Below are 49,322 nucleotides of genomic sequence, written 5' to 3'. Positions count from 1 at the left end.
GGGCACGGCACCCCGTGCCCCGCCGCTGTCACGTCGTCTCGTACTGCGGACCCGGCTCTCCCGTCGGAGCATGGAACGGACAGGCTGCGACGACATCGGGACGAAGGGATGCCGGATGGGTGGTGAAAGGCATGATCCGCCACCGGACGGTTTCGAGGCCGAGCTGGACCAGATCGACGCCCTGAACCACATGGAGGCGCCGCGCCCCGGCCCCCCGGAGCGGCAGGTGCCCGAGGACGGAACGGAGAGGGTCAGGCGGCGCGACTCCCTGTTGCTCTCCGCAGGGCACGCCGTCGCCGAGGCCGACTCCCTCGACGAGGCACTGAAGCTGGTCGCCGCCCTGTACGCGCCCGACTTCCCGCTGGACGGCCAGTGCGTGTTCGGGATCGGCGAGGGGACCCTGACCGCGGTGGGACAGTACGGCTTCCGGCCGGGTGGGGCCGACCGCGGGTTCCGGATGCCGATGACGACCGGCTACCCGGCCGCCGAGGTCGCCAGAACCGGCCGAGCCGTCTACCTGGCCTCCCCGGAGGAGTACCGCCGCCGCTTCCCGGCGACCTGGCACATGTCCGCCCGTAAGGGCCGCGAGGCATGGGCCTTCGTTCCGCTCGTGACCGCCGGCCGGATCACCGGGGTCTGGCTGGCCGCCTTCCGCACGCCGGTGGAGTTCACCTCCGCCGAGCGTTCGCTGCTGACCATGACCGGACGGATGCTCGCCCAGGTACTCGAACGCGCCCGGGCCAGCAGAGCCGAACTGGAACTCTCCCGTGGCCTGCGCCGCAGCATGCGCACGGACGGCCCCGCCATGACCGGAATGAGCGTGGCCACGCGCTACGTGCCGACCGGCGGCGGCCTCATGGTCGGCGGCGACTGGTACGACAGCATCGATCTGCCCAACGGCCGGCTGGCCCTGGTCATCGGCGACGTACAGGGGCGCGATGTGCACGCCGCGGGGCTGATGGCCCAGCTGCGCACCGCCGTGCACGCCTACGCCGCGGAGGGGCACGGCCCGGACGCCGTACTGGCGCGTGCCTCACGCTTCCTGACCACCCTCGACGAGGACCGGTTCGCCACCTGCCTCTACATCGAGGCCGACCCGTCCACCGGGGACCTGCACATCGCACGGGCCGGGCATCCGCATCCGGTCCTGCGCACGCCGGACGGCACCTGCCTGATCAAGCACATCAGTGGCGGTCTGCCGCTGGGACTGATGCCGGGCGAGGAGGACTACCCCGTCGACATCGTGCGCCTGCACGACGACGAGGTCCTGATGCTGTGCACGGACGGGCTGATCGAGAACGGCGGCCACGACATGTACACCGGCTGGGTCCGGGTGCGAGACGCGTTCTCGCCGGGGCCCGTCGAGGACCTCGAAGCAATGGCGGACCGGCTCATGGCGGCCGCGCTCAGTACCGAGGCCGGGTCCGGGGAGGGCGACACGGCGCGGGACGGCGACGACATCGCCCTTCTGCTCCTGCGGCGCGACCCCGTACAGGCGCGGGCAGAGGTCAGCCGGCGCCGGCTGATGCTGACCGTGGGCCAGGACCAGGGCGAGGGGCTCTCCGAGGCCCGGGCCGAACTGAAGGCGCTGCTGCACGACTGGGCGCGGCCGGACCAGGTGGACACCGCGGTACTCCTGACCACCGAGCTCCTCGGCAACGTACTCGTCCACACCGACCAGGACGGCGCCCTCAACGCGTACGTCACCGGCGAGACCGGCCATCGGCGGCTGCTCGTCGAGGTGATGGACCGCGGCGACGAACTGCCCCATCAGCGGACGCCCGGTGAACTCGCCTCGTCGGGCCGGGGGCTGATGCTGCTCGACATCCTGGCCGACCAGTGGGGTGTGCGCCCCGAACCCGAGGGCAAGACAGCCTGGTTCGCCCTCACCGAGGCCCCCCCGGCGGACGCCGGCGACACCACGACGGACTGAAGCCGAAGGCGCGGCGACCGGGCGGGCACGGCCCGGCACTCCGCCGGTGCCTGGACGTCAGTTGGCTGCTGAAGCACGACTGCCTACGGTTTGCTGAGGTGTTCCTGTCAGGAGTGTTGACAGGTTCCCTCGTGAGCTGGCTTCATGGGCAACGCCTATGGGAGCGCTCCCACGCGCTTGCGGTACCGGCGCCCCCACCGACGTACGGAAGGGATTGTTCCGTTGCGCTCGCTCACTTTCGCCGCTCTGCGAAGACGACTCCGACGGGCCGGCGGCGGCCCCCTCGCCCTCCGGCCCGGCCGCCCCGGCGCCATCGCCCTGGCACTCGCTCTCGGCGCCGGCCTGCTGCTTCCGCTGTCGCTGTCGGGCAACGCGGCCGCCGCACCCGCCTTCGACTACGGCGAGGCGCTGCAGAAGTCGGTGCTGTTCTACGAGGCACAGCAGTCCGGCACGCTCCCCGACACCAACCGGGTCGGCTGGCGCGGTGATTCGGCCCTCGGCGACGGCAAGGACGTCGGTCTGGACCTGACGGGTGGCTGGTACGACGCGGGCGACCACGTCAAGTTCGGCCTGCCGATGGCCTTCTCCACCACCATGCTCGCGTGGGGTGGCGCGGAGGAGGAAGACGCCTATGCGGCCTCGGGCCAGCTTCCGTACCTGAGGAACAACCTCCGCTTCGTCAACGACTACTTCCTCAAGGCGCATCCGTCACCCAACGTCCTCTACGGGCAGGTGGGCAACGGCGGGGACGACCACAAGTGGTGGGGTCCGGCCGAGGTGATGCCGATGAAACGGCCCGCCTACAAGATCGACGCCTCCTGCCCCGGCAGCGACCTGGCCGGTCAGACAGCCGCGGCTCTGGCCTCCTCCTCCATGGTGTTCGCCGACAGCGACCCGGCGTACGCGACGAAGCTGATCACCCACGCGAAGCAGCTGTACGCCTTCGCGGACACCTACCGGGGGAAGTACAGCGACTGCATCACCGACGCGCAGGCGTACTACAACTCCTGGAGCGGGTACAACGACGAGCTGGTCTGGGGGGCGATCTGGCTGTACAAGGCCACGGGCGACGCCGCCTACCTCACCAAGGCCGAGTCCCTCTACGACAAGCTGTCGACCGAGCCGCAGAGCAGCACCCGCTCCTACCGCTGGACGCTCTCGTGGGACGACAGCTCCTACGGGGCGTACGTACTGCTCGCGCAGTTGACGGGGAAGCAGAAGTACGTCGACGACGCGAACCGCTGGCTCGACTGGTGGACGGTCGGCGTCAACGGCCAACGGGTGGCCTATTCGCCCGGCGGCCAGGCGGTGCTGGACAGCTGGGGATCGCTTCGGTACGCGGCGAACACCGCGTTCGTGGCGCTGAGTTACTCCGACTGGCTGACCGACGCCACCCGCAAGACCCGCTACCACGACTTCGCCGTCCGCCAGATCGACTACGCGCTCGGCGACAACCCGCGCAAGTCGAGCTACGTGGTCGGCTTCGGCAGCAACCCACCGACCAAGCCGCACCACCGCACCGCCCACGGTTCGTGGACCGATCAGATGAACAACCCCGTGGAGAGCAGGCACACGCTGTACGGAGCACTGGTCGGCGGCCCCAGCGCAGCGGACGACAGCTACACCGACGACCGCTCCAACTACGTGAACAACGAGGTCGCCACCGACTACAACGCGGCCTTCACCGGAGCACTGGCCCGGCTCTACGGCGAGTACGGCGGCGCACCGCTCGCCGGCTTCCCCAAGCAGGAGACCCCGGACGGGCCCGAGATGTCCGTCCAGGCATCGGTCAACGCGGCGGGCAGCAACTTCACCGAGATCAAGGCATATCTGGTCAACCGCTCCGCCTGGCCGGCGCGCGCCCTCACCGACGCGTCCGTGCGCTACTACTTCACGCTGGAGCCCGGGGTCACGCCCGGACAGATCAGCCTCACCACCAACTACAACCAGTGCGGCGAGGTGACCGGACCCACGCGTGAGGCGGGCGATGTCTACTACGTGACGGTGGACTGCTCCGACACGGACATCGCACCCGCCGGCCAGTCCGCGTACCGCAAGGAGGTGCAGTTCCGGATCAGCTCGGCCGGGGCCTGGGATCCGGCGAACGACTGGTCCTACCCCGCGTCGGCCACGACCCCCGGCACCACGCCGGTGGACGCGCCGCACATGGTGCTGCTGGAGGGCACGGCGCCGCAGTGGGGGAGTGCACCGGACGGTACGGACCCGGAACCGACCCCGGACCCGACCACGACGCCCGACCCGACCACGACCCCGGATCCGACACCTACCCCCGACCCGACCGACACACCCGGCCCGGCCGGCCCCTGCGCGGTCACGTACCGGGTCAGCCAGTCCTGGGGCAGCGGATTCACGGCCGACGTCTCCGTCCGGAACACCGGGACGGGCCCGGTCGACGGCTGGCAGTTGGGCTTCGCCTTCAGTGGGCCGGAGGTGGTCACCAATGCCTGGAACGCGACCGCCACCCAGACCGGCTCCCGCGTCACGGTGAAGAGCGCGACCCACAACGCCGCCATTCCGTCGGGCGGCACCGTCTCCTTCGGATTCCAGGCCACCGGCGCGCCGGCCCAGGCACCCGCCTCCTTCACCCTCAACGGGACGGAGTGCGGCTGACCGACGGGGGTGCTGTCCCGGCGCGGTCGGGACAGCACCCCAGGGCCGTCACCCGGGGATCCAGGCCCGCCACTTCGCCTCGTTGGCGTCCACCCACTTCTCGGCCGCGGCCTGCGGCGACATCTTCTGATCGGCGATCATCAGGGCGACCTTGTTCTGGTCCTCCGTACCCCAGGAGAAGTTCTTGAGGAACGTGGCCGCCCTGCCGCCGGCGCCGGCGAACCGCGCGTTGAGGTACTTCTTCAGCGGAGTGTGCGGATACGCGCACGCCACCTTCTCGGGCTCGGCGTCGCAGCCCTCCTTGTACGCCGGAAGTCGCACTTCCGTCATCGGCACCTGCTCGAAGAGCCACTGCGGCTTGTACCAGTAGGTGAGGAACGGCTTCCTGCCCTTGGCGAACTGCTTGATCTGGGTGATCTGCGCCGCCTCGGACCCCGAGAACACGACCTGGTAGTCCAGGCCGAGATTCTGTACCAAGGCCTTGTCGTTGGTCACGTACGACGGCGAACCGTCCAGTAGTTGGCCCTTGCCGCCGCTCTCCGCCGTGCGGAAGCTGTCGGCGTACTTGTCGAGGTTGCGCCAGTCGGTGACATCCGGATGCTCCTTCGCGAAGTACGTGGGCACGAACCAGCCGATGTGACCGGTGACCCCCAGCTCCCCGCCGGAACGGATCGTCTTCTTGTCCTGGACGTACCGGGCCTCCTGTTCCGGGTGGCCCCAGTCCTCGAGGATGGCGTCCACCCGGCCCTGGCTGAGGGCGTCCCAGGCCGGCACCTCGTCGATCTGCACGGTGTCCACCCGGTAGCCCAGCTCGTGCTCGAGGAGGTATTCGGCCACGGCGACGTTGGCCTGGGCGCCCACCCACGACTGCACGGAGAGGGTCACGGTCTTCGCGCCCCGCGCGTTGGCGAAGGGGGAAGCCTGCTGCGTCATGTCCGCCGCACCGCAGCCCGCCACGGCGAAGAGAGCCGTGGCCGAGGCGAGGACGACGACAGGGGTACGCGTGCGAGCCATGTCAGGCCCCCTTTCCGGAGCGGCGGGTGGGCTGGGTGACCCGGTCGAGCATCAGGCCGAGGAGGACGATCGCGGCGCCGGCCACCAGACCGGTCGCCAGGTCGCCCTGGGCGAGGCCGAACACCGCGGAGTAGCCGAGCGCCCCTCCGCCGACCAGGCCGCCGATCACCACGACGGCCAGGACGAGGACGACACCCTGGTTCACGGCGAGCAGCAGCGCCGGGCGGGCCAGCGGCAGCTGGACCTTCAACAGCTGCTGGAAACCCGTCGCGCCGAGTGAGCGCGAGGACTCCATCGTCACCGGGTCCACGCCCTTCATGCCCTGTGTGGTGATCCGTACGACGGCGGGCAGGGCGTAGATCACGGCGGCGGCCACCGCCGGCGCGCGGCCGACGCCGAACAGGGCGACGACCGGGATGAGATAGACGAACTGCGGCATCGTCTGGAACACGTCCAGCACCGGCCGCAGCAGCCTCTCCACCCGTGTGCTGCGTGAGGCGGCGATCCCGACGGCGAAGCCGGCCACCAGCGTCACCGCGACACCGGCCAGCACCTGGGACAGCGTGTCGAGTGCCGGGTCCCACACGTCCAGGACACCGATCGCGGCCATCGCGAGGACGGCGGTCAGCGTGGTGCGCCAGGTGCCGATCAGCAGGGCGAGCACGGCGATCAGCAGGAGCACCGTCCACCAGGGCAGCCACTGCAGTCCGTCGCGCACCGGGTCCAGGACCCATGTGGTGAACCGTCCGGCCCAGTCCGCCGTGCCCCCGATCACCGGCACCCCCGAGTACAGGTGGCCGGTCATCCAGCCGACGGCCGTGTTGACCGGTCGGGCGATGTCGGCCGTCCACGCGTCCGGCCAGCCCGTCCCGGAGACCAGGCGTGCCACGACGGCGGCGGCGACGGTGCCGGCCGCGGCGGTGGCCCAGCCCAGCACGGCGGATCCGGCGCGCGGCGCCGCGCCCAGGCGGTTGCCGGCCGCGGCGGTGACCCGGTCGAGCACCACGGCGAGCAGCACGATCGGGATCCCGGCCGCGAGCGCGGCTCCCACGTCGACGGATCCGAGGGCCTGGTAGACGCGGTCACCGAGTCCGCCGGCACCGATCACGGAGGCGATCACGGCCATCGACAGCGCCATCATGATCGTCTGGTTGAGACCGAGCAGCAGCTCCCTGCGTGCCAGCGGAAGCCGCGCGGTGAACAACCGCTGCCGTCCCGTGGCACCGAGCGAGGCCGCCGCCTCCATCACGCCCGCCTCGGCGTCACGCAGCCCGAGAGCCGTCAGCCGGGCCATCGGCGGCGCCGCGTAGACGACGGTCGCCAGGACGGCGGCCGGGACACCGATGCCGAACACGAGGACCACCGGCAGCAGATACGCGAAGGCAGGCATGACCTGCATGGTGTCGAGCACCGGCCGCAGGATGCGGAACACCCGGTCCGACAGCCCGGCGGCCAGGCCGAGGGCCGCACCGAGCGCCACCGACACCAGGACCGCGATGACCATCAGCGCCAGGGTCTGCATGGTGGGCACCCACATGCCGAGCACGGCGCAGGCGAGAAAGGCGACGACGGCGGTCAGGGCGAGCCTGACGCCCGCCACCCGCCAGGCGATCAGCCCGGCAGCGGCCGTGACCCCGGCCCATCCGGCGGCGAGGAGGACCAGGTACACACCGCGGACCGAGAGCACGACGGCGTTGCTGAGGTGCCCGAGGAAGTAGAGGAACAGCGGATGCGTGTCGCGGTTGTCGATGATCCAGTCGCTGACGTCACCGAGCGGTCCCGTGAGGTCGACGGTGAGGCTCGTCGGCCACGGGCCGCGGCCGACGAGGACGGCGCCGAGCACCAGCAGCACCGCCGAGCCGGTCAGCAGGAGCGGGGTGCGGTGCCGACCGAGGGAAGCGGCCGGACCTGCGGCGCCGAGGGGGGCGGAGGTCGGGGTGGTCGCGGTCGCTGTCATATCGCCCGCCTTCCCGTGGCGTACGGCCGGCCCGGTGGCCCCGAGGCGTTGTCCACTCGCATCACGCGGCCTCCTTCACGGCCGGGACCCCGGCCACGACGCCGAGCAGACACGCGTGGTCGACCACGCCCAGGCAGCGTCCGTTCTCGACCACACGTGCCGTCTGTCCGGTCCGGACGACCGCCTCGATGGCCTCGGAGACGGTGGCGCCCGGTGCCAGAGCAGGGCCGGAGACTCCTTCCGTGCCGTCCGCCGGCCGCATGGCGGCGCGGACGGTCACGACCTGCTCGCGCGGCACGTCCCTGACGAAATCGCGGACGTAGTCGTCGGCCGGCGAACTCACGATCTCCTCCGGCGTACCGAGCTGCACGATCCGGCCGTCGCGCATGAGCGCGATGCGGTCGCCGAGCTTCAGCGCCTCGTTCAGATCGTGGGTGATGAAGACCATCGTGCGGCCCTCCTCGCGGTGCAGCCGAACGACCTCCTCCTGCATGTCGCGGCGGATCAGTGGGTCGAGGGCGCTGAACGGCTCGTCGAACAGCAGCACTTCGGGGTCGACGGCGAGCGCGCGCGCCAGCCCGACCCGCTGCTGCTGGCCGCCGGAGAGCTGCCCCGGGCGACGGCCCTCCAGCCCGTCGAGACCGACCTTGGCGATGAACCCGGCCGCCCGCTCACGGCGTTCGGCCCGGCCCATGCCCTGGATCTCCAGGCCGTACGCGACGTTGTCGAGGACCGAGCGGTGCGGGAGCAGACCGAAGTGCTGGAACACCATGGCGGCCCGGTGGCGGCGCAGTTCGCGCAGCCGTCCGGCGTCCATCGACAGCACGTCCTCGCCGTCCATGGTCACCTCGCCGGACGTCGGCTCGATGAGCCGGGTGAGGCAGCGCACGAGGGTGGACTTGCCCGAGCCGGACAGCCCCATGACGACGAACACCTCGCCCTTGTGGACGTCGAAGGAGACGTCCCGCACGGCGGCGGTGCAGCCGGTGCGTGCCCGCAGTTCCGCGGCGTCGAGCGCGCCGAGTTCGACGTCGCCCGGTACGCGATCGGCCCGCGGACCGAACACCTTCCAGAGACCGCGCACGGAGAAGACGTGCTGTGGCGTGTTCATCAGGCATGACCCCCAGGGGTGGCGCCGAGCAGATCCGCGCATTTCTCGCCGACCATCAGGACACCGATCATCGGGTTGACGGCCGGCATGGCCGGGAAGACCGACGCATCGGCTATCCGGATGCCGTCGAGGCCCCTGATCCGCAGGTCCGGAGCCACCACCGCGAGAGGGTCGTCGGGCGCGCCCATACGACAGGTTCCGGCCGGGTGGTAGACGGTGTGCGCGACCTTGCGCGCGTACTCGCCCAAATCCTCGTCCGAAGTGACCTCGGGCCCCGGACAGACCTCGCGCTTCAGCCAGGCGGCCAGGGGTTCCTGGGCGGCGATCTCCCGGGCGATCCTGATCCCGTCGACGAGGGTGCGCCCGTCGTAGTCCTCCGCGTCGGTGAAATAGCGGAAGTCCAGAGCCGGTTTGACCTCGGGGTCGGGACTCGTCAGGTACAGCCGGCCGCGACTGCGCGGCTTGGGGATGTTCGGCGTCATCGACACCCCGTGCGGTGGGCGCTCGTAGCCGAGCCGCTCGGGATTGTCCGTGAACGGGATCTGGTAGAAGTGGAACATCAGGTCGGGGCCCGGACTGTCCGGATCCCGCCGTACGAAGAGTCCGGCGTCGCTGTCCATCGCGGAGTTCTCCGGGATCGGCCCGTGCGTCTCCCAGACGATGACCGACTCGGGGTGGTCGAGCAGGTTCTCGCCGACCCCCGGCAGGTCGTGCGTCACCGGAATGCCGAGTTTCTCGAGCTCCGCGCGGTGACCGATGCCCGAGTGCATCAGCAGCCGGGGCGTGTCCACCGCCCCCGCGCACACCACGACCTCGCGCCGGGCCCGGATCACCCGCTCATCGCCGTCCGCGGTACGCACCCGCACACCGGTGGCCCGGGTGCCGTCGAGCTCCAGGCGGAACGCCCACGTCTCCAGGGCGATATGAAGGTTCGGCCGGTCGAGGAAGGGATGCAGATAGGCGACGGAGGCCGAGGAGCGCTTGTTGTTCTCCGGGTGGTAGGCGAGGTCGAAGAACCCCACGCCGTCCTGGAAGGCCTTCTTGTTGAAGCCCTCGACCCGCGGCACGCCGAGCGCCGTCTGCGCGGCGTCGACGAAGTCGCGTGCGATGGCGTTCCGGTCCGCCTCGTCGACCGGGACGATGTTGTTGCGCAGCCGGTCGAAGTAGGGGGCCATCGACGAGGCGTCCCAGCCGGCCGCCCCGGCGGCCTCCCACTCGTCCCAGTCGGACGGCAACGGCTTGAACGCGATCAGGGTGTTGTGGGACGAGCACCCGCCGAGCACCCGGGCCCTGCTGTGGCGGATGTACGAATTGCCGCGAGGCTGCTCGGTGGTGGGGTAGTCGTAGTCCAGCTCACCGCCGAGGAGGCCCATCCAGCGGCGCAGGGTCAGCACGTCCTCGCGCCCCACGTCGCTCGGTCCGCCCTCGATGAGGGCGACCGTGACGTCGGGGTCCTCGGTCAGCCGGGACGCGATCACCGAACCGGCGGTGCCGCCACCGACGATCACGTAGTCGTACGCGGTCATGTCGTTCTCCATCGCCTCTGCTCCCCGTTCAGCCCGCGAACCAGCGCACCGGGCGCGGGGCGAGGTTCTGGTAGATGTGCTTGGCCTCGCGGTACTCGGCCAGGCCTGTCGGGCCCAGTTCCCGGCCGATGCCGGACTTGCCGAAGCCGCCCCATTCCGCCTGCGGCAGGTAGGGGTGGAAGTCGTTGATCCAGACCGTGCCGTGCCGCAGCCGCGCCGCGACCCGGCGTCCGCGTCCCGCGTCCGCCGTCCACACGCCGCCGGCCAGGCCGTACTCGGTGTCGTTGGCGAGGGCGACGGCCTCGTCCTCGGTACGGAAGGTCTCGACGGTCAGCACCGGTCCGAACACCTCTTCGCGCACGACACGCATGGAGCGGTCGCAGCGGTCCAGGACCGTGGGCCGGTAGAAGTAGCCGGGCCCCTGGGGACGTTCGCCGCCCGCCCGCAGCACCGCCCCCTCCTTGAGTGCGGAGGCGACGAACTCCTCGGTCCTGGCGAGCTGCTGCGCGGAGACGAGCGGACCGCATTCGACACCGTCGTCCGTGCCGCGACCGACACGGATCAGCTCCGCGCGGCGGGCGAGCTCGGCCACGAACTGCTCCCGGACCGACTCCTCGACGATCAGCCTGGAACCGGCGGAGCAGACCTGGCCGCTGTGGATGAACGCGGCGTTCAGCGCCTGGTCGACGGCCGTGTCGAAACCGTCCATGGTGGCGCACGCGTCGGCGAACACCACATTGGGGTTCTTGCCGCCGAGTTCGAGCGCGACCTTCTTGACGGATTCCGCGGCCGCACGCATCACCTTCGTACCGCTGGAGAGCCCACCGGTGAACGAGACCAGGTCGACATCCGGGTGGTCGGCGAGCCGGGCGCCGACGGTGGCTCCCGGACCCGTGACGATGTTCGCCACACCGGCCGGCAGCCCGGCCTCGGCGAGCAGGGCGATGAGCGCGACGGTGGTGAGCGGGGTGATCTCGCTGGGCTTGATCACGAAGGTGTTGCCGGCGGCGAGCGCCGGGGCGATCTTCCAACTCGCCTGCAGGAGAGGGTAGTTCCACGGTGTGATGAGACCGCAGACACCCACGGGTTCGTGCACCACGACGCTGTGGATCTCCTGGGACCCGGCGTCGACGACCCGTCCGCCGCTCTCGTTCATGACGAGGTCGGCGAAGTAGCGGAAGGCGTCGCGTACGCAGTCCACGTCGACCCGGCCCTCTTCGAGGGTCTTGCCCGCGTCGCGGCACTCCAGCGCACCGAGCCGCTCCCGGTCGCGCTCCAGCAGCGCGGCCACCCGCCGGAGCAGCGCGGCGCGCTCGGAGACGGGCGTGTGCGGCCAGGGCCCCGCGTCGAAGGCGGCCCTCGCCGCGGCGACCGCGGCGTCCGCGTCCGCGGCGTCGCCCTCCGACACGACGGCGAAGGCGGTCTCGTCGACGGGGTCGAGGATCTCGCGCGTGGCGCCCGAGGCGGCCGGTCGCCACTCTCCCGCTACCTGGATGGTGTGTTGTGCCGACACGTCGTGTGCTGCCCTTTCGATGGCCATGAGTGCGACGCCGGGTGATTTCCAGCGGTCGGGCTATCTGCCCCGGAAGGGGGAAGCCATGCGTGACGAGTGCCGGTAAGTGACCCTGCTCACGCGTACGCCGCTGGGTTGGTGGCCGCCCGGGCAGCAGGACCTCGGCCGACCGGTCGCCGCGGAGTGTGACCGGACCGAGTCCGTGGAGCTGCCGATCCGGTCGTACGGGGCAGCGCCCGGATCGAGTTCCGGCACCGTGGTGCCTCCGACCTCTTCTCGGGCGCGGAACCGACGGGCTCCCGCCGAACCGCTCGCGCGCTTGGCGGGCCCGCCGCGGAGCCGCTGCGGGCCGCCACCCAGGGGAGAACGGGCTTGGTAGCTTGATCGCCATGACCGTGGCACTGATCGAATCCGGACTCGCCGCCGCGACGAAGTTGCCCCGTGCGGCCCGCGTGCCCGGAAGAACGTGCCCGGCCACACTGCCGGCACCGTCCGGGCGGACGGCCGCGTACCCGGGTGGGGCGGGGCGGGCCGGTTCCGTGCCCGAAAGGGAGAGCGCATGAAGATCATCGACGCGAAAGTCGTCGTCACCAGCCCAGGACGCAACTTCGTCACCCTGAAGCTGACCACCGACGAAGGCCTCACCGGCCTCGGCGACGCCACACTCAACGGACGGGAGCTGGCCGTCGTCAGCTACCTGACCGACCATGTGGTGCCGCTGCTCATCGGCCTCGACCCACACCGGATCGAGGACACCTGGCAGTACCTCTACCGCGGCGCCTACTGGCGGCGTGGCCCGGTGACCATGGCCGCGATCGCCGCCGTGGACGTGGCTCTGTGGGACATCAAGGCGAAGGCGGCCGGTCTGCCGCTCTACCAGCTGCTGGGCGGCGCGAGCAGGGACCGGATCGGCACCTACGGCCACGCCAACGGCCGCGACATCCCCGAACTGCTCGACTCCGTACGGGCCAGGCGGGCCGAGGGCTACCCCGCCGTCCGCATCCAGACGGGCATTCCCGGACTCAAGGCCGTGTACGGCGTGTACAGCCAGGACGACGACGGCACGGCGGTCGCCCACCAGCAGGCCCGCCCCCTGGTGGAGGACTGGGACACGGACGCCTACCTGCGTCACACTCCGGCCGTCTTCGAGGCGGTCCGCGCGGAGTTCGGTACCGAGCTGCCCCTGCTCCACGACGCCCACCACCGGCTCACTCCCGTCCAGGCGGCGCGGCTCGGCAAGGACCTGGAGCCGTACCGGCCGTTCTGGCTGGAGGACTGCACGCCTGCCGAGAACCAGGAGGCGCTGCGCCTGGTCCGCCGCCACACCACCACGCCCCTCGCTGTCGGGGAGGTGTTCAACACGGTGTACGACTACCAGGCACTGATCACCGAGCAGCTGATCGACTACGCGCGTTCCGCCGTCACCCACTTCGGAGGGGTCACACCGCTGCGCAAGCTCTTCGACTTCGCGGCCCAGTTCCAGGTCAGGAGCGCCATCCACGGGCCGGAGGACATCTCGCCGGTCGGGATGGCCGCGGCCGTCCACCTCGACCTCGCCGTCCACAACTTCGGCATCCAGGAGTACTCGGGCCACAGCGCCCTGACCGAGGAGGTGTTCCGGCACGCGTACACGTTCACCGACGGGTACCTGCATCCGGGCGAGGCGCCGGGCATCGGGGTGGAACTGGACGAGGAGGCGGCGGCCGCGCACCCGTACGTCCAGGCCTACCTCCCGGTCAACCGCCTCCGGGACGGCAGCGTCCACGACTGGTGAGTCGGGGAGCCGCCGCCCGGTCCGGGGTCGCCGGCTAGGGCGTGTTTCGAAAGTCCCGCCTGTCCGGCGACGCCTGGCACGCACGCTCGCCGCGTTGTCGGGATCACCCCGATACGCCCAGTATCGGGGTGACCCTCCGCCTTGCGATCGCACGCACCAGACGCCGCCGGACCCGCCCTCCGGGCGGACGGCGCTACTTTCGAAACACGCCCTAGGGGTAGGCAGGCTGAAGGCCCGCGTACACCCCTTCCCGGCCGATCAGTTCCTCGTGCGTCCCCACCTCCGCGATCCGGCCGCCCTCCATCGCCACGATGCGGTCGGCGCCCTGGATCGTGGAGAGGCGGTGGGCGACGACGAAGACCGTACGGCCGTGCACGAGCCGCGAGAGTGCCTCCTGCACGAGGGCTTCGGAGCGGTTGTCCAGAGCGGAGGTGGCCTCGTCGAGCACCAGCACCCTGGGGTCGCGGATCAGCGCCCGGGCGATGGCGAGGCGCTGCTTCTGGCCGCCCGACAGGCGGGCGCCGCGCTCGCCGACGACCGTGTCTAGCCCGCGCGGCAGCTCCTTGACGAACTCCAGCGCGTTGGCGTCCGCCAGCGCGCGTATCAGCGTGTCCTCGTCCGTGTCGCCCATCCCGTACGTCACGTTGTCACGGATGCTGCCCTCGAAGAGGATCGACTCCTGCGGCACCACGGACAGGAACCGCCGGTAGCTGCGCAGATCGAGCCCCGCCATGTCGGTGCCGTCGAGCATGATGCGGCCGGAGGTGGGCCGGATGAAGCCGATGAGCAGGTTCAGGACGGTCGACTTGCCCGCGCCCGACGCGCCGACCAGCGCGATGGTCTCGCCCGGCCGTGCGGAGAGGGTGAAGCCGTCGACGGCGGGGGCCGCGTCCTCGTAGGCGAAGCCGACGTCCTCGAAGTCGATCCTGCCCGTGACGTGGTCGACCTGTGCCTTGCCGGCGTTGTGTTCGAGGTCGGGTGCCTGGAGCACCTCACCCGCCGAACGCACCGACTCCAGCCCCTTGGTGAGGATGGGGGCCAGACCAAGCAGCGTGGTCACGGACCCGGTCAGGACGGTGAAGAAGGCGCTCAGCATCACCACGTCGCCGGGGGTGATGGGCATCCAGCCGTGGTACGCGACCAGCGCGGACCCCGTCAGGCACAGCACGCCGAGTGTGTTGAGGATGACCCAGGCGAGCGATCCGAAGCGGCCGTTGATCACGTCCAGGCGCAGACCGGCAGCGAAGACCTGGCGAAGTGAGCCGTCGACCCGGCCGAGCGCGGTGCGTTCCAGTCCGTGGGCGCGGGTGATGGGGATGAGGGTCGTCATCTCGCCGACACGGGAGGAGAGTTGCTCGACCTCGCGGCGGAAGGACTCGTTGTGGCTGCGCAGCCGGGCGCGGAGCTTCATCACGAGGAAGCCCGCCGCGGGCACCACGATCAGGAAGACCGGAAGGAAGGCGGGTACGCGCACGCCGATGACGACGAGACCGCCGATCAGCGTCACGACGGCACCGAGCCCCATGTCGGCGCTCTGCTGCATCATCTGTTCCACGGACTCCACGTCGCGGACCACCTTGGCCTGCAGGACGCTCGAACTGACCCGTGAGTGATAGCCGATGGACAGTTGCTGCATGCGGCGGCACAGCGCCGAGCGCAGGGTGGTGCCCATCCGCCGGATGCTGCCGCCGAGGCAGCGTACGTACCACTGGTGGAGCGGGTAGTTGATCACGAGGATGAACAACAGCACGCCGGTCGACTTCCAGAGCCCGGATTCCGGGCCGTGCTGGACGACTACGTCCAGAACCGTGGCGGTGATGAGGGGAAGCAGCCAGATGGGGCTGTGCTTCACGACGAAGATGACGACCGCGAGTGCCAGCCGTCCACGGTCGGGCCGGAAGAGGTGGCCGAGTGTGCGGAAGGGGTTCTCGCCGCGGTAGCGGTGGTCGAGGTGGTCAAAAGGCGCCAGGGGTTCGGCGGAGGGTTGGGAAACCGCTTTCTGCATGGTGGCCATCCCACCCCGCTCCCGCCGTCCGGGGCAACCCCGTCCCACGGACGGGACAGGAGGCGGTGAGGTGGTGCCCGACGGGCCTCAGCGGACGCCGGCTTCGTCCGGCAGCGGTTCGGGTGCGGGTTCCTTCCGGCGCGGGCGGCCCACCGAGGCGACCGCGCCGGTGACCAGGCCGGCCAGCAGGCCCCAGAACGCGGATCCGATCCCCAGCAGCGTCACCCCGGAAGCGGTGGCGAGGAAGGTCACCACGGCCGCCTCCCTGGAGGCCTTGTCGGCCAGTGCCGCCGACAGTGAGGCCTCGATGGTGGCGAGCAGGCCGATCCCGGCGATCGCCAGGACGAGTTCCTGCGGCATCGCGGTGAGCAGCGAGGCGACGGTCGCCCCGAGCAGTCCGACGCAGAGGTAGAAGACGCCCGCCCACACCGCGGCCAGGTAGCGCTTGTCGCGGTCGGGGTGCGCCTCCTCGCCCGTGCAGATGGCGGCCGTGATCGCGGCCAGGTTGAGGCCGAACGCCCCGAAGGGGGACAGGACAGCGTTGGCCGCTCCGGTCCACGTCATCAGTGGCGAGACCGGCACGTCGTAGCCCGCGCCGCGGATCACGGCGACCCCGGGCATGTTCTGCGAGGCCATCGTGACGACGAACAGCGGGGCGCCGACGCTGACCAGCACCTTCCAGTCGAACTCCGGCGCGGTGAACACCGGGGTGGCCAGGGCGAGCCGGACCTGGCCCAGCCGCCAGCCGCCGGTGAACACGGTGGCCACCACGCCCGCGGCGAGCGCCAGCAGCACCGCGTACCGGGGCAGCCGGCGCCGGCCCAGCAGGTAGAGCACGAACATGGGGAACGCGACCGCGAATCCGCCGTGCATGGTGCTGAACAGTCCCGTGCCGAACCGCAGCAGCACCCCGGCGAGGAGCGCGGCCGCCAGCGGCACGGGAATCCGTCCCATCAGCCGGCTGAACCAGCCCGTCATCCCGCTCACGAGGATGAGCAGCGCCGAGAAGAGGAACGCGCCGACGGCCTGGGCCATCGAGACACCGCTCAGTCCGGTCGTGAGCAACGCGGCCCCCGGCGTCGACCACGCGGTGACGACGGGGGCCCGGTAGCGGAGCGACAGCCCGATGCAGGTGCAGGCCAGGCCGACACCGAGCGCGAGCATCCAGGAGGAGATCTCGCGCGAGTCCGCCCCCGCCGCCCGTGCCGCCGTGAAGACCAGCGCCGCCGAGCTGGTGACGCCGACCATGACGGCGATCAGTCCGGCGGCCACGGCCGAGGGCGGCGCGATCGAGCGTATGCGGGTGGTCGCGAACATGAGTGAGCCACTTCCTGCGCTGCGTTCTGTATACGGAACGTTCTGTATGTGGAACACTAGAGAGGCGGGCCGACGCCCGTCAACCAGGACAGTGGAGCGGGTGCACGGCCGATGGGGCTGAACGAGGACGTGGGTCGCAGGCTGCGAGCGCTGCGGCGCGAGCGGGACCTGTCCCTGTCGGAGCTCTCCCGGCGCTCCCGAGTCGGCAAGGGCACGCTCTCGGAGCTGGAGAGCGGGGCGCGCAATCCCACCCTGGAAACGCTGTACGCGCTCACCACCGCGCTCGGCCTGCCGCTCAGCGCCGTACTGAGCGACCCGCTGCCCCCCGGCGACCCTGCCCCGCCGGGCGTTTCCGGGAGTGCCGTCACCGCCGTCCTGCTCGAACGGCACGAGGACGAGGCCGCGGTCACCGACGTGTTCCGTGTCAGCATCCGCGCGGGCGCGGTCCAGGAGTCGGAGGCGCACGTCCCGGGTACGCAGGAGAGCCTGATGGTGCTGACCGGGACCGCGGTCGTCGGCCCGCCGGGCGACACCAGGACGGCCGGCCCCGGCGCCTGTGCGCACTGGCGGGCCGACGCGCCCCACGTCTACGGTGCGCCCGACGGTGATGTGGAGGGCGTCCTCTTCGTCCGCAGCCCGGTGGGCGGGGCGTCCGTGGGGGCCGCCGGTCAGCGGTTCACGACGCGCCCAGGAGATTGACCAGGCGGATGTAGCGCACCCAGTCCCAGTGAGGCCCCGGGTCCGTGTGGTCCGTGCCCGGCACCTGCACGTGGCCGAGGATGTGCGCGCGGTCCTTGGGGATGCCGTACCGGTCGCAGACCGACGCCGTCAGCAAGGCCGACTTCTCGTACATGGCGTTGGTGAAGTAGGCGGGCTGGTCCACATAGCCCTCGTGCTCGATGCCGATGCTGCGGGTGTTGTAGTCCCAGTTCCCCGCGTGCCAGGCGATGTTCTTCTCCCGCACGCACTGGTCGATGTAGCCGTCCGCCGAGCGCACCACATAGTGCGCGGACACCTGTTTCGCGGGATTCTGGAAGATCGCCACGGCGTCCGAGAACGTCTCCTGGGTGACATGGATGATCACGTACTGCACCGGATACGCCGAAGGCCGGCTCGACACCGTGTAGTTGGACGTCGAGGCCGGGACCCAATGCGCAGCCGGGTAGTCGGTGTCGGCGGCCGTCGCCGCGGTGGCGCGGACGGAGGCGGGAAGCAGTACTCCCGCGGCGGTGGCCGCGGCGCCCTGAAGGATCCTTCTGCGGTCCATGCGAACTCCTGGGTGTGGGGGAGGAGCAACAGGTGAAGAAGTCGTTCCGGTCGACCGGGTCGGAGCCCCGGCCCGGCGGCTCGTCGTCGTGACGGATTCTGCCCGTCCGGGCCACCCGATCCGGGTACCTGCGCGGCGGCACGGCGAGGACGATGGTCCCGGTCACCGTCCGGATGCCGACGAGGGGCCCCGCGTGCGAGGCGGGGGCGCTGAGCTCGGAGACGAGGGCGGACGGCCCCTGCCGACGGGCCGTCAGCAGGGCCGGGACGGAGTCCCGTACCTGATTCCCCGACATCTCGTGGCTCCCCTTGGTCCGCTGACCGGCGTGTGATGTCCGATGTACGGCCGAGCGATGTGCGCGCCCCACCGTACGGGCGTGGCGCGGGTGGCGGAAGATGGCAAGACCCGAAATCGGCGTGAGGAAGGGGGAGTTGGTGCTGTTCGGTGTCCGGCAGGGCCGCCTCCGGTCAGCGGGTCAGCGGGCGCGGCAGCTTCAGCAGCGTCACGGACGTCTCGATGCCGGAGTCGACCAGCCTGCCGTCCGCGTCGAAGGCACCTGCCCCGTCGGTCATGCCGAAGTCGTCGTCGTTGATGAGGGCGAGTGTGTTCCGGCCCGTCACCGCCACCCCTCGGTCTTCCCGGCCACGCCCGCGACCTCGCCCAGGTCGACGACGAGACTCTTGCGCAGGACCGGGACACCGACAGCCGTGGGGTCCGCCGGCTCCTCGTACGAGGGCGAGGTGGCCGCAACGCCCCGGCGGGAGCCCAGGATGCCGTTGTCAGACGTCGGCGGGGGCAGCCGCGTCCGCCCAGGCCGCCGCCGGATCCTCGTCGGAGGGTCCCGCCGGAGTCCAGCGGCCGCTTTCCTTGCGGTACGGATACCAGCGTCCGTCCCTCCCGTAGCGCAGCTGGACCGTGCCGTCGGCGGACGTCCAGCGGTTGCGCTCGGCCCGCAGCCGGGGCCCCTCGTCCTCCTCCCAGGCCCCGGAGAGCCGCGTCCTGGCCCGCGCGAGTGCGGTGGCGTCCGGCGTCCACTCCTCGTCGAGGACGGCGAGCGCGGCAGCGCCGCCGTACTGCCAGGCGCGCACCGCTGCCGGCAGGCCGGCGCGCTGCCGGCCGGATCCGGTCGCCAGCCGGTTCGCGATCCACGGCTCGGGTCGCGCGTCGGCCGCCAGCCGCACCGCGTCCTGTTCGGGCGTCAGCGCTGCCGGGACCGGCTGCTGCGCGTGACCGGGGGACAGTGCCTCCGCCAGCATCCGGTGCGCACGCGCCGCGCCGTCCGTGGCCAGCATCTCCAGGGCCGTCGGGTCCACGCCCGGCTCGGGATCGGTCTCCGTGTCCAGCGAGGGAGCCGCACCCGGGGCGTCGGGAAGCGCCGGGGCCGGGGGCAGCGGCGGGAGGATGCCCTCCGCCGCGAAGGCCTCCGCCGCAAGAACCCCGAGCACGGGCCGGCCCTCGGACTCCTCCGCGGGCTCGGCCGCGGTGTCCGACGGCGCGTGACCCGCAGCCCTGGCGGCGATCCGCGCCTGCAGCTCGTCCAGCAGACGACGCTCGCCGCGGCCCCGCATCAGGAGCAGGACGAACGGATCCTGGTCCAGCAGCCGGGCCACCTGATAGCAGAGGGCGGCGGTGTGCGGGCAGTGGTCCCACGCCTCGCAGGCACACTCGGGGTCGAGGTCGCCGATGCCTGGCAGCAGGTCCACTCCGGCCGCCGCCGCGTCCTCCACCAGATGCGGAGGCATCTCCCGGTCGAGCAGCGCGGCGATGTGCCCGGCCCGGTCGACGGCCATGTCCAGGAAGCGGTCCCACTGCTCCGCGGTCAGCTCCTGGAGCAGTACGTCGCTGCGGTAGCCGCTCTCGTCCCGGTCACGGACCACCGCGGTGATCCGGCCCGGCCGTACGGACACCGCGCCGACCCGGCCCTCGCGGGCGAACCGGCGCCCCTTCTTCAGCTGTTGCCCGTCCAGCGCGGTGTCCTCCAGGGCCTTCAGCCACGCCCTGCCCCACCAGGACTCCGCGAAGCCGCGGCCCTGTGCCGGGGGCATTGCGGCGAAGGTGCGCTCCTGCCCGGGCACCGGCTCGTCCGGCTCGTCACTGTCGTACCGGTCGGCGAATGCGTCCGACTCGTACCCCGCGCTCATCGTGCGCCCCCTCGAAGTTCCACCAGATCGGCCAGTTCCGCATCGCTGAGCTCGGTCAGGGCGCTTTCGCCGGAACCGAGCACCGCGTCCGCCAGCCCCTGCTTGCGGGCGAGCATCTCCGCGATCCGGTCCTCGATCGTCCCCTCGGCGATCAGCCGGTGGACCTGCACCGGCTGGGTCTGCCCGATGCGGTACGCACGGTCCGTGGCCTGCGCCTCCACCGCCGGGTTCCACCAGCGGTCGAAGTGCACCACATGGCCCGCACGGGTCAGATTGAGCCCGGTCCCCGCGGCCTTGAGCGACAGCAGGAAGACCGGGGCCCCGCCCGACTGGAACCTGCTGACCATCGCCTCCCGCTGGGCCACCGGCGTCCCGCCGTGCAGGAACTGGCTGCTGATCCCGCGCGCCGCCAGGTGCCGCTCCAGCAGCCGGGCCATCTGCACGTACTGGGTGAAGACGAGGACGCCTGCGCCCTCCGCGAGGATGGTGTCCAGCAGCTCGTCGAGCAGCTCCACCTTGCCCGAACGGTCCGCGACCTTCGGCTCCTCCTCCTTGAGGTACTGCGCGGGATGGTTGCAGATCTGCTTGAGCGCGGTGAGCAGTTTCACCACCAGACCACGCCGGGCCATCCCGTCGGCCTCGAAGATCGCGGCCAGCGTCTCCCGTACCACCGCCTCGTAGAGCCCCGCCTGTTCGGCCGTCAGCGACACCGCGCGGTCCGTCTCCGTCTTCGGCGGCAGCTCCGGGGCGATGCCCGGATCGGACTTGCGCCTGCGGAGCAGGAACGGCCGCACCAGGGCGCCGAGGCGCTCGGCCGCCGCCGGGTCGCTGCCGCCCTCCACCGCACGCGCGTACCGGGTGCGGAAGGTACCGAGCCTGCCCAGCAGGCCGGGGGTCGTCCAGTCGAGGATGGCCCACAGCTCGGAGAGGTTGTTCTCCACGGGGGTGCCGGTGAGGGCGACCCGCGCCTGTGCGCCGATCGTACGGAGCTGCCGGGCCGTCGCCGAGTACGGGTTCTTCACGTGCTGCGCCTCGTCGGCGACGACCATGCCCCACCGCACGGCTGCGAGCCTGGGCGCGTCCAGCCGCATCGTGCCGTACGTGGTCAGGACGAACTCGCCGTCCACCAGGTCCTCCAGGGTGCGCGCCGCGCCGTGGAAGCGGCGGACCGGGGTGCCGGGGGCGAACTTCTCGATCTCCCGCTGCCAGTTGCCCATCAACGAGGTCGGACAGACCACCAGAGTGGGGCCGGCGGCCCCGTCGAGGGTCTGGCGGTGAAGGTGCAGGGCGATCAGCGTGATGGTCTTGCCGAGACCCATGTCATCGGCGAGACAGCCGCCGAGACCGAGCGAGGTCATGGTGTGCAGCCAGTTCAGACCCCGGAGCTGGTAGTCGCGCAAGGTCGCGGCGAGCGTGGCAGGCTGAGCGACCGTCGGCTCGTCCCGCGACCGGGACTCCGGGTCCGCGACCCGCTGCCGCAGACGCTCCAGCCAGCCGGTCGCCCGGACGTCGACCCGGTGGCCGCCGATCTCCGTGGAACCGGTCAGTACGGCGCCGAGCGCGTCGATGGGGGTGACCTTGCGGTCCTGTGTCTCCCGGGCCCGACGCGCCTCCTCAGGGTCGATCAGCACCCACTGGTCGCGCAGCCGTACCAGGGGACGACCGGCCTCGGCGAGCCGGTCGAGTTCGGCACGGCTGAGTTTCTGGTCGCCGAGGGCGAACCACCAGTTGAAGGTCAGCAGGGAGTCGGCGGCCAGGAGGGGGGTGGTGTCCGATGCGCTTCGGCCGGGTTCGTGGCTCACGTCCCCGTCGGCCGTGTCCTCCGGAGGGCCGATCACCGCGCGTGCCGTGAGCTCACGGGCCAGTTCCCGGGGCCAGTGCACCCGAACACCTGTGGCGGCGAGGGCTCGTGAGGCGGGGCCGAGCAGGTCGGCGATCTCCTCGTCGGCCGGTTCCACCGCGTCCGGCACGGGCGCCGACAGCAGCGGTGCCAGAGGTGGCCAGGCGCGGGCAGCCCGGCGCAGCATCAGAAGGGTGTCCATCCGCGCCCTCGGCCCGAAGGCAGCGGCTGCCGGTCCCGACCCGGCCCAGATCTCGGCGGCGTCGGCCACGAGCGTCGGATCGCTCACGCCGTGGATCTGCGGAACGACCCGGAAGGAGGGGGCACAGGGCTGCCCCGGGGGCACCTCGTCGGTAGGGTCGAGGCCCGTTACCTCCACGCGCAGCGAGAGCCGGATGCCCGCGTCGTGCCCCGCGGCTACGTCGGTCACCCACGCCCGCTGACCCGGCAGGTGCTGCGGTGCGTCCGCCGCGAACGCCGGGCCACCTGCGGCGAACGCGGCACCGGGTGCGCGCGGCAGTCCGTCCGCGACCGCGTCGAGGAACTCCCGTACCAGCCACTCCGGTTCGGGCAGCAGCAGTGGCTGTGCCAGGGCGTCGACCGGCACCGCGTGGGCGGTCGGAGGCATGGATGCGGCCAGGGTGCGGATCCGCGTCCGGTCGTCGGCCGTGAGCGGGCCGGCCCGCCATGCGTCGTGATCCGTGGCGCTCAGGCCCGGCAGCAACAGCCCTCGCGCGGCGAACTGGAGGGCCAGCAGCCCCGCCGCCCCCCAGAACGCGGCCGCCGCGGAGGCGTGCGACGCGGTCCGGGCGCGCGTGAGCACAGCAAGCGCGTCCCGGACCGGGAGGATCCGTGCCGGCACGGCGTACGGCATCGCATCGGCGCCGGTGACGGTGAGTTCCTCGACGGTTCCGGGGGCGTCGGGCGGACTGCTGCCGTCCGGATACCAGAAGGCGACCCGTCCGGTCCGGGAGGGATCCGCGGGCAGGAAGACCACGCAGCATCCGGCGAGTGCGGAGATCTCGGAGAGCGTTGCTGCGGGGAGACGGTGCACAGCGATGTCAGAGTCCTCAAATTTGACTAGTGGGCCGAGGTCGCCGAGGGTACCCGATCCCTTCCGTGCGTGGCGGCTTACGGTGCGTGATTGATGTCACTCGCAAATGTCCCCAATGTCCGCGAGGTGTGGCCAGCCCCCCAGCGGAATGAGGGGGTTGGCACCAGGAGACCCCGGGTGGTGGCGCCATGGCTGCCATACATCTGCGACCCGTACGTTTCATCAGGTCAGCGCACCTATAAGACCGGAGACATCATGCCTCAGGCCGCAACCACCCTCGCGGAGCCAACCCGCGACAGTGACAGAAGTGTCGGGAGTACCGGAAGTGACTTCGCGCCACTGCTGCGGGCCGTCAAGGGGCAAGGACTCCTCGAACGGCGCACCGGCTGGTACGCGGCAGGCATCGCTGCCAATCTGCTCGCCCTGGGTGCGGTTCTGACCGCAGTGGTGATCCTCGGGAACACCTGGTGGACGCTGCTCCTCACGCTGCCCCTGGCCGTCATCTGGTCCCGCACCGCCTTCTTCGGACACGACGCCGGACATGCCCAGATAACCGGTGACCGGCGGGTGAGCCGGACCATCGGCCTGTTGCACGCCAACCTGCTGCTCGGTATGAACGAAGCGTGGTGGAACGACAAGCACGTACGTCACCACGCCAACCCGAATCACATCGACAAGGACCCGGACGTCGGCGTCGGCGCCCTCGTCTGGACGCAGAAGCAGGCGGCGCAGCGCGAGGGCTTCGCCCGCTGGCTCACCCGCAACCAGGCCCGGCTCTTCTTCCCGATGCTGCTCCTCGAAGGCATCGCACTGAAGATCTCGGGTTTCCAGTACCTGCGGCAGCAGCCCGTCAGGGAGCGCGCCGTGTCCGCCGTCCTTCTCGTGGCACACCTCGGCCTCTACGCGGCGCTGCTGCTCACCGTCATGTCCCCGGGGAAGGCCGTCGTCTTCGCGCTCGTGCACCATGCGCTCTTCGGTCTCCACCTCGGCATGGCCTTCGCCCCGAACCACAAGGGCATGGAGATGCCCGACCCTGACGGGGACCGCTGGGGACACCTGCAGCGACAGGTTCTCACCTCCCGCAACGTGCGCGGCGGCGTCCTCACCGACTGGTTTCTCGGTGGGCTCAACTACCAGATCGAGCACCACCTCTTCCCGAGCATGCCGCGCCCGCATCTGCGCCTCGCCCAGCCTCTGGTCAAGGCCCACTGCGAGGCGCTCGGCATGCCGTACGCCGAGACCGGACTCGTCGAGTCCTACCGGCAGGCACTGGAGCACATGCACGAGGTCGGCGCCCCGCTGAGGTGACCGGCGCGCAGACACCTGCCGCCGCTGGAACCGATGGGCACCCACAGGCGTTCTCACAACAGGAGCGGCCACGGGCCGCGAAGGAGGCGTGGACGATGTCGAACAGCGCAAAGATCGCCGTCGGGGGAGTTGTCGTCGCGGTCGTCCTGATGCCGTTCATCGGCTTCTGGCTGTCGCTGCTGGTGCTCATCGGAGTTCCTGCGATCGCGTATCTGGCCCTTGACCCGAGCCAGCGGCGCAGGCTCCGTAGGATCACGCGTAAGGAAATAGGCCGCTGAGAGGGGATCCACGCCGTGAGTGGCACAGTCACCGCTGTGAGCAGTAACGAGGCGTACAGCTTCACCAAGCCGAACCGGGACAGCGTGACGCTGCTGACCGGCCTGGGCGTGGAGGGAGACGTGCACGCGGGGGTGACGGTCAAGCACCGCTCCAGGGTCGCGAAGAACCCTGCCCAGCCGAATCTGCGCCAGGTCCATCTCATGCACGAGGAACTCTTCGACGAGCTGCGCGAGGCGGGCTTCGGCGTCGCCCCCGGTGAACTCGGGGAGAACATCACCACCAGTGGTGTCGATCTGCTGGGGCTTCCCGTCGGCACCCTGCTGCGCCTCGGCGACGAGGCCGTCGTCGAGATCACCGGGCTGCGCAACCCGTGCCTCCAGATCGACAACTTCCAGGGCGGTCTGCTCAAGCAGGTCGTCGGCCGTGACGAGGCGGGCAACATCGTCCGCAAGGCCGGGATCATGAGCGTCGTCGCCAGGGGCGGCGTGGTCCGACCCGGCGACCCGGTCAAGGTGGAACTCCCCGCCGAGCCGCACAGGCCGCTGGAGCAGGTCTGACGGCCTGAGCACGGCAGGAGCCCCGGGACCCTTTCGGTCCCGGGGCTCCTGCCGTGCGGTGGTCCCGCTTCCCCGGTTCAGGACGGGCGCACGGCCATCGCGTCCAGGGCCTCGAGCAGCTTCGGGAGTTCCGTCCCGCGTCCCACCGTCAGGATTTCCCCCGGCACCTCGTCCAGCAGCAGGAAGGCGATGTCGTCGGTCCTGGCGACCATGGACCAGCCGGGGCCGTCGGCCCGGATCATCCGGGCATCGCCGGGGGCGAAGGAGGAACGGACACGGCCGGGGGGCGGCGGGGTGTCCAGATAGGCGTGTGCCTCGGCCAGGGCCCGCCGTACACCGGGATGCGTTCCGGAAAGGCGGTCGTCCTCCGAGGGGCGCGCAGGCCCTCCTCCGGCTTCCGGGCCGTCCAGGACCTCGGGCCCCTCGCCGGATGCGGCACCCGAACCGGAATCGCGATCGGCGTCGGCAGCGGTACCCCGGCCGGCAGCGGTGGCCGGGCCGGCGTCCGTGTCCGAGGTGTCCCCGTCTCCGCCACCCGCCGGCGCGAAGTCCGTCACGTCGTCGATCTGCTCCCGCCAGACGGCCCACTGGAGCGCTATCGCGTCAGCGCCCAGCCGGCGCTGAGCGGGGCCCCACACGTCGGTGTCGGGCGGGCACAGCGGTGCGAGATCCTCCCCGTCCGCCTCCGGGTCCGGCGCCGGGTCGTGCGGAGCGCTCACTCCGGGGGCGGCGACCGCCACGGCGAGCGGCCAGCCGGGAAGTGCGCAGACCACCGAGCGGTCGTCCGGCGACAGGTCGTACTCCATCCCGCAGTCCCAGGACGCTATCGCCACGGCGACCAGGGACACGTCGTCGACGACCACGGTCCAGCGAGCCCCGTCGCCGTCCTGGCCCAGGACCAGGCCGTACCCCTCGGCGTACGGTTCCAGGCCCAGGGCCGCACAGGCCGCCGGGTAGTCGTCACCGAGGACGCTCGGGAACTGCGCGGGGGTCAGCAGGACCGCAGTCAGCACGTACAGTGCGTCGTCGTCGGCGACTGTGTTGTCCGTCCCGGCCACTGCACCCTCCTCTTCCGTCATGGTTGTCGTCGGCGCACCTTAACCAGTGGGTAACCCGCTCGTCGAGGCCCTGACAAGGCAGGACGCATGACCCGACGACGGAGTGGACCGCCTCAGCCGTCCGCCAGGCCGAGCAGCGTGCGCGCCACCGTCTCCGGCGACTCGTCGCGCTCACGGGCGAGCGCGATGACGGCCCGGCAGGCCAGTTCACCGACGCCGAACGAGAGCGCCTCCGGCGACACCCAGCCGCTCGCCTCGTCCATACGGTCCTGGTCGTCCTCCGCCGATGCCGCGACGAACGTGGCGGCCGCCTCGAAGAGGTTGTGCTGCCGGCGCCCCGGCGCCGGTGTGGGCGATGCGGACACACCGTCCTTGCGCCCTGGGGCCACGGCTCTGCGCAGTATGCCGAACATCCTGGTCATGGGGACCGCCCTCCGTCGATGCGTACACGGGGTTCCGTGCCTCGCGCAGGCGTACCGGGGTACGGGCCGCGCCAGAGGTGCCGTCCCCGTTCGTCGCACGTATTCACCGTCCTGCCCCCGCACGTACGCCGGGACACTCGACCTGGGCGAGCGAGACGGTGCGGTGACGCGTTACGACCGGTTGAAGGACATCCAACGGCTCGATCCGGCGGGACGCATTGGAGATCTGCCGGATGACGGTGACGTACGAGTTCCCCTGGGACGTCACCCGCGCCCTCGAACGTGCGTGTACCGCACGTACGCCGTTTCCGGAATCCGCCGACTCCTCGCGGAGACGGCGGAACTGACGGTGCGTTCGCAGAAACGGTACGACGACACCGCGCTGCTCCTGGACACGGTCGTCGAGCACGGCTTCGACAGCGATCCGGGACGTACGCCCATCCGTCGGATCAACCGACTGCACAACAGCTTCGACATCAGCAACGACGACATGCGCTACGTGCTGTACACCTTCGTCGTCACCCCGAAGCGGTGGCTCGACGCCTACGGCTGCCGCCGGCTGTCGGACCACGAGATGCGGGTGTGCGCCGCCTACTACCGGACCCTGGGCGCGCACGTGGGGATCAAGGACCTGCCGCAGACCTACGAGGACGTCGAGCACACACTCGAAGGGATACCCGGACGGCTACGAGGTGGCCGCGCTCGGAACGTTTCCCGCACCGGGCCGCGCTGCCCGGCCCCGCACCACCGCCGTCCGGACGTCCAGGCCAGGTGACCCGGGGGCGCGCCCCCTGAGCCGCCCGGCGCGGTGCGTCACCCGGTCCGTTCGGCCAGGGCGAGGAACCGGCTCTCCTCGTCGACGTACGACGTCAGGCGCCAGCCCGAACGGGCCAGCAGGGGAGCGAGGTTCGGCTCGGCCCGCAGATCGCTGTCGGTGATCTGCCGACCGTGCCGCGCGGCCAGTGCCGCCCGCCCGATGGGGTGGAACAGAGCCAGCAGTCCGCCCGGCCGCACCACCCGGGCAAACTCGGCCAGGTCAGCACCCGGCCGGGCCAGGTGCGAGATGAGCCCGGCCGCGAACACCGCGTCGAGGACCCGCGGCCTCAGCGGCAGGCGTGCGGCGTCGGCCTGGAACAGCAGGCCGCTGCCCTCGCGTCCCGCGCGCACCGCCGACTCCAGCATGGCCGCGGTGAGGTCGGCACCCAGCACCGTGCCTCCGGGCCCGACCGCCGCCCGCAGCTCCGGCATTGCCCGGCCCGTACCGCACCCCGCGTCGAGGACGATGTCGCCGGGGCGGAGCCCCAGAGTTGCGATCGCGGTGGCGAAGGCGGGGCCGTCGTCGGGAAAGCGCGTGTCCCAGTCCGCGGCGCGGGAGGTGAAGAACTCCTGGACGTGTGTGTGGTCATCGGCCATACGGACATGATCGCGCAGCCTCCCTCCGAACGAAACGTCGTGATGCGATGCGCACGTTCGAGCACGCTGCGATCGTTCGGGTACATCTCTCTGTCATATTTCGGCAGCTTTCGAATGCGCCCCCGGGCGCGCGCCCCAGCGCGACTAGCGTCCCCGAGTCATGGGACACCTGGACCACGCCACCTTCGGCTGGCTGACACCTCTGCTGTCGTACGCGATGGCCTGCATAGGCGCCGCGCTCGGCCTGAGCTGCACCGTGCGCGCGCTCGACACGACCGGCCGCTCGCGCCGCAACTGGCTGATCACGGCCGCATCGGCCATCGGCTCGGGCATCTGGACCATGCACTTCATCGCGATGCTCGGCTTCGGCGTGTACGGCACCGACATCCGCTACAACGTGCCGCTGACCCTCCTCAGCCTGCTCGGCGCCATGGTGGTGGTCGGCGGCGGCGTCTTCGCCGTCGGCTACAGCCGTGACCGGACCCGGGCGCTGCTGCTCGGCGGTTTCGCCACCGGGCTCGGCGTCGCCAGCATGCACTACCTCGGCATGGCGGCACTCCGGCTGCACGGAACCGTGCACTACGACCCGCTGCGGGTCGTCCTCTCCGTCGTCATCGCGGTCATCGCCGCGACGGCCGCTCTGTGGGCCGCGCTCAACATCAGGTCGACGCGTGCCGTTGCCGTCGCCTCCCTCGTCATGGGCGCGGCTGTCAGCAGCATGCACTACACCGGAATGCTGGCCGTGACCGTGCGGGTGACACCATCGGGAGCCGCACTGCACGGGGCCACCGCGATGCAGTTCATCTTTCCCCTCGCCGTGGGCCTCGGCTCCTACCTCTTCCTCACCTCGGCGTTCGTGGCACTGTCCCCGACCGCGCCGGAACGCGCCGCGTACGCCCACGCCGAGCACGCGCAGGACCCCACCGCGGCGGCCGGCGAAGCCACCGGGGCCCGCGGCCCGGATCTCCGGTCCCGGCGCGCCGCCCACAGCCCCGACGCGTCAACTGCCGACACCCGTTCACCCGCCGGTACCCGTTGACGAGCGGCCCGGCCCGCCGCACCGCCATCCACCCAGCTCCGACCCGGAACGAGGAGGCCATGCGCCCACCCCGCACGACCCCGGACCCCGGTGCCCTCGACGCCAGGACCGCCACCTCGCCGGCGTCTCCGGCCCGAGGCCGCCGGGCGCACGCAGGACCACCCGCCGACGAGAGCGGTGAGCCCGGCGGTCCGCTGCCCGCGTACGGCATATCGGCCCCGCTCGGACGACGGACGCTGCGACCCCGGACCGTGCGCGCGAAGATCATTTCGCTGCTCATGCTGCCCGTCGTCTCCCTGCTGGCGCTCTGGGGCTTCGCCACGGTGTCCACCGCCCAGGACGTAGCACGGCTGCGACAGTTGCAGCGCGTCGACGAAGAGGTCAGGGAACCCGTCGCGGCGGCGGTCGCGGCTCTCCAGGTCGAGCGCAAGGCGGCCATGATCCAGGCCGCCGACCCCAGCAGCGCTCACGCCTCGGCACTGGAGGAGCGCGCAGGGCGCACCGACACCGCCCTCGACGCTCTGCGGCTGGACGACGGTCACACCATCGCCGACACCGGGAGCCTCCCCGGGGGAGTGGCGGGCCGGCTCGACCGCTTCCTGGGTCTCGCGCAGGAGCTGCGGGCCGACCGGGGAATCCGCAAGGCCTCCGGAGGCGACGGGAGCGCTGCGTACGAGCTCTACACCTCGACGGTCAGCGCCGCCTTCGCCGTCTCCGGCGCCCTCACCGGTATCCAGGACGACGCTCTCGGCTCCGACGCCCGGGTCCTGCTCGAACTCGCCCGCGCCGACGAGATGCTGGCCCGCGAGGACGCCCTGCTGGCCACCGCGGCACGCGTCGGCACCCTGAAGGGCCACCCGCTGCGTCTGTTCACCGGCGCGGTCGACACCCGGCGCGCGCTCGCCGAGACCGCCGGCGCCGACCTGCCCGACACGGAACGCGCCGCCTGGCGGGAGTTCACCGCCCTGCCCTCCTACCGCTCCGTCCAGGCGGACGAGGAGAAGGTGCTCGCAGCGGCGCCCGGCCGCGACGCCGCCCGAGCCGTGAACGCCACCGACTGGCAGCGCGCCGCCGACGACGTCCGCGGTGCACTGCACAGCATCGGCACCGGTGCCGGTGAGCGGGCCGCCGACCGCGCGGACCCCGTCGCCCACGCCTTGCTCAGCCCGTCCGGCGCCGCCGTGATCTTCGGCTGCGTCGCCGTCGCGGCCTCCTTGGTGATCTCCGTACGCATCGGGCGCGCGCTCGTCGTGGAGCTGGTCAGCCTGCGCAACAGCGCCCTGGAGATCGCCCGGCGCAAACTGCCCCTGGCCATGCAGCGGCTGCGCGCGGGCGAGGAGCTCGACATCCGGGCCGAGGCGCCGCCGGGACTGGCCTCCCAGGACGAGATCGGCCAGGTCGGCGAGGCCCTCGGCACCGTCCACCGGGCCGCCCTCAGCGCCGCCGTCGAGCGGGCCGAGCTCGCGGACGGGATCTCCGGCGTGTTCGTCAATCTTGCCCGCCGCAGCCAGGTGCTGGTCCACCGTCAGCTCAACCTCCTGGACAGCATGGAGCGCAGGGCCGACGACCCCGACGAGCTGAGCGACCTCTTCCGCCTCGACCACCTCACCACCCGGATGCGCAGGCACGCCGAGAGCCTGATCATCCTGTCCGGCGCGGCTCCCGGCAGGGCCTGGCGCATGCCCGTCTCCCTGACGAACGTCGTGCGTGCGGCCGTCTCCGAGATCGAGGACTACGCCCGGGTGGAGGTCAGCAGGCTGCCCGACGCCGCGGTGAAGGGCACGGCTGTCGCCGACCTCACCCACCTGCTCGCCGAACTGGTCGAGAACGCCGCGCAGTTCTCGCCCCCGCACACCAAGGTGCGCATCACCGGCGAACCCGTGGGCAACGGCTACGCGCTGGAGATCGAGGACCGCGGCCTCGGCATGGGCGTCGAACTGCTCGGCGAGGCCAACCGCCGCATCGAGCAGGCGGAGGCACTCGACCTGTTCGACAGCGACCGGCTCGGCCTGTTCGTCGTCAGCCGGCTCGCCGTACGGCACCGGATCAAGGTTCAGCTGCGCACCTCCCCGTACGGCGGCACCACGGCGGTGGTCCTGCTGCCGACCGCGCTGTTGCAGACCGCACTGCCGCCGGCCGAGGAGGAGACGGCGCCGCCGAAGACCTCCGTCGAGCGCCGGGACGGTCACGAACGCACCACCTTCGGGCCTGGCCCCCGTGCCGTGCGGCCCCAGAACACCGCCTTCCCCGCGCCCGTCCCGGTCCCGGCGCTGGAGTCCCGCACGGGCCCCACGGCCCAGGTGACCTCGCTGCGTCCCCGCCGCTCGGAGGGCGGGGACGAGAGCGGGCCGGCGCCGCGGACACCGGCCGGGGAGAAGGAGGACGACGGGAGCCTGCCCCGCCGGGTGCGGCAGGCCAGCCTCGTACCCCAACTGCGTGAGGAACCGCGGCCCGAACCGCCCCGGTCCGGCGGACCGGCCGAGGACAGCGCCGCGCGACGGACCCCGGAACAGGCCAGGGACCGCATGACCGCCTACCGGGCCGGCTGGGTGCGCGGTGGCGGCGGCGCCCCGGGGGCCCCCGCGGCCGCTCCGAGCACCGACGAACCCCGCCCGCTCAGTGAAGGAGACCCCGCATGATCGCGAACCAGAGGACCGGGGTGCCCGGCCGATCCGGAGAACTCGACTGGCTGCTGGACGATCTGGTGACTCGCGTGGGCGAGGTCCGGCACGCGGTCGTGCTCTCCGGCGACGGGCTCGCGGTCGGCGCCTCCAGCGCGCTCAGCCGTGAGGACGCCGAGCATCTGGCCGCGGTCGCCTCGGGCTTCCACAGCCTGGCCAAGGGCGCGGGACGGCACTTCCGGGCGGGCGACGTGCGCCAGACGATGGTGGAGATGGACGACGGATTCCTGTTCGTCGCCGCTGCGGGGGAGGGCTCGTGCCTCGCCGTACTCAGCACGGCCTTCGCCGACATCGGCCTGGTCGCCTACGAGATGGCACGCCTCGTCAAGCGGGTCGGTGAGCACCTGCGTACGCCGGCGCGCTTCGCCGGGCATCCGTCGGCAGCCGGCTGAAGGGGGCGGGGAGAGAGTGTCCAGGACCGACCGGGGCCCGGAGGCCCCGGACCCGTACGACCTGCCGGGCAGCCAGTGGTACGACGCCGACGCGGGGCCCCTCGTCCGTCCGTACGCCATGACCGGCGGCCGGACCGAACCGGGCGCCGGCAGCGCGCGGTTCGACCTGATCGCGCTCGTCACCTTCGACGACACCGTGACGGGGAGCTCCGAGGACGCGCTGCTGGGGCCGGAGCACCGGACGCTGCTGACGCTCTGTCGGACCGAGACGCAGTCGGTCGCCGAGCTCTCCGCCGACGCCGACCTGCCCGTCGGTGTGGTGCGCGTACTGCTCGGCGACCTGCTCGAATCGGGCTATGTGACGGTCAGCCGACCGGTGCCACCTGCGCAGCTGCCCGACGAGCGCATCCTCCGCGAGGTGATCAACGGCCTGCGCGCGCTCTGAGGAGCCGCCGCCGTCCCCGTCACGGATGCGTCGTGCTGCCCCGCAGCTGCGCGAGTTCGTCGTTCATGGCGTCCAGGAAGCGGATGACGACGTGGAGTTCGTCCTCGTCGAGCTGGCCGCGAGCCGCGTCGGTGGCGGCCGCCAGCGGCCTGAAGAAGTCGCGGGCGACCAGCTTCGCCGCCGTGGCGTAATGCAGGCGTACCACTCGCCGGTCTCCGCCGTCCCGGACGCGGTGAATGTGTCCCGCACGCTCCAGCCGGTCCAGACACGCCGTCACCGCTCCCGAGGTGAGGTCCAGCTGCTCGCGCAGTCTTCCCGGCGTCATGGCCGAGCCGTCCTCACCGTGATCGGCGTCGAGGATGGCGATGAGGGCCTGCACATCCGTCGGATGCAGCCCCTGGGCCTGGGCGAACTCATGGGTGATGCGATTGAACTCGCTGGTCATACGGCGCAGCAGCACAGCGAACGACTGGAGCCCGGTGGGGCCGTCGCTCATGCCTCTGTCCGGGCCTCCGTCTGCTGTACGCATTCCCCTAGAGTAATATCTCTCACTGATTGAGATAATTAATAGTCGAGAGATATCCGTCGTGCATCGACCCATGGGGAAGCAATGAAGCCCGCACCGCGGCACCGCATCGTCCGATGGCTGGTGCCCGTAGCCCTGCTCGTCGTCTGGCTCGGCATCGGAGGGACGCTCGGTCCGTACGCCGGAAAGCTGGGCGAGGTGGCCACGAACGACCAGGCCGCCTTCCTGCCGCGCAGCGCCGAGTCGACGAAGGTGGCCGACGCGCAGAAGGCGTTCCAGAAGTCCGGGACCGTGCCCGCGATCGTCGTGTGGACCGGTCGGGGCGGCGAGATCCCCGCCGACGCGCAGGCGAGGGCCACCCGGGCGCTCACCTCCCTGGCCGGTCAGCCGGGCGTGGCCGGTACGCCGTCGCCCGCGCAGCCGTCGGCGGACGGCAAGGCGCTGTCCGGCGTCGTGCAACTTCGATCGGACCTGGGGGACGCGCTGCCGGACACCCTCGACCAGGTGCGCACCGCGGCCGGCTCCGTGCCGGGCACGACGGCGGAGATCGCCGGGCCGGCGGCCAGCCAGGCCGACCTCAAGGACGCGTTCGCGGGCATCGACGGACTGCTCCTGGGCGTGGCGCTGGCCGCCGTGCTGGTCATTCTCCTGCTGGTCTACCGCAGCCTGCTGCTGCCGTTCCTGATCATCGTCAGCGCCGTTCTCGCTCTCGGTCTCGCCTGCGCTGTCGTGTACGTCCTCGCGGACCAGGACGTCGTCCGGGTCGACGGGCAGGTCCAGGGCATCCTGTCCATTCTGGTGATCGGGGCGGCCACCGACTACGCCCTGCTCCTCACCGCCCGCTTCCGGGAGGAACTCGCCCGGCACGGCGACCGCACGGCCGCCGCGCTCGCCGCGCTCCGCCGTTCCTTCGGAGCGATCACCGCGAGCGCGGCCACGGTGGCGCTGGGCCTTCTCGCTCTTTTGCTCAGTGATCTGACGAACAACCGGGCCCTGGGGCCGGTGGGCGCCATCGGCATCGTCTGCGCGGTGCTGAGCACCCTGACGTTCCTGCCCGCGGTGCTGGTCCTCTGCGGCCGGGCAGCCTACTGGCCGGCCGGACCGCGTCCCGCGGACGAGGAGTCCGGAGGCCATGGCATCTGGCGCAGGGTCGCCGGCCGCGTCGACCGGTCGCCGCGCAAGGTGTGGGTCTCCACCACCCTGGTCCTCGTCGCCTGTGCCGCCTTCGCACCCACGCTCAAGTCGCAGGGCGTACCGCTGGACGAGATCTTCGTGAACGACGCCCCGTCCGTCTCGGCCCAGGCCACGCTGAGCAAGCACTTCCCCGGAGGCTCCGGAAACCCCGCGGTGATCGTCGCGGCGGCCGACCGCGTCGACGAGGTGACCGCCGCGGCGGCGGGTACCCCCGGCGTCGCCTCCGCCGCATCCGTCACCGAGTCCGGACGCCCGGGCGGCGGGCGGCCCCTGGTGGTCGACGGACGCGTGCGCATCGACGCGACCCTGGACGACGCCGCGGACAGCGACGCGGCCAAGGCGACGGTCCAGCGACTGCGTTCCGCCGTGCACGGCGTCGCGGGGGCAGACGCGCTCGTCGGCGGCTACACGGCGCAGCAGTACGACACCCAGCAGACCGCCGAGCGCGACCGCGGGATCATCGTGCCGGTGGTGCTCGTGATCATCCTGCTGATCCTGATGGGGCTGCTCCGGTCGGTGCTGGTCCCCGTCCTGCTGGTGGCCACCGTCGGCCTCAACTTCCTCGCGACCCTCGGGGTGTCGTCGCTGGTCTTCAAGCACGTCCTCGGGTTCAGCGGCACCGACGCGTCCGTACCGCTGTACGGATTCGTCTTCCTGGTGGCACTCGGCGTCGACTACAACATCTTCCTGATGTCCCGGGTCCGGGAGGAGGCACTGGAGCACGGGCCGCGGCAGGGAGTGCTCCGAGGGCTGGTCAGCACGGGCGGCGTCATCACGTCGGCCGGGGTGGTGCTGGCCGCCACCTTCGCGGCGCTCATCGTCATCCCCCTGGCGTTCCTCGCCCAGATCGCGTTCATCGTGGCCTTCGGCGTACTGCTGGACACGCTGGTGGTGCGTTCGCTGCTGGCCCCTGCCCTGGTCGTGGACATCGGCCCCAAGGCCTGGTGGCCGAGCAGGATCAGCCGGATACCGGCCCGAGCGGGGGAGCGTGGCGAGGGCGTGTGACGTGAGCGGGCCCCGGTCACGCCTCCGGAAGCACGGGGGCGGGGCCGGGGCCCGGGCGTGCTGCACACGCCGTATCGCAGGTCAGACGTTGACGCCGTAGTCCGACGCGATTCCGGCCAGCCCGGACGCGTAACCCTGGCCCACCGCACGGAACTTCCACTCCGCGCCGTGCCGGTACAACTCGCCGAACACCATCGCCGTCTCCGTCGAGGCGTCCTCGCTGAGGTCGTAGCGGGCGAGCTCCACCCCGTTGGCCCGGTTCACCACCCGGATGAACGCGTTGCGCACCTGGCCGAAGCTCTGCCCCCGGCTCTGCGCGTCATGGATGGAGACCGGAAAGACGATCTTCGCGACATTCGCCGGGACGCCCGCCAGGTCCACGTTGATGGACTCGTCGTCGCCCTCGCCCTCACCCGTGAGGTTGTCACCGGTGTGCTGGACGGAACCGTCCGGACTGTTGAGGTTGTTGTAGAAGACGAAGTGCTGGTCCGAGAGGACCTTGCCGGCCTCCGAGCACAGCAGCGCGCTGGCGTCGAGGTCGTGATCGGCACCCGTCGTCGTCCGTACGTCCCAGCCCAGGCCCACCGTCACCGCGGTCAGGCCGGGCGCCTCCTTCGACAGGGAGACGTTGCCGCCCTTGGCCAGGGTCACACCCATGAACATCCTCCAATGATCCGTTGACCAGTGTTCCTTCGGCCGCCACCGAAGAGGACGACGGCCCTTCCCCTATGGTTCCCTGGACGCGCGGGCCGCGAAGTGCCGGGGTGCTCCCGGCAGTCGCCACCGGCGGTCCGCGATGGCCGGGCCGGTCGTCACGGCCGTGGCCCCACTCTTCAGGATCTACCCGGATTTGCCCAGGGCGCGGGCGGCACCAGGTGTCTTCCGGTCAATGTTTGCAGCGGCCGGCCGTGGACAGGGGATCGGACCGAGGATGGACGCGGCCGTTGATCCACACGGCCACCGCAACCTGCCGCACAGCGCAGCCGCGCAACCATGCGGGGCCGATGCCGGTCCTTTTCCATGGCGGCCGGACGAACGGGGTGATCGATGACAGGCAGTCACAAGGGGGCCGCGGGCCGGGGGAGGGGCGGCCGGCTGCGGCGGACGGCCATGTTCGGGCTCTCCTTCCTCGTCCTGCTGGTTGCCGGGGCGGGCTGGGGCTATCTCAAGCTGACGGGCAGCATCGACACGTTCAGCGCCGACGGGATCTCCGGCGACCGGCCGCCCGACACGTCCGCGGGACAGAACGTCCTCGTCATCGGGTCGGACACGCGATCGGGCGACAACAGCGGACTCGGGGGCGGTACGGGCGAGGTGGGCCGCTCCGACACCGCGTTCCTGCTGCACGTGTACGCCGACCACAAGCACGCCGTCGCCGTCTCGATCCCCCGCGACTCCCTGGTCGACATTCCGGCCTGCAAGAAGCCGGGCGGCGAGTGGACGGCCCCTCAGCAGCACGTCATGTTCAATGGGGCCTTCTCGGTGGGGGACACCGCGGAGGGGAATCCCGCCTGCACCCAGAACACCGTCGAGCATCTCAGCGGTCTGCGTGTCGACCACACCGTCGTGGTCGACTTCGCCGGCTTCTCCGCACTGACCTCGGCCGTCGGCGGAGTACCGGTCTGTCTCCCGCAGGACATCTACCAGCAGGACCTGAATCCCAAGCGCCCCACCCGCGGTGAACGGGTCTTCGCCAAGGGGCCCGACACCGTCTCGGGACAGCGTGCGCTCGACTACGTACGGATCCGGCACGGTATCGGCGACGGCTCGGACATAGGAAGGATCCAGAGGCAGCAGGCGTTCGTCGGCTCCCTCATCAAGAAGGTGAAGTCCCGCGGCCTGAACCCGACCACGCTGCTGCCCCTGGCCAACGCGGCGACCGACGCGATGACCGTCGACCCGGGCCTCGGCTCGGCCGACAAGCTGCTCGGGTTCGCCCTGTCGATGAAGAACATCGACCTGCACAACACCAAGTTCATCACGGTTCCCTGGCGTTACGAGGGTGCGCGTGTCGCCATCGTGGAACCGGAGGCCGACGCGCTGTGGGCCGCGCTCAAGGCCGACCGCACGATCGACGGCCAGGACGCGGCGGGTTCGAGCCGCGGCAAGGGGACGACACCACCGGCCACCGCTTCCTCCGCCGCCGTCTCCGGCACGGGCATCGACGTGGCCGTCTACAACGGCACCCGGGTGACCGGACTCGCGGCCCGGGCCGCCGAGTTCCTGCGCACGCACGGCTTCACCGTCACCGGCACCGCAACCGCGAACTCCCAGGACCAGGCCAGGACCGTCGTCACCTACGGACCCGGCGGGCAGTCCGAGGCGCAGACCACGGCCCGGCTCTTCGGCGGCGCCCGGGTCCAGGAGTCCGGCGACGCCGGAATCCAGGTGATCGTCGGCCGCGACTACGCCGACAACCCCTCGCCCGCCCCGGCGTCGCCGACACCCGACTCCGTGCCGACCGTTGTCGCGGACGGGGCCCGGTCCGCCGACGACGACCCCTGCAGTGACCTCTCGTACGGCTGAGACGCCCGGGGCCGGGCCATCCGCAACTGCAACGAGGGGTGGTCGGGCGGTACGAACCCGAACGACTCGTACAGTCCGGCCGCGTCCTCCGTGGCATGGAGCCCGACGGCCGCCACACGTGTCTCCTCACGGAACCACGTCAGCAACGCGTCCACGCAGGCGCGGGCATATCCGAGTCTGCGCCGCCGCGGATCAGTGCACACATTGGACACGTGCCCGCGCAGCCCGCCCGGATCGGCCGGGCTCGGCGCGTGCGCGTCACATGCCCCCACGGCGCACGCCACCACGCCCAGTTCCAGGTCGTCGACGACGAACGCGGCGAACTCATCGGCCCCGCGCATGCGGCGGACGAACCAGTCGGCCGCGGCAGCCCGCCAGTCGGCACCGTCGTCCCCGACGTCCATGCCCATGTCGGCCAGCATCAGCGCGCGCAGCCGCACGAGTTGCCCCGCGTCGCCCGGAACGGCCCGGCGCACCCGCACCGTGCGGTCGTCGCTTGCCGTCGTCATGAGGTCCTCCGATGCCGTTCGGTCGCGGTTGCGCGCACGCCGTATGCCTACAAGCCGTATGCCTACAACGCGAGGACGGGAGTGAGCAACACGAAAAGTGGCGGTGGCCAGGACCGGGACTCCGGCGGCAGGGGGCCCGGCGGTTCCAGGTGTCCGGTGGGATGGTGCGGCGACGGGAGCAGGAACACTGAGCCGGGCAAGGGCTGCGCGTTGTTATCGGCCAAGAACAGTCGGATGGCCGACAATCACACCGGAATTCGCACGGTTCCGGGCATCCGACGGATCGAAACAGTCACATCCTCAAAATACCGATCGCACCCCACGGGCCGCGTACCGGTTTGCCATGCTGTCGCCGTACGCCTGCCGATGATTCACTGAATCCGAGACCTCAAGATAGCTCTGACCTGCGTATTCGGCGTCTTGTGGCTCACTGGTGAGAGAAGTGATCGATGCCCACCGAGCATGCTGACAGCCCTCGGGACGAGTCCACCGGGCCCTCCCCGAACGACGCCCTGGCCCTGAAGATCCTGGTCGCCGGCGGGTTCGGGGTCGGCAAGACGACGCTTGTCGGCGCGGTGAGTGAGATCAGGCCGCTGCGTACGGAAGAGCTCCTCAGCGAGGCCGGGCAGTCGGTGGACGACACCGACGGCGTCGCCCAGAAGACGACCACGACCGTCGCCATGGACTTCGGACGCATCACCATCAGATCCGGACTCTCCTTGTATCTGTTCGGTACCCCGGGCCAGGACAGGTTCTGGTTCCTCTGGGACGAACTCTCCCAAGGTGCCCTGGGAGCGGTCGTGCTGGCGGACACCCGGCGGCTGGAGGACTGTTTTCCCGCGGTCGACTACTTCGAGCACAGGCGGATCCCCTTCGTCGTCGCCGTCAACTGCTTCGCAGGGGCCCGTTCGTACGGCGAGAAGGACGTGTCGCGCGCCCTCGATCTCGATCCCGGGACGCCTGTGGTGCTGTGCGATGCCAGGGACCGGGATTCAGGCAAGGAAGTGCTGATCCGGATGGTCGAGTACGCGGGCCGGATGCACACGGCGAGGCTTCTGGACTCTGTGGGCTGAGCCGACTTGGCCGGATCCCGCCACGCTGTCGCACAGCGGGGCGCTTGCCCGTACGTGACCTGTGCGTAAGGCTTGCAACAAAGTGGGGCACGGGGAACGTATGAGCGGGGAGGAACAGAATGGCGCTGGACAGGGGACTCGACTGGTTGCTTGACGATCTCACCGGCCGGGTCGAGCACATACGGCACGCCCTGGTGCTGTCGAACGACGGTCTGGTGACGGGAGCGAGCACGGGGCTCGCACGTGAGGACGCGGAGCACCTGGCCGCGGTCTCGTCCGGACTGCACAGTCTCGCCCGCGGCTCGGGCCGGCACTTCCGTGCCGGAAAGGCCCGGCAGACGATGGTGGAGTTCGACGAGGCGTTGCTCTTCGTGACGGCTGCCGGAGACGGCAGCTGTCTGTGTGTCCTGAGCGAGGCCGAGGCCGATGTGGGTCAGGTGGCGTACGAGATGACGTTGCTCGTCAACCGGGTCGGCGAGCACCTCGGTGTGGCCGTTCGGCAGGACGGGAGCGTGGGGGTCAACCGGGTCTGAGGAATCGGCGCCGCTGCCCGGCCCGGGGGTTATCCACAGGCCGGGCGGCGGTTGCCTTTCCCGGACTACCGTGGTCACGGAGGGTATTCGGTGCTCACGGGGAGGATCATCATGCCGATGACGGATGCGGTGCGCCACTACGGCGCTCACGCGGTCACCGCAAGCAGGGCCGCTGCGGAACTGGGTTTGAGGCGCGGGGAGTTCGCCCTGGCGGTTCATCTGGGCATGGTCCGCTCGGGCGAACCGCGGGCCGGTGGGCGGGCCAAGGTCCGTCAGGATGAGATCGACCGGCTCAGGTCGGAGGACGGTTTTCCGGAGACCTTGCGGGAGCGCGTGCGCACCGTCGGGACCGCGGAAGGGGCTCGGCTGCTCGGGATCAGTCCGGTTCGCTTCACCCGGCTGGCGCGCGCGGGCTGTGTCACGCCGGTGGCGTTCTACCTCAATCGCTACCGAGTGGTGGTGTGGCTCTACCTCGCACAGGAGCTGGGCGCACTGGCCGCCAGGTCACCCGGACTGCTGGTGGGCAACAGCCCGCCCTGGCTGCGCAGTCGACTGGACACGGGTGCGGACTGGCGTGCGCGCAACTGGCGTTCGCGCAGGGTGGAGCGGCTGCTGACCCTCACCGAGGACCCCTGGGTCCGCGCAGCCGTCATCGCGGAGGCACTGGACCCGGTCCAGCTGGCCGAGGTGGTTGACGATCCGTACGAGCGGGCCTATCTGGGCAGAGTCCGGCCCGTGCCGGTTTTCGGCCAGGGGAGGTCGGCCGCCGGACGCGAGGCCATGGCGAAGCTGATGCTCGCCGATGAACCGGACGAGATCCTCTGGCGGCGGGTCACCCTGGGGATGGAGCTGGACAGTGCCCGCGAGCTGCGCCCGGCCCCACGCCCGGGAGAGGAGTGGGGCGCCGAAACGGCGGACGAAGCACGGGCCTCGGCGGAAGTCGCAGTGATGGCGGGCTCTGTGAGAGTTACGGAAGAATCTACCGGTCCGGTGAGTGCGGCGGATCCGGTGGGGTCGGCGGGGCCGTCGGGACCGGACGAGGCAGCGGCTGTACGGTCGGGCCCCGGTTCGCAGGGAGATGGCTCGCAGGGAGCGGGCGCGCAGGAAGGCAGCGCCGAGGGCGGCAGCGGACAGGCCACAACGGGCGGCGGTGGCAGTGGCGCGGCAGGTTTCCTGGCCCGGTTCCGCCTTCGCGGGACACGTGGCGGCCGACGTCCTCTCCAGGCAGCCGCCGGAAGGGGCAAACCGCTCGCCACCAGCACTCGGACCAGACATTCTTTGCACCATGCTGATCAGGGAAGCCACCGCTGAGGACTGGCCCGCCATCTGGCCCTTCTTCCACGAAATCGTCGCCGCAGGCGAGACGTTCACCTATCCACTCGATCTCGATGAGGCGGACGCACTCGACTGGTGGCTCTTGAGGCCCCCGAACGGCACAGTCGTCGCGGTCGACGACGACGGCAGGGTCCTGGGCACGGCGAAGATGAACAACAACCAGATGGGCAACGGCTCGCACATTGCCAGTGCCAGCTACATGGTGGACCCCCGGCACTCCGGAAAGGGCGTGGGGCGGGCCCTGTGCCGGCACACGATCGACTGGGCTCGCACGGCCGGGTTCCGCGGCATGCAGTTCAACGCGGTCGTGGAAGGCAACGCCCCCGCGGTCGGGCTCTACCGCTCCCTCGGTTTCGAGATTCTGGGGACCCTGCCGGAGGGGTTCAACCACCCGGAGAAGGGATTCGTGGGACTCCACATCATGTACCGGCCGCTGTGACGCACGCGCCGGTGCCCGGGGCTGCGGATCGCCCGATGCGCACGCTCCGGCGCCGGACGTTCACTTCGCGCCATCGCCCATGCGGGCCCGACGTCGCCTCGGTGTCCGGGTTGCCCCAAGCGGCGGTGATCTGCGGTCAGTTGTGACGTCGAATGGTCTGTGGGGCGGGTGCACACAGAGGGGGCGGGGGCAGTACTGTGCGCCCCACCGCCATTCGGGCGATGAAACATTTGCGGAGGAAGAATCCATGACCATACCCAGGAGATCGTGGCGTGCTGCGGGAACCCTCGCTGCCGCTGCGGTTGTCGGCCTGACCGGTGCGGTTCTCACCGCCGGTCCGGCCGCAGCTCACACCCCCACCTGGGACGTGACCTGTACCGAAGTGAGCCTGCACCTGTCCGCGTACAACGGTGGCGTCACCAACCAGGTGACCGTCACCGTCGACGGAAAGGACCTCCTGCCGACTGAGACCTTCGGCAAGGGGCTCGAGAAGAAGATCGCACTGCCCGAGCACGACAAGGCGCTGACGGTCCGCCTGGTCGTCAAGGCCGGCGACGGCGACCAGTACTCCCGCGACGAGTCCAAGCAGGCGCCGGTGTGCGAGGGGACTCCTCCGAAGGAGCCCACCCCGACGCCGACCGAGACGAAGCCGTCCGAGAAGCCCACCACGGCGTCTCCCACGCCGACCGCCACGCCCAGCGAGACCGCCTCGTCGCCTGCGCCTGCCGCAGCCACGCCGAGCCCCAGCTCGCCGGATCTGGCCGAGACCGGTTCGTCGTCCGCCACGCCGATCATCGGTGGTGCGGCCGTGGCCGTGCTGCTGGCCGGTGGCGGAATCATGTGGTCCGTGCGCAAGCGCCGCACCGCGCAGCACTGACGCAGTCCGGGAGCCCGGCGCGCTGAGCGCTCGGGCTCCCGGCTGAGGGGCGTGCCGAGTCCTGAGGGGCGAGACGGCGCGCCCCTCAGTGCTGCTCAGCGACGGCACCTCCCCGGAGCTGTCGGCTCATCACCGCTCTACGCCCTGGCAATCGGTACGGGTCGAGCGGGTTGTGGCCGGGATGCCCGAGGTGTCTCAGCCGGCGGGGTCCGCCGGCTCGGCGGTGTCCGAGCCGGCGGACCCCACCGGCTCCGAGGCGTCCCTGGGCACCGGCGTGGACGCGGGCGGTGCCGCCGGCCCGATCTCGCACCAGACAGCCTTGCCCTCGCCGCGGGGCTCGATGCCCCAGCGGGTGGCGACGGCGTCCAGCAGCAGGAGCCCACGGCCCGAGGTCGCGGTCTCACCGGGTGTGCGGCGCCGGGGCCATGCGCTGGAGCGGTCCTGCACCGACAGCCGGACCCTGCGCACCGGTTCCGGCAGCACCTCGAGGGTGAGCACCGCCCCGCCCTCCGTGTGCAGTAGCACATTCACCAGCAGTTCACCGGTCACCAGCTCGGCGTCGTCCGCGAGTTCGGCCATGTTCCAGTCGGTCAGGGCCTGACGCACGATCGTCCGCGCGTCGGAGAGCCCCTCCGGATCGGCCTGGTGGATGTACTGATGGAGCCGCGGCGCGCGGGGTGATCCCGGGTCGGGGCTGCGCCGCAGCACCAGCAGCGCGACGTCGTCGCCCGAGCCCCAGCGTTCCCACAGGCGGTCCGACAGATGGTCGGCCAGCGCCTCGGCGCCCGCCGGTCCCGCGCTGACCTCGTTGATGAGTGTGCGCACCCCGGCGTCGATGTCGGCGCCGGGCTCCTCCACGAGTCCGTCGGTGTAGAGGACCAGCGTCTCGCCCGGTACGAGGTCCAGCCGGGTTTCCGGGAACTCCTCGTCGCCGAAGTCGGTCGCGATGCCCAGTGGGACGCCGCCGCGGACCTGCGGAGTGCCGACCCGGCCGTCCATGTGCCGGATCAGCGGGCCGAAGTGCCCGGCCCGCACCACCCGCACCGTGCCGGTTCCCAGGTCGACCTGGGCGTACGTGCAGGTGGCGAACCGGTCCGTGTCCAGTTCGGCGAGGAACCGCGAGGCCCGGGCCAGCACCGTCGACGGCGGATGCCCCTCGGCGGCGTACGCACGCAGCGCGATGCGCAGCTGGCCCATGATCGCCGCCGCGTGCGTGTCATGACCCTGTACGTCACCGACCACGACGCCGAAACGGTCGTTGGGCAGCGCGATCACGTCGTACCAGTCGCCGCCGACCTGACGGCCGCTCCACGCGGCGTGGTACCGGACGGCGATCTCGCCGCCCTCGATGTCCTGGATCCGGCGGGGCAGCATCGCGGACTGGAGCCCTGTGGCGAATTCTCGTTCCTCGTCGAAGAGCGTGGCCCGTTGGAGGGACTGGGCGACGATCGCGGCGAGCCCCAGGCAGAGATTGCGTTCGTCGGCGGTGAAGGCGGCGCGTTCGCGGTAGAAGAGCGCCAGCCCGCCCAGGGTCTTGGCCTGGGCGACGAGCGGCAGATAGGCGGCCGCCTGGAACCTGAGGTGTCCCACGAACGGCTCCAGCACCGGATAGCGCCGGGTGAGCGCGCCGAGTGAACTCACGAAGCGCGGCCGTCCGCTGAGGACGGTGTCGGCCAGCGGGAAGTTCGGGTCGAGCCGGCCCGAGCCCAGCTCGTCGACGACCTCGAGCGAGTCGCCGCTCAGGGCGATGACATTGAGCGTCGTGTTGTCCAGCAGACCGAGCGCGAGGCCGTCGGCGCCCAGCCGTGCCAGTCCGCCCGGTCCGGTGAGCGCGGCCGTGACATCGTCCACCGTCACGGCCCGTGACAATGCGCTAGTCGTTCGTTCAACTATGTCGGTCTGTCGCTGACGGCGTTTTTCCAGATCCAGCACGAAGGCCGAATGGGTGACTTCCGCCGTCGCGTCCCGTACCAGGCCGATCACCCGGTGCGCCCGCCCGTCCGCGCCGCGAAGGATGCGTGCCTGGACATGGGTCCACTGATCGCCACCGTCGTGCAACGGGACCCGGAAGTGCACGCTGTAAGAGGTGCTCCCGCCCTTGATGGCCTCGTCGATCGCCACATCGAGCCTGATGCGCTCCGCGGGGTCGAGGAGCTCCATCAGCGATCCGGGCCGTGAGTCGAAAACGGCGGGATCCAGGCCGAAGACCAGCAGCCCCGCCTCGTCGATGTCCAGCGTCCGGGCGTCGAGGTCCCACTCGAAACTGCCGGCGCGGTTCATGGCAAGCCGCTCCGCCGTCGCCATCTCGCTGTTGTGTGTCTTCTCGACCAGGAGGCGGGGTGGTACGGGGACGGAGGGTGGCCGGTCGTGATCGGTCATTCGTGCTCCGAAGATCGTCCGGCGGGGCTGCCGTGCGGCGGGACTCACGTGACTCAATTGTCTGGCGGGTTCGGCACGGCTGCCACAGCGGGAACGAGGCATACGGCGTTCCGTGCGAGGCCCAGGACGTGCCACCCCCCACACCGAGATCCTCGGACCGCCGCGCACAATGGCAGCGGAAGATCGTCCGTGACCGGCGGACGTTACGGCACTGGGGCTGACCGGAGCGCACGCATGAACCACGAGGATTCCGTCCTGCTGCACACGGAGGGGCGCGTCCGCCACATCACGCTGAACCGGCCGAGGGCACTGAACGCGCTGAACCACGCCATGGTGCTGCGGATGGGGGAGGCGCTCGACGCGGCGGAACGGGATGCCTCGGTCGTCGCGGTGCTCCTCACCGGTGCGGGGGACCGCGGCCTGTGCGCGGGCGGCGACATCCGTTCCATTCGTGAGGACGCGCTGGCGGGCGGCCGGGCGTCACTGGACTTCTGGCGTGACGAGTACCGGCTCAATGCCCGTATCGCCCGATTCTCCAAGCCGTACGTCGCCCTCATGGACGGCATCGTGATGGGCGGCGGGGTAGGGGTGTCGGCCCACGGCTCCCTCCGTATCGTCACGGAACGCTCCCGTATCGCCATGCCCGAGACCGGCATCGGGTTCGTGCCCGACGTCGGCGGTACCCACCTGCTCGGGGCGGCACCCGGAGAGCTCGGCCTGCACCTGGCGCTCACCGGGGACATGGTCGGAGCGGCCGACGCGCTGCTGTGCGGCCTCGCCGACCACTACGTGCCGTCGGGGGAGCTGCCCGCCCTGCTCACCGCACTCGACGCGTGCACCACAGCCGAGGCTGTAGTCGGGACGGCGGAGCGGTATGCCGGCACCGCGCCCGTCCCGGAGCTGGCCGGGCACCGCGAGTGGATCGACGCGTGTTATGCCGCGGACACCGTCGAGGAGATCGTCGAGCGCCTGGAAGGCTGCGGGGTGCCCGCCGCGAAGCAGGCCGCGTCGACGATCCGGGCCAAGTCCCCCACGGCGCTCAAGGTGACGCTCGCGGCCGTCCGGCGTGCCCGTCGCCTGGAATGCCTGGAAGCGGCCCTGGACCAGGAGTACCGGGTCTCGTCCACCGCCTTCACCCGGCCCGACCTGGTGGAGGGCGTGCGCGCCCAGATCATCGACAAGGACCGTAGCCCCCGGTGGAGCCCGGCGGAGCTCGCCGAGGTCACCGACGAGGAGGTGGCCCGTCACTTCGCGCCCCTCGGCGACGACGAGCTCGGTCTCGGCCCGGCAGCGGGAGCAGCCGGCTGAAGCGGAGGCACCGCAGGCTGTCAGTTCGGGCCCGGCCCGAACCGGCCGCGGTACGCGGACGGAGTGATGCCGGTCTCGCGGCGCATCAGCGTGCGCAAGTTGGCAGCCGTGCCGAGCCCGCTGTGCCGCGCGACCATCTCGAAGCGGGACTCACCCCGTTCGATCAACCGACACGCCAGCGCGAGCCGTTCCCCTGTGAGCCACGCCAACGGTGTGGTTCCCAGTTGTGCCCGGAAGCGGCGGTGAAGCGTCGCCGCACTGACCGTCGCCCGGGCCGCCAGGTCGGAGACCGTGAGCGGCGAGTCAAGCCGTTCCTGGGCCCAGGCCAGGACAGGCGCCAGCGACTCGTCCGGCAGGTCCGGAATCGGGCGCTCCACGAACTGCCGTTGTCCCCCGTCCCGGTGCGCCGCGAAGACGAGCCGCCGGCTCACGGCATTGGCGACCTCCGCGCCGTGGTCGCGGCGCACCACATGCAGCCCGAGATCGAGTGCGGCCGCGCTCCCGGCGGCGGTGAGGATGTCGCCGTCGTCCACGAACAGCACGTCCGATCGGAGGTGGACCGCAGGGAAGCGGGCCCGGAAGGAATCCACCCACTGCCAGTGCGCGGTGGCCCGACGGCCGTCGAGGACTCCCGCCTCGGCCAGGGTGAAGGCACCGCTGCAGAAGCCGACCAGACGGGTACCACGAGCGTGCGCCCGTCGGACGGCATCGAGCACGGCGGGCCGGCGCGGCACCTCGACGTCCGGACGGTTGGGGACGATCAAGGTGTCCGCGGCGTCGGCCGCCTCGAGACCGGCGACGCCCGTGAGCGTGAAGAAGCCGTCCCGCATGAGGGTGTGGGGCTCGGGGGAGCAGAGGCGGAAATCGTAGAGGTCACGGCCGATCTCCGGCCTGCGCAGACCGAAGACCTCGGTCGCGCAGCCGAGCTCGAAGGGATTCGAGTTCGCGTCGACGATCACGACGACCCGGTGCAGGCCCGACAGGTTCGATGCGTGCGAGGATTCTTGCGGCATGTGCAATTCCTAGCACTCACATCGGGCCGGTACGAGGACTCAGGATGAGTCCATGAGCAATGAACCGATTTCCCTCGGCGAGGCGCTGGATTCCTTCGCCGCCTTGTGGAGCCCCCGCATCGTCACGCGCGTCAACGACTACGACGTCCGCATCGCCAAGGTCAAGGGCGAACACGTCTGGCACGTCCACGACGCCACTGACGAGTTCTTCCTGGTACTCGACGGCGAGCTGCACATCTCCCTGCGCGAGCCCGAGGGGGAGCGCACGGTCCTCCTTCCCCGGGGAGCGGTCTTCACGGTCCCCCGGGGCACGGAACACAAGCCGTACGCTCCTTCCGGTGCCGCCATCCTCATGTTCGAACCCACCGGTACACCGACCGTGGGCGATCGCCACGAAGAGGTGCCGGACCACGTGGACGCGACAACCGGGCACATGCTGAGCAGCTGACCCGGACGTCCCGCGGCCGCCGCCCGGCAGCGGAGTACCGCTACCCGGACGTCCCGCGGCCGCCGCCCGGCAGCGGAGTACCGCTACCCGGACGCCCCCGCGGCCGCCGCCCCGGCAGCGGAGTGCCGCTACCCGGACGTTCCGCGCCCGCCGCCCCGGCAGCGGAGTGCCGCCACGGCTCCCGGTCAGGCGGTGCCCTCCGCGGTGGCCTCCACGCGGTCCTGCCACGGGCCGGGCCGGGCCGGGCCTCGGCGCGGTCCCGGTCCTGCCGGTTGCCCCGTGGCTCGTAGTGGCGCGGTTCCTGGGCACGGGTGACCAGCCGCAGACCGGTGAGGTCAGCCACCAGGCCGTGGGCGTGAGCTCGGAGCGCCGGCCGGACGGGCGTTGAATCAATGCACCACTGATCGGGGCGACCCGGCCGAAGACGGGCCCGGCCCGCCCGGGCGATGCGGGCGGGCCGGGAGCCGGCAGGTGCGGTGTGCGGTTGTGCGACGCGGGCGGATCAGTGTCCGCTGTCCGACATGCTGGGCTGGAGCGAGCGGACGAGCTCGAAGAAGTGGGACTCGTTGCCCGAGAGCCCCGCGCGACGCAGTGCACCGTCCGCCTCGGCGATCGGGGAGGCGAGCAACGGCATGTACAGCGGGGCGTCGTCCGGATCGGAGAGCGCCGCGCGCGTCGCCTCCAGTAAACGGACGTACGCCTGCGCCGCGGCGAGTTCGTCATTGCGCATCTCAGCATCTCCAGGTCAGAGGTGTCGGACCCACAAGCATCCCGCACGGGTCTGACAACGGGCCCCGGTGGCCGTTGCGGCACGCCTCCTATCGGCTGTCCGGCCGAGCCGCGCCCGTCGGGGGTTCCACCTCCAGGAAACGACGGCTCCGCGGTCCGCGGTAGAGCAGGGTGATCCAGCCCAACTCCCGCAACACCGCCGCACACCGGTTCAGCGCGCTCTCCTCCTCGTGCGCCGCGCCGCTGCCCGGTGGGCCGAGCCATTCCACCCGTGCGGTGGCGGGCGCCGTGCCCGCGGTGACCCGGTATCCCGTCGCCGTGCGCCTGCCCGACGCGTCAACGGCCGACGCGCTCAGCCCGGATGCCTCCAGGGCGAGGGCAACGGCCCGTACCGTCCTGTGCAGTTCCCAGGCCGCCGGGACCGCCTCCGGAGCGGCGGGGCCGGTGTTCGTCAGGCGCCGGATCTGCAGCATTCCGGCGAACGCCGTCCGCACCGAGGCAGCCCGGCGCTCGGCCGGTTCCGAAGGAGGCGGGCCCTCTCCGGTGGCCGGTTCGAAACCGGTCTCTTCTGCCCCGGTGCTCATCCGACTCCCCTCGCCGCCCCGTACTGGTGCCAGTGTGCGCCGCCCCACTGACAACCGGGTCAGGCGCCCCCGAGTACCTTGCCCGGGTTGAGGATGCCGTGCGGGTCGAGGGCCGCCTTCACCGCGTGATGCATGCCGAGCACCGCCGGGCCCAGTTCCTTGTTCAT

Annotated in this window: 38 protein-coding genes and 5 pseudogenes (1 of these 43 cut by a window edge); 21 read left to right on the top strand and 22 right to left on the bottom strand. The window is 71.2% G+C overall.

All coding sequences use genetic code 11. The features are described 5' to 3' along the window. Positions 1-115 precede the first annotated feature (115 nt). Both ABZ434_RS24665 and ABZ434_RS24660 read left to right on the top strand, forming a co-directional pair. Positions 116-1,933, top strand: coding sequence for a SpoIIE family protein phosphatase (locus tag ABZ434_RS24665; RefSeq protein WP_359140801.1), 1,818 nt, complete (start codon positions 116-118; stop codon positions 1,931-1,933). 222 nt (positions 1,934-2,155) lie between these two features. Beyond that, a complete protein-coding gene (locus ABZ434_RS24660) occupies positions 2,156-4,564 on the top strand; it encodes a glycoside hydrolase family 9 protein (protein WP_359140780.1) in 2,409 nt (802 codons plus the stop codon). Between the two features lie 48 nt (positions 4,565-4,612). On the opposite strand, the gene ABZ434_RS24655 is transcribed toward ABZ434_RS24660, so the two are convergent. The 5 genes from ABZ434_RS24655 to ABZ434_RS24635 form a co-directional block, all read right to left on the bottom strand. Next, positions 4,613-5,578 (bottom strand): ABC transporter substrate-binding protein, encoded by a 966-nt coding sequence (locus ABZ434_RS24655; RefSeq protein ID WP_359140777.1) that lies wholly within the window; start codon positions 5,576-5,578, stop codon positions 4,613-4,615. A 1-nt stretch (position 5,579) separates the two neighbouring features. Then, positions 5,580-7,535 carry an ABC transporter permease subunit gene (locus ABZ434_RS24650; RefSeq protein WP_359140774.1) on the bottom strand — a complete coding sequence of 652 codons (1,956 nt, stop codon included), beginning with the start codon at positions 7,533-7,535 and terminating at the stop codon, positions 5,580-5,582. A gap of 61 nt (positions 7,536-7,596) precedes the next feature. Continuing rightward, entirely contained in the window at positions 7,597-8,646 is a 1,050-nt protein-coding gene (locus ABZ434_RS24645; protein ID WP_359140771.1) for a glycine betaine/L-proline ABC transporter ATP-binding protein, read from the bottom strand. Next, entirely contained in the window at positions 8,646-10,184 is a 1,539-nt protein-coding gene (locus ABZ434_RS24640; RefSeq protein ID WP_359140768.1) for a GMC oxidoreductase, read from the bottom strand. The genes ABZ434_RS24645 and ABZ434_RS24640 overlap by 1 nt, the downstream gene beginning before the upstream one ends. Before the next feature lie 16 nt (positions 10,185-10,200). Further along, on the bottom strand, positions 10,201-11,712 hold the full coding sequence (locus ABZ434_RS24635; RefSeq protein WP_359140765.1) for an aldehyde dehydrogenase family protein: 1,512 nt from the start codon (positions 11,710-11,712) through the stop codon (positions 10,201-10,203). A 532-nt stretch (positions 11,713-12,244) separates the two neighbouring features. Here ABZ434_RS24635 and manD point away from each other — a divergent pair. After that, positions 12,245-13,459 carry a D-mannonate dehydratase ManD gene (gene manD, locus ABZ434_RS24630; RefSeq protein WP_359140760.1) on the top strand — a complete coding sequence of 405 codons (1,215 nt, stop codon included), beginning with the start codon at positions 12,245-12,247 and terminating at the stop codon, positions 13,457-13,459. A gap of 211 nt (positions 13,460-13,670) precedes the next feature. Here manD and ABZ434_RS24625 read toward each other — a convergent pair whose 3' ends face one another. Continuing rightward, positions 13,671-15,464: an ABC transporter ATP-binding protein gene (locus ABZ434_RS24625; protein ID WP_359140757.1), complete on the bottom strand. Its 1,794-nt coding sequence runs from the start codon at positions 15,462-15,464 to the stop codon at positions 13,671-13,673. Between the two features lie 87 nt (positions 15,465-15,551). Beyond that, on the bottom strand, positions 15,552-16,781 hold the full coding sequence (locus ABZ434_RS24620) for a benzoate/H(+) symporter BenE family transporter (RefSeq protein WP_359140754.1): 1,230 nt from the start codon (positions 16,779-16,781) through the stop codon (positions 15,552-15,554). Positions 16,782-16,892: 111 nt separating this feature from the next. Here ABZ434_RS24620 and ABZ434_RS24615 point away from each other — a divergent pair, with 111 nt between their 5' ends. Then, positions 16,893-17,480, top strand: coding sequence for a helix-turn-helix domain-containing protein (locus tag ABZ434_RS24615; RefSeq protein ID WP_359140751.1), 588 nt, complete (start codon positions 16,893-16,895; stop codon positions 17,478-17,480). Here the strand turns inward: ABZ434_RS24615 and ABZ434_RS24610 are convergent. The 4 genes and pseudogenes from ABZ434_RS24610 to ABZ434_RS24595 all read right to left on the bottom strand — a co-directional run bounded on the left by ABZ434_RS24610 (position 17,458) and on the right by ABZ434_RS24595 (position 23,083). After that, positions 17,458-18,048 carry an N-acetylmuramoyl-L-alanine amidase gene (locus ABZ434_RS24610; protein WP_359140748.1) on the bottom strand — a complete coding sequence of 197 codons (591 nt, stop codon included), beginning with the start codon at positions 18,046-18,048 and terminating at the stop codon, positions 17,458-17,460. The two genes, ABZ434_RS24615 and ABZ434_RS24610, sit on opposite strands and share 23 nt — an antisense overlap. A 467-nt stretch (positions 18,049-18,515) precedes the next feature. Beyond that, positions 18,516-18,790 (bottom strand): annotated as a pseudogene (locus tag ABZ434_RS24605) (esterase-like activity of phytase family protein); the annotation flags it as partial. 37 nt (positions 18,791-18,827) lie between these two features. Beyond that, the gene (locus tag ABZ434_RS24600; protein WP_359140745.1) at positions 18,828-20,189 is read right to left on the bottom strand and encodes an SWF or SNF family helicase; all 1,362 of its coding nucleotides are present in this window, start codon (positions 20,187-20,189) and stop codon (positions 18,828-18,830) included. Then, positions 20,186-23,083 carry a DEAD/DEAH box helicase gene (locus tag ABZ434_RS24595; RefSeq protein ID WP_359140742.1) on the bottom strand — a complete coding sequence of 966 codons (2,898 nt, stop codon included), beginning with the start codon at positions 23,081-23,083 and terminating at the stop codon, positions 20,186-20,188. The genes ABZ434_RS24600 and ABZ434_RS24595 overlap by 4 nt, the downstream gene beginning before the upstream one ends. Positions 23,084-23,338: 255 nt before the next feature. Between ABZ434_RS24595 and ABZ434_RS24590 the strand changes: the two genes are divergently transcribed. The 3 genes from ABZ434_RS24590 to ABZ434_RS24580 all read left to right on the top strand — a co-directional run bounded on the left by ABZ434_RS24590 (position 23,339) and on the right by ABZ434_RS24580 (position 25,227). Then, complete coding sequence (locus ABZ434_RS24590; protein ID WP_359140739.1) at positions 23,339-24,391, top strand: acyl-CoA desaturase; 1,053 nt, start codon at positions 23,339-23,341, stop codon at positions 24,389-24,391. 95 nt (positions 24,392-24,486) lie between these two features. Further along, positions 24,487-24,669 carry a hypothetical protein gene (locus tag ABZ434_RS24585; RefSeq protein WP_359140737.1) on the top strand — a complete coding sequence of 61 codons (183 nt, stop codon included), beginning with the start codon at positions 24,487-24,489 and terminating at the stop codon, positions 24,667-24,669. Between the two features lie 15 nt (positions 24,670-24,684). Further along, a complete protein-coding gene (locus tag ABZ434_RS24580) occupies positions 24,685-25,227 on the top strand; it encodes an MOSC domain-containing protein (RefSeq protein WP_359140734.1) in 543 nt (180 codons plus the stop codon). 77 nt (positions 25,228-25,304) lie between these two features. Here the strand turns inward: ABZ434_RS24580 and ABZ434_RS24575 are convergent, their stop codons facing one another. Beyond that, positions 25,305-26,306 carry a hypothetical protein gene (locus ABZ434_RS24575; RefSeq protein ID WP_359140731.1) on the bottom strand — a complete coding sequence of 334 codons (1,002 nt, stop codon included), beginning with the start codon at positions 26,304-26,306 and terminating at the stop codon, positions 25,305-25,307. A gap of 92 nt (positions 26,307-26,398) precedes the next feature. After that, a complete protein-coding gene (locus ABZ434_RS24570; protein WP_359140728.1) occupies positions 26,399-26,707 on the bottom strand; it encodes a hypothetical protein in 309 nt (102 codons plus the stop codon). A gap of 163 nt (positions 26,708-26,870) precedes the next feature. Here ABZ434_RS24570 and ABZ434_RS24565 point away from each other — a divergent pair. Then, a pseudogene (locus ABZ434_RS24565) lies at positions 26,871-27,377 on the top strand (DUF2236 domain-containing protein); the annotation flags it as partial. Between the two features lie 143 nt (positions 27,378-27,520). Here ABZ434_RS24565 and ABZ434_RS24560 read toward each other — a convergent pair. Next, positions 27,521-28,120: a methyltransferase domain-containing protein gene (locus ABZ434_RS24560; protein WP_359140725.1), complete on the bottom strand. Its 600-nt coding sequence runs from the start codon at positions 28,118-28,120 to the stop codon at positions 27,521-27,523. 160 nt (positions 28,121-28,280) lie between these two features. Between ABZ434_RS24560 and ABZ434_RS24555 the strand changes: the two genes are divergently transcribed. The 4 genes from ABZ434_RS24555 to ABZ434_RS24540 are packed head-to-tail and all read left to right on the top strand — an operon-like array spanning position 28,281 to position 32,677. After that, positions 28,281-29,159, top strand: a complete 879-nt coding sequence (locus ABZ434_RS24555) for an MHYT domain-containing protein (protein ID WP_359140722.1) — start codon at positions 28,281-28,283, stop codon at positions 29,157-29,159. A 59-nt stretch (positions 29,160-29,218) separates the two neighbouring features. Continuing rightward, entirely contained in the window at positions 29,219-31,798 is a 2,580-nt protein-coding gene (locus tag ABZ434_RS24550; protein ID WP_359140719.1) for a nitrate- and nitrite sensing domain-containing protein, read from the top strand. Then, positions 31,795-32,232: a roadblock/LC7 domain-containing protein gene (locus ABZ434_RS24545; RefSeq protein WP_359140716.1), complete on the top strand. Its 438-nt coding sequence runs from the start codon at positions 31,795-31,797 to the stop codon at positions 32,230-32,232. Before ABZ434_RS24550 ends, ABZ434_RS24545 begins: the two co-directional genes overlap by 4 nt. A gap of 16 nt (positions 32,233-32,248) precedes the next feature. Continuing rightward, positions 32,249-32,677, top strand: a complete 429-nt coding sequence (locus ABZ434_RS24540; protein WP_359140713.1) for a DUF742 domain-containing protein — start codon at positions 32,249-32,251, stop codon at positions 32,675-32,677. Between the two features lie 19 nt (positions 32,678-32,696). On the opposite strand, the gene ABZ434_RS24535 is transcribed toward ABZ434_RS24540, so the two are convergent. Further along, positions 32,697-33,206: a MarR family winged helix-turn-helix transcriptional regulator gene (locus ABZ434_RS24535; RefSeq protein ID WP_359140710.1), complete on the bottom strand. Its 510-nt coding sequence runs from the start codon at positions 33,204-33,206 to the stop codon at positions 32,697-32,699. An 81-nt stretch (positions 33,207-33,287) separates the two neighbouring features. On the opposite strand from ABZ434_RS24535, the gene ABZ434_RS24530 reads away from it, so the two are divergent. After that, positions 33,288-35,402 carry an MMPL family transporter gene (locus tag ABZ434_RS24530; RefSeq protein WP_359140707.1) on the top strand — a complete coding sequence of 705 codons (2,115 nt, stop codon included), beginning with the start codon at positions 33,288-33,290 and terminating at the stop codon, positions 35,400-35,402. Between the two features lie 81 nt (positions 35,403-35,483). Here ABZ434_RS24530 and ABZ434_RS24525 read toward each other — a convergent pair whose 3' ends face one another. Next, a complete protein-coding gene (locus tag ABZ434_RS24525; RefSeq protein ID WP_359140704.1) occupies positions 35,484-36,059 on the bottom strand; it encodes a TerD family protein in 576 nt (191 codons plus the stop codon). Positions 36,060-36,512: 453 nt separating this feature from the next. Here ABZ434_RS24525 and ABZ434_RS24520 point away from each other — a divergent pair, with 453 nt between their 5' ends. Continuing rightward, positions 36,513-37,928, top strand: a complete 1,416-nt coding sequence (locus ABZ434_RS24520; protein WP_359140798.1) for an LCP family protein — start codon at positions 36,513-36,515, stop codon at positions 37,926-37,928. 59 nt (positions 37,929-37,987) lie between these two features. On the opposite strand, the pseudogene ABZ434_RS24515 reads toward ABZ434_RS24520, so the two are convergent. Continuing rightward, positions 37,988-38,269, bottom strand: a pseudogene (locus ABZ434_RS24515) (GNAT family N-acetyltransferase); the annotation flags it as partial. Positions 38,270-38,886: 617 nt separating this feature from the next. Here ABZ434_RS24515 and ABZ434_RS24510 point away from each other — a divergent pair. From ABZ434_RS24510 to ABZ434_RS24490, 5 genes and pseudogenes are all read left to right on the top strand, one after another. Next, complete coding sequence (locus ABZ434_RS24510; protein WP_359140701.1) at positions 38,887-39,510, top strand: ATP/GTP-binding protein; 624 nt, start codon at positions 38,887-38,889, stop codon at positions 39,508-39,510. A 119-nt stretch (positions 39,511-39,629) separates the two neighbouring features. Further along, on the top strand, positions 39,630-40,043 hold the full coding sequence (locus tag ABZ434_RS24505; protein WP_359140698.1) for a roadblock/LC7 domain-containing protein: 414 nt from the start codon (positions 39,630-39,632) through the stop codon (positions 40,041-40,043). Between the two features lie 111 nt (positions 40,044-40,154). Beyond that, a pseudogene (locus ABZ434_RS24500) lies at positions 40,155-40,943 on the top strand (DUF6397 family protein); the annotation flags it as partial. 385 nt (positions 40,944-41,328) lie between these two features. Continuing rightward, positions 41,329-41,817, top strand: a complete 489-nt coding sequence (locus ABZ434_RS24495; RefSeq protein WP_359140695.1) for a GNAT family N-acetyltransferase — start codon at positions 41,329-41,331, stop codon at positions 41,815-41,817. 247 nt (positions 41,818-42,064) lie between these two features. After that, positions 42,065-42,694, top strand: coding sequence for an LAETG motif-containing sortase-dependent surface protein (locus ABZ434_RS24490; RefSeq protein ID WP_359140693.1), 630 nt, complete (start codon positions 42,065-42,067; stop codon positions 42,692-42,694). A 195-nt stretch (positions 42,695-42,889) separates the two neighbouring features. Here ABZ434_RS24490 and ABZ434_RS24485 read toward each other — a convergent pair whose 3' ends face one another. Next, on the bottom strand, positions 42,890-45,073 hold the full coding sequence (locus tag ABZ434_RS24485) for a SpoIIE family protein phosphatase (protein ID WP_359140690.1): 2,184 nt from the start codon (positions 45,071-45,073) through the stop codon (positions 42,890-42,892). Between the two features lie 234 nt (positions 45,074-45,307). Here ABZ434_RS24485 and ABZ434_RS24480 point away from each other — a divergent pair, with 234 nt between their 5' ends. Further along, positions 45,308-46,381, top strand: coding sequence for an enoyl-CoA hydratase/isomerase family protein (locus tag ABZ434_RS24480; RefSeq protein WP_359140687.1), 1,074 nt, complete (start codon positions 45,308-45,310; stop codon positions 46,379-46,381). Positions 46,382-46,401: 20 nt separating this feature from the next. On the opposite strand, the gene ABZ434_RS24475 is transcribed toward ABZ434_RS24480, so the two are convergent. Further along, entirely contained in the window at positions 46,402-47,394 is a 993-nt protein-coding gene (locus ABZ434_RS24475; RefSeq protein WP_359140684.1) for a helix-turn-helix domain-containing protein, read from the bottom strand. Positions 47,395-47,446: 52 nt separating this feature from the next. Between ABZ434_RS24475 and ABZ434_RS24470 the strand changes: the two genes are divergently transcribed. Then, positions 47,447-47,842: a cupin domain-containing protein gene (locus ABZ434_RS24470; RefSeq protein WP_359140681.1), complete on the top strand. Its 396-nt coding sequence runs from the start codon at positions 47,447-47,449 to the stop codon at positions 47,840-47,842. Positions 47,843-48,344: 502 nt separating this feature from the next. Here ABZ434_RS24470 and ABZ434_RS24465 read toward each other — a convergent pair. From ABZ434_RS24465 to ABZ434_RS24455, 3 genes and pseudogenes are all read right to left on the bottom strand, one after another. Then, positions 48,345-48,572, bottom strand: coding sequence for a hypothetical protein (locus ABZ434_RS24465; protein ID WP_359140678.1), 228 nt, complete (start codon positions 48,570-48,572; stop codon positions 48,345-48,347). A gap of 88 nt (positions 48,573-48,660) precedes the next feature. Beyond that, positions 48,661-49,155: a hypothetical protein gene (locus ABZ434_RS24460; protein WP_359140675.1), complete on the bottom strand. Its 495-nt coding sequence runs from the start codon at positions 49,153-49,155 to the stop codon at positions 48,661-48,663. Between the two features lie 59 nt (positions 49,156-49,214). Beyond that, positions 49,215-49,322, bottom strand: a pseudogene (locus tag ABZ434_RS24455) (FAD-linked oxidase C-terminal domain-containing protein) (it continues 1,259 nt past the right edge of the window).

The organism is Streptomyces sp. NPDC005761, assembly GCF_040630635.1.
In the GTDB taxonomy this organism is placed as follows: Bacteria; Actinomycetota; Actinomycetes; order Streptomycetales; family Streptomycetaceae; genus Streptomyces.
Note: the sequence above shows the minus strand (reverse complement) of the source record. Positions and strands in the feature narration are given on the sequence as shown.

Bases quoted from the DNA above. Each gene is read 5' to 3' on its own strand.
- ABZ434_RS24610 (WP_359140748.1), bottom strand. From the start codon at position 18,048: ATGGACCGCAGAAGGATCCTTCAGGGCGCCGCGGCCACCGCCGCGGGA.
- manD (WP_359140760.1), top strand. From the start codon at position 12,245: ATGAAGATCATCGACGCGAAAGTCGTCGTCACCAGCCCAGGACGCAAC.
- ABZ434_RS24505 (WP_359140698.1), top strand. From the start codon at position 39,630: ATGGCGCTGGACAGGGGACTCGACTGGTTGCTTGACGATCTCACCGGC.
- ABZ434_RS24510 (WP_359140701.1), top strand. From the start codon at position 38,887: ATGCCCACCGAGCATGCTGACAGCCCTCGGGACGAGTCCACCGGGCCC.
- ABZ434_RS24625 (WP_359140757.1), bottom strand. From the start codon at position 15,464: ATGCAGAAAGCGGTTTCCCAACCCTCCGCCGAACCCCTGGCGCCTTTT.
- ABZ434_RS24550 (WP_359140719.1), top strand. From the start codon at position 29,219: ATGCGCCCACCCCGCACGACCCCGGACCCCGGTGCCCTCGACGCCAGG.
- ABZ434_RS24530 (WP_359140707.1), top strand. From the start codon at position 33,288: ATGAAGCCCGCACCGCGGCACCGCATCGTCCGATGGCTGGTGCCCGTA.
- ABZ434_RS24585 (WP_359140737.1), top strand. From the start codon at position 24,487: ATGTCGAACAGCGCAAAGATCGCCGTCGGGGGAGTTGTCGTCGCGGTC.
- ABZ434_RS24655 (WP_359140777.1), bottom strand. From the start codon at position 5,578: ATGGCTCGCACGCGTACCCCTGTCGTCGTCCTCGCCTCGGCCACGGCT.
- ABZ434_RS24555 (WP_359140722.1), top strand. From the start codon at position 28,281: ATGGGACACCTGGACCACGCCACCTTCGGCTGGCTGACACCTCTGCTG.
- ABZ434_RS24520 (WP_359140798.1), top strand. From the start codon at position 36,513: ATGTTCGGGCTCTCCTTCCTCGTCCTGCTGGTTGCCGGGGCGGGCTGG.
- ABZ434_RS24490 (WP_359140693.1), top strand. From the start codon at position 42,065: ATGACCATACCCAGGAGATCGTGGCGTGCTGCGGGAACCCTCGCTGCC.
- ABZ434_RS24635 (WP_359140765.1), bottom strand. From the start codon at position 11,712: ATGGCCATCGAAAGGGCAGCACACGACGTGTCGGCACAACACACCATC.
- ABZ434_RS24480 (WP_359140687.1), top strand. From the start codon at position 45,308: ATGAACCACGAGGATTCCGTCCTGCTGCACACGGAGGGGCGCGTCCGC.
- ABZ434_RS24495 (WP_359140695.1), top strand. From the start codon at position 41,329: ATGCTGATCAGGGAAGCCACCGCTGAGGACTGGCCCGCCATCTGGCCC.
- ABZ434_RS24485 (WP_359140690.1), bottom strand. From the start codon at position 45,073: ATGACCGATCACGACCGGCCACCCTCCGTCCCCGTACCACCCCGCCTC.
- ABZ434_RS24615 (WP_359140751.1), top strand. From the start codon at position 16,893: ATGGGGCTGAACGAGGACGTGGGTCGCAGGCTGCGAGCGCTGCGGCGC.
- ABZ434_RS24600 (WP_359140745.1), bottom strand. From the start codon at position 20,189: ATGAGCGCGGGGTACGAGTCGGACGCATTCGCCGACCGGTACGACAGT.
- ABZ434_RS24460 (WP_359140675.1), bottom strand. From the start codon at position 49,155: ATGAGCACCGGGGCAGAAGAGACCGGTTTCGAACCGGCCACCGGAGAG.
- ABZ434_RS24470 (WP_359140681.1), top strand. From the start codon at position 47,447: ATGAGCAATGAACCGATTTCCCTCGGCGAGGCGCTGGATTCCTTCGCC.
- ABZ434_RS24665 (WP_359140801.1), top strand. From the start codon at position 116: ATGGGTGGTGAAAGGCATGATCCGCCACCGGACGGTTTCGAGGCCGAG.
- ABZ434_RS24465 (WP_359140678.1), bottom strand. From the start codon at position 48,572: ATGCGCAATGACGAACTCGCCGCGGCGCAGGCGTACGTCCGTTTACTG.
- ABZ434_RS24575 (WP_359140731.1), bottom strand. From the start codon at position 26,306: ATGACGGAAGAGGAGGGTGCAGTGGCCGGGACGGACAACACAGTCGCC.
- ABZ434_RS24535 (WP_359140710.1), bottom strand. From the start codon at position 33,206: ATGCGTACAGCAGACGGAGGCCCGGACAGAGGCATGAGCGACGGCCCC.
- ABZ434_RS24620 (WP_359140754.1), bottom strand. From the start codon at position 16,781: ATGTTCGCGACCACCCGCATACGCTCGATCGCGCCGCCCTCGGCCGTG.
- ABZ434_RS24590 (WP_359140739.1), top strand. From the start codon at position 23,339: ATGCCTCAGGCCGCAACCACCCTCGCGGAGCCAACCCGCGACAGTGAC.
- ABZ434_RS24570 (WP_359140728.1), bottom strand. From the start codon at position 26,707: ATGACCAGGATGTTCGGCATACTGCGCAGAGCCGTGGCCCCAGGGCGC.
- ABZ434_RS24545 (WP_359140716.1), top strand. From the start codon at position 31,795: ATGATCGCGAACCAGAGGACCGGGGTGCCCGGCCGATCCGGAGAACTC.
- ABZ434_RS24475 (WP_359140684.1), bottom strand. From the start codon at position 47,394: ATGCCGCAAGAATCCTCGCACGCATCGAACCTGTCGGGCCTGCACCGG.
- ABZ434_RS24650 (WP_359140774.1), bottom strand. From the start codon at position 7,535: ATGACAGCGACCGCGACCACCCCGACCTCCGCCCCCCTCGGCGCCGCA.
- ABZ434_RS24640 (WP_359140768.1), bottom strand. From the start codon at position 10,184: ATGGAGAACGACATGACCGCGTACGACTACGTGATCGTCGGTGGCGGC.
- ABZ434_RS24560 (WP_359140725.1), bottom strand. From the start codon at position 28,120: ATGGCCGATGACCACACACACGTCCAGGAGTTCTTCACCTCCCGCGCC.
- ABZ434_RS24645 (WP_359140771.1), bottom strand. From the start codon at position 8,646: ATGAACACGCCACAGCACGTCTTCTCCGTGCGCGGTCTCTGGAAGGTG.
- ABZ434_RS24525 (WP_359140704.1), bottom strand. From the start codon at position 36,059: ATGGGTGTGACCCTGGCCAAGGGCGGCAACGTCTCCCTGTCGAAGGAG.